Annotated in this window: 52 protein-coding genes and 2 tRNA genes (1 of these 54 running past the window's edge); 19 read left to right on the top strand and 35 right to left on the bottom strand. The window is 64.9% G+C overall.

Features of this window, described 5'->3' with window-relative positions; genetic code table 11:
• Positions 1-276: 276 nt before the first annotated feature.
• The 5 genes from FVD38_RS20890 to FVD38_RS20870 all read right to left on the bottom strand — a co-directional run bounded on the left by FVD38_RS20890 (position 277) and on the right by FVD38_RS20870 (position 4,036).
• A tRNA-Ser gene (locus tag FVD38_RS20890) sits at positions 277-366 on the bottom strand.
• A gap of 87 nt (positions 367-453) precedes the next feature.
• A complete protein-coding gene (locus tag FVD38_RS20885) occupies positions 454-1,176 on the bottom strand; it encodes an MOSC domain-containing protein (protein ID WP_147936564.1) in 723 nt (240 codons plus the stop codon).
• Positions 1,177-1,187: 11 nt separating this feature from the next.
• Positions 1,188-1,841 (bottom strand): MarR family winged helix-turn-helix transcriptional regulator, encoded by a 654-nt coding sequence (locus tag FVD38_RS20880; RefSeq protein ID WP_147936563.1) that lies wholly within the window; start codon positions 1,839-1,841, stop codon positions 1,188-1,190.
• A 45-nt stretch (positions 1,842-1,886) separates the two neighbouring features.
• Positions 1,887-3,368 carry a RimK family ATP-grasp domain-containing protein gene (locus FVD38_RS20875; RefSeq protein ID WP_147936562.1) on the bottom strand — a complete coding sequence of 494 codons (1,482 nt, stop codon included), beginning with the start codon at positions 3,366-3,368 and terminating at the stop codon, positions 1,887-1,889.
• 119 nt (positions 3,369-3,487) lie between these two features.
• Complete coding sequence (locus FVD38_RS20870; protein WP_147936561.1) at positions 3,488-4,036, bottom strand: GNAT family N-acetyltransferase; 549 nt, start codon at positions 4,034-4,036, stop codon at positions 3,488-3,490.
• 161 nt (positions 4,037-4,197) lie between these two features.
• Between FVD38_RS20870 and FVD38_RS26560 the strand changes: the two genes are divergently transcribed.
• Together FVD38_RS26560 and FVD38_RS26555 are read left to right on the top strand one after the other, a co-directional pair.
• The gene (locus FVD38_RS26560) at positions 4,198-4,887 is read left to right on the top strand and encodes a hypothetical protein (RefSeq protein ID WP_187271662.1); all 690 of its coding nucleotides are present in this window, start codon (positions 4,198-4,200) and stop codon (positions 4,885-4,887) included.
• A complete protein-coding gene (locus FVD38_RS26555; RefSeq protein ID WP_187271661.1) occupies positions 4,884-5,369 on the top strand; it encodes a GNAT family N-acetyltransferase in 486 nt (161 codons plus the stop codon). The genes FVD38_RS26560 and FVD38_RS26555 overlap by 4 nt, the downstream gene beginning before the upstream one ends.
• On the opposite strand, the gene FVD38_RS20860 is transcribed toward FVD38_RS26555, so the two are convergent.
• The 4 genes from FVD38_RS20860 to FVD38_RS20845 form a co-directional block, all read right to left on the bottom strand.
• Entirely contained in the window at positions 5,359-6,105 is a 747-nt protein-coding gene (locus FVD38_RS20860; RefSeq protein ID WP_147936560.1) for a hypothetical protein, read from the bottom strand. The genes FVD38_RS26555 and FVD38_RS20860 overlap by 11 nt on opposite strands.
• Positions 6,106-6,207: 102 nt before the next feature.
• A complete protein-coding gene (locus FVD38_RS20855) occupies positions 6,208-6,729 on the bottom strand; it encodes a redoxin domain-containing protein (RefSeq protein WP_147936559.1) in 522 nt (173 codons plus the stop codon).
• Entirely contained in the window at positions 6,726-7,268 is a 543-nt protein-coding gene (locus FVD38_RS20850) for a carboxymuconolactone decarboxylase family protein (protein ID WP_147936558.1), read from the bottom strand. The genes FVD38_RS20855 and FVD38_RS20850 overlap by 4 nt, the downstream gene beginning before the upstream one ends.
• Positions 7,269-7,520: 252 nt before the next feature.
• Positions 7,521-8,963, bottom strand: coding sequence for a catalase (locus tag FVD38_RS20845; RefSeq protein WP_147936557.1), 1,443 nt, complete (start codon positions 8,961-8,963; stop codon positions 7,521-7,523).
• A gap of 234 nt (positions 8,964-9,197) precedes the next feature.
• Between FVD38_RS20845 and FVD38_RS20840 the strand changes: the two genes are divergently transcribed.
• The 4 genes from FVD38_RS20840 to FVD38_RS20825 are packed head-to-tail and all read left to right on the top strand — an operon-like array spanning position 9,198 to position 11,263.
• Entirely contained in the window at positions 9,198-10,172 is a 975-nt protein-coding gene (locus FVD38_RS20840) for a catalase family peroxidase (protein WP_147936556.1), read from the top strand.
• A gap of 5 nt (positions 10,173-10,177) precedes the next feature.
• Entirely contained in the window at positions 10,178-10,738 is a 561-nt protein-coding gene (locus FVD38_RS20835) for a sigma-70 family RNA polymerase sigma factor (protein WP_187271660.1), read from the top strand.
• The gene (locus FVD38_RS20830) at positions 10,735-10,962 is read left to right on the top strand and encodes a zf-HC2 domain-containing protein (RefSeq protein WP_147936554.1); all 228 of its coding nucleotides are present in this window, start codon (positions 10,735-10,737) and stop codon (positions 10,960-10,962) included. The genes FVD38_RS20835 and FVD38_RS20830 overlap by 4 nt, the downstream gene beginning before the upstream one ends.
• Before the next feature lie 52 nt (positions 10,963-11,014).
• Positions 11,015-11,263: a hypothetical protein gene (locus tag FVD38_RS20825; RefSeq protein ID WP_147936553.1), complete on the top strand. Its 249-nt coding sequence runs from the start codon at positions 11,015-11,017 to the stop codon at positions 11,261-11,263.
• Here FVD38_RS20825 and FVD38_RS20820 read toward each other — a convergent pair.
• From FVD38_RS20820 to FVD38_RS20805, 4 genes are read right to left on the bottom strand one after another with little or no spacing between them, the layout of a single operon-like run.
• The gene (locus FVD38_RS20820) at positions 11,260-11,547 is read right to left on the bottom strand and encodes an RNA-binding protein (protein WP_147936552.1); all 288 of its coding nucleotides are present in this window, start codon (positions 11,545-11,547) and stop codon (positions 11,260-11,262) included. The genes FVD38_RS20825 and FVD38_RS20820 overlap by 4 nt on opposite strands.
• Before the next feature lie 14 nt (positions 11,548-11,561).
• On the bottom strand, positions 11,562-12,332 hold the full coding sequence (gene fabI / locus FVD38_RS20815; RefSeq protein WP_147936551.1) for an enoyl-ACP reductase FabI: 771 nt from the start codon (positions 12,330-12,332) through the stop codon (positions 11,562-11,564).
• Positions 12,329-13,519 (bottom strand): acetate/propionate family kinase, encoded by a 1,191-nt coding sequence (locus FVD38_RS20810; protein WP_147936550.1) that lies wholly within the window; start codon positions 13,517-13,519, stop codon positions 12,329-12,331. Before FVD38_RS20810 ends, fabI begins: the two co-directional genes overlap by 4 nt.
• A 1-nt stretch (position 13,520) precedes the next feature.
• Positions 13,521-14,471, bottom strand: a complete 951-nt coding sequence (locus FVD38_RS20805) for a phosphate acetyltransferase (protein ID WP_147936549.1) — start codon at positions 14,469-14,471, stop codon at positions 13,521-13,523.
• 119 nt (positions 14,472-14,590) lie between these two features.
• Here FVD38_RS20805 and FVD38_RS20800 point away from each other — a divergent pair, with 119 nt between their 5' ends.
• Positions 14,591-15,157, top strand: a complete 567-nt coding sequence (locus FVD38_RS20800) for an isochorismatase family protein (RefSeq protein WP_147936571.1) — start codon at positions 14,591-14,593, stop codon at positions 15,155-15,157.
• Here the strand turns inward: FVD38_RS20800 and FVD38_RS20795 are convergent.
• Together FVD38_RS20795 and FVD38_RS20790 are read right to left on the bottom strand one after the other, a co-directional pair.
• The gene (locus FVD38_RS20795; protein ID WP_147936548.1) at positions 15,148-16,653 is read right to left on the bottom strand and encodes a DASS family sodium-coupled anion symporter; all 1,506 of its coding nucleotides are present in this window, start codon (positions 16,651-16,653) and stop codon (positions 15,148-15,150) included. The two genes, FVD38_RS20800 and FVD38_RS20795, sit on opposite strands and share 10 nt — an antisense overlap.
• 115 nt (positions 16,654-16,768) lie before the next feature.
• Positions 16,769-17,110 carry an ArsR/SmtB family transcription factor gene (locus FVD38_RS20790; RefSeq protein ID WP_147936547.1) on the bottom strand — a complete coding sequence of 114 codons (342 nt, stop codon included), beginning with the start codon at positions 17,108-17,110 and terminating at the stop codon, positions 16,769-16,771.
• Positions 17,111-17,212: 102 nt separating this feature from the next.
• Between FVD38_RS20790 and FVD38_RS20785 the strand changes: the two genes are divergently transcribed.
• From FVD38_RS20785 to FVD38_RS20770, 4 genes are read left to right on the top strand one after another with little or no spacing between them, the layout of a single operon-like run.
• Entirely contained in the window at positions 17,213-17,686 is a 474-nt protein-coding gene (locus tag FVD38_RS20785; RefSeq protein WP_147936546.1) for an arsenate reductase ArsC, read from the top strand.
• Positions 17,680-18,960: an arsenic transporter gene (locus tag FVD38_RS20780; protein ID WP_147936545.1), complete on the top strand. Its 1,281-nt coding sequence runs from the start codon at positions 17,680-17,682 to the stop codon at positions 18,958-18,960. The genes FVD38_RS20785 and FVD38_RS20780 overlap by 7 nt, the downstream gene beginning before the upstream one ends.
• A 19-nt stretch (positions 18,961-18,979) precedes the next feature.
• Positions 18,980-19,696 carry an arsenical resistance protein ArsH gene (gene arsH, locus FVD38_RS20775; RefSeq protein ID WP_147936544.1) on the top strand — a complete coding sequence of 239 codons (717 nt, stop codon included), beginning with the start codon at positions 18,980-18,982 and terminating at the stop codon, positions 19,694-19,696.
• 32 nt (positions 19,697-19,728) lie between these two features.
• Positions 19,729-20,247 carry an arsinothricin resistance N-acetyltransferase ArsN1 family B gene (locus FVD38_RS20770; protein ID WP_147936543.1) on the top strand — a complete coding sequence of 173 codons (519 nt, stop codon included), beginning with the start codon at positions 19,729-19,731 and terminating at the stop codon, positions 20,245-20,247.
• Here the strand turns inward: FVD38_RS20770 and nhaA are convergent.
• The 10 genes from nhaA to FVD38_RS20725 all read right to left on the bottom strand — a co-directional run bounded on the left by nhaA (position 20,244) and on the right by FVD38_RS20725 (position 31,440).
• Entirely contained in the window at positions 20,244-21,458 is a 1,215-nt protein-coding gene (nhaA, locus tag FVD38_RS20765; RefSeq protein ID WP_147936542.1) for a Na+/H+ antiporter NhaA, read from the bottom strand. The genes FVD38_RS20770 and nhaA overlap by 4 nt on opposite strands.
• A 233-nt stretch (positions 21,459-21,691) precedes the next feature.
• Positions 21,692-21,901, bottom strand: a complete 210-nt coding sequence (locus FVD38_RS27105) for a LysE family transporter (RefSeq protein WP_267874135.1) — start codon at positions 21,899-21,901, stop codon at positions 21,692-21,694.
• Positions 21,840-22,130, bottom strand: coding sequence for a LysE family translocator (locus tag FVD38_RS20760; RefSeq protein WP_267874134.1), 291 nt, complete (start codon positions 22,128-22,130; stop codon positions 21,840-21,842). Before FVD38_RS20760 ends, FVD38_RS27105 begins: the two co-directional genes overlap by 62 nt.
• A gap of 244 nt (positions 22,131-22,374) precedes the next feature.
• Complete coding sequence (locus tag FVD38_RS20755) at positions 22,375-24,729, bottom strand: DUF262 domain-containing protein (RefSeq protein ID WP_147936541.1); 2,355 nt, start codon at positions 24,727-24,729, stop codon at positions 22,375-22,377.
• A 220-nt stretch (positions 24,730-24,949) separates the two neighbouring features.
• Positions 24,950-25,039 (bottom strand) — tRNA-Ser (locus FVD38_RS20750).
• Positions 25,040-25,149: 110 nt separating this feature from the next.
• The gene (serS, locus tag FVD38_RS20745) at positions 25,150-26,445 is read right to left on the bottom strand and encodes a serine--tRNA ligase (protein WP_147936540.1); all 1,296 of its coding nucleotides are present in this window, start codon (positions 26,443-26,445) and stop codon (positions 25,150-25,152) included.
• Positions 26,446-26,572: 127 nt separating this feature from the next.
• On the bottom strand, positions 26,573-26,752 hold the full coding sequence (locus FVD38_RS20740; RefSeq protein WP_123068843.1) for a hypothetical protein: 180 nt from the start codon (positions 26,750-26,752) through the stop codon (positions 26,573-26,575).
• 160 nt (positions 26,753-26,912) lie between these two features.
• Complete coding sequence (locus FVD38_RS20735; RefSeq protein WP_147936539.1) at positions 26,913-28,235, bottom strand: replication-associated recombination protein A; 1,323 nt, start codon at positions 28,233-28,235, stop codon at positions 26,913-26,915.
• Between the two features lie 86 nt (positions 28,236-28,321).
• A complete protein-coding gene (lolA, locus tag FVD38_RS20730) occupies positions 28,322-28,975 on the bottom strand; it encodes an outer membrane lipoprotein chaperone LolA (RefSeq protein WP_370660654.1) in 654 nt (217 codons plus the stop codon).
• A gap of 2 nt (positions 28,976-28,977) precedes the next feature.
• On the bottom strand, positions 28,978-31,440 hold the full coding sequence (locus FVD38_RS20725; RefSeq protein ID WP_147936537.1) for a DNA translocase FtsK: 2,463 nt from the start codon (positions 31,438-31,440) through the stop codon (positions 28,978-28,980).
• Between the two features lie 217 nt (positions 31,441-31,657).
• Between FVD38_RS20725 and trxB the strand changes: the two genes are divergently transcribed.
• From trxB to FVD38_RS20710, 3 genes are all read left to right on the top strand, one after another.
• The gene (gene trxB, locus FVD38_RS20720) at positions 31,658-32,626 is read left to right on the top strand and encodes a thioredoxin-disulfide reductase (protein ID WP_123068839.1); all 969 of its coding nucleotides are present in this window, start codon (positions 31,658-31,660) and stop codon (positions 32,624-32,626) included.
• 40 nt (positions 32,627-32,666) lie between these two features.
• Positions 32,667-33,347 carry a Smr/MutS family protein gene (locus tag FVD38_RS20715; protein ID WP_123068838.1) on the top strand — a complete coding sequence of 227 codons (681 nt, stop codon included), beginning with the start codon at positions 32,667-32,669 and terminating at the stop codon, positions 33,345-33,347.
• A gap of 166 nt (positions 33,348-33,513) precedes the next feature.
• Positions 33,514-35,697, top strand: a complete 2,184-nt coding sequence (locus FVD38_RS20710; RefSeq protein WP_147936536.1) for an ATP-binding protein — start codon at positions 33,514-33,516, stop codon at positions 35,695-35,697.
• On the opposite strand, the gene FVD38_RS20705 is transcribed toward FVD38_RS20710, so the two are convergent.
• Positions 35,666-36,718 (bottom strand): DUF1176 domain-containing protein, encoded by a 1,053-nt coding sequence (locus FVD38_RS20705; RefSeq protein WP_147936535.1) that lies wholly within the window; start codon positions 36,716-36,718, stop codon positions 35,666-35,668. The genes FVD38_RS20710 and FVD38_RS20705 overlap by 32 nt on opposite strands.
• 104 nt (positions 36,719-36,822) lie before the next feature.
• On the opposite strand from FVD38_RS20705, the gene FVD38_RS20700 reads away from it, so the two are divergent.
• The 3 genes from FVD38_RS20700 (at position 36,823) to FVD38_RS27245 (ending at position 39,324) form a co-directional block, all read left to right on the top strand.
• Positions 36,823-37,428, top strand: a complete 606-nt coding sequence (locus FVD38_RS20700; RefSeq protein ID WP_005669569.1) for a trimeric intracellular cation channel family protein — start codon at positions 36,823-36,825, stop codon at positions 37,426-37,428.
• A 136-nt stretch (positions 37,429-37,564) separates the two neighbouring features.
• A complete protein-coding gene (locus tag FVD38_RS20695; protein ID WP_147936534.1) occupies positions 37,565-38,671 on the top strand; it encodes a DUF262 domain-containing protein in 1,107 nt (368 codons plus the stop codon).
• 89 nt (positions 38,672-38,760) lie between these two features.
• The gene (locus FVD38_RS27245) at positions 38,761-39,324 is read left to right on the top strand and encodes an MAE_28990/MAE_18760 family HEPN-like nuclease (protein WP_370660653.1); all 564 of its coding nucleotides are present in this window, start codon (positions 38,761-38,763) and stop codon (positions 39,322-39,324) included.
• A 61-nt stretch (positions 39,325-39,385) separates the two neighbouring features.
• Here FVD38_RS27245 and FVD38_RS20690 read toward each other — a convergent pair whose 3' ends face one another.
• Both FVD38_RS20690 and FVD38_RS20685 read right to left on the bottom strand, forming a co-directional pair.
• Positions 39,386-39,724: a P-II family nitrogen regulator gene (locus FVD38_RS20690; RefSeq protein ID WP_005669566.1), complete on the bottom strand. Its 339-nt coding sequence runs from the start codon at positions 39,722-39,724 to the stop codon at positions 39,386-39,388.
• Positions 39,725-39,750: 26 nt separating this feature from the next.
• A complete protein-coding gene (locus tag FVD38_RS20685) occupies positions 39,751-41,799 on the bottom strand; it encodes an NAD(+) synthase (protein WP_147936533.1) in 2,049 nt (682 codons plus the stop codon).
• Positions 41,800-41,863: 64 nt separating this feature from the next.
• Between FVD38_RS20685 and FVD38_RS20680 the strand changes: the two genes are divergently transcribed.
• Together FVD38_RS20680 and FVD38_RS20675 are read left to right on the top strand one after the other, a co-directional pair.
• Entirely contained in the window at positions 41,864-43,015 is a 1,152-nt protein-coding gene (locus FVD38_RS20680) for a GNAT family N-acetyltransferase (RefSeq protein ID WP_147936532.1), read from the top strand.
• 390 nt (positions 43,016-43,405) lie between these two features.
• On the top strand, positions 43,406-44,017 hold the full coding sequence (locus FVD38_RS20675) for a hypothetical protein (protein WP_187271659.1): 612 nt from the start codon (positions 43,406-43,408) through the stop codon (positions 44,015-44,017).
• A 14-nt stretch (positions 44,018-44,031) separates the two neighbouring features.
• On the opposite strand, the gene FVD38_RS20670 is transcribed toward FVD38_RS20675, so the two are convergent.
• The 7 genes from FVD38_RS20670 to FVD38_RS20645 form a co-directional block, all read right to left on the bottom strand.
• Positions 44,032-45,285, bottom strand: a complete 1,254-nt coding sequence (locus FVD38_RS20670; RefSeq protein ID WP_147936531.1) for an acetamidase/formamidase family protein — start codon at positions 45,283-45,285, stop codon at positions 44,032-44,034.
• A gap of 265 nt (positions 45,286-45,550) precedes the next feature.
• Positions 45,551-45,679, bottom strand: a complete 129-nt coding sequence (locus tag FVD38_RS27100; RefSeq protein ID WP_267874133.1) for a hypothetical protein — start codon at positions 45,677-45,679, stop codon at positions 45,551-45,553.
• 130 nt (positions 45,680-45,809) lie between these two features.
• Positions 45,810-46,739: an ACP S-malonyltransferase gene (locus tag FVD38_RS20665; RefSeq protein ID WP_147936530.1), complete on the bottom strand. Its 930-nt coding sequence runs from the start codon at positions 46,737-46,739 to the stop codon at positions 45,810-45,812.
• Between the two features lies 1 nt (position 46,740).
• Positions 46,741-47,628: a triphosphoribosyl-dephospho-CoA synthase MdcB gene (mdcB, locus tag FVD38_RS20660; RefSeq protein WP_147936529.1), complete on the bottom strand. Its 888-nt coding sequence runs from the start codon at positions 47,626-47,628 to the stop codon at positions 46,741-46,743.
• A complete protein-coding gene (gene mdcG / locus FVD38_RS20655; RefSeq protein ID WP_187271658.1) occupies positions 47,616-48,296 on the bottom strand; it encodes a malonate decarboxylase holo-[acyl-carrier-protein] synthase in 681 nt (226 codons plus the stop codon). Before mdcG ends, mdcB begins: the two co-directional genes overlap by 13 nt.
• A complete protein-coding gene (locus FVD38_RS20650) occupies positions 48,280-48,996 on the bottom strand; it encodes a biotin-independent malonate decarboxylase subunit gamma (RefSeq protein WP_147936570.1) in 717 nt (238 codons plus the stop codon). The genes mdcG and FVD38_RS20650 overlap by 17 nt, the downstream gene beginning before the upstream one ends.
• Positions 48,996-49,478: the 3' portion of a biotin-independent malonate decarboxylase subunit beta gene (locus tag FVD38_RS20645; protein WP_147936527.1), read on the bottom strand. It continues 420 nt past the right edge of the window; only the last 483 of its 903 coding nucleotides appear in the window; the start codon falls outside the window, past its right edge; it ends in the stop codon at positions 48,996-48,998. The genes FVD38_RS20650 and FVD38_RS20645 overlap by 1 nt, the downstream gene beginning before the upstream one ends.

The following is a 49,478-nucleotide window of genomic DNA, read 5'->3' as shown; positions in this document are numbered from 1 at the left end:
CAAACATGGTGACGCAGGTTAACAGCCTCAGCTAGCGTTTACAACACCTGAAAAGAAAAATGCCGCTCAGTCTTAACTGAACGGCATTACACCTTGCGGTGGCTTTTTTCATGCTGCCTGGCGGAGAGGGTGGGATTCGCCTACATCCTGCAGGCCGCGGCATCGCGAGTACGCGATGCCCTTCGAATCCCCACACGTAGGGCGCGCAGGCGCCCTACTCCTCTGTGACGTTCCGGAATGAAAAAAGCCACCTTGCGGTGGCTTTTTCATGCTACTTGGCGGAGAGGGTGGGATTCGAACCCACGGTACGGTCGCCCGTACGCCTGATTTCGAGTCAGGTACATTCGACCACTCTGCCACCTCTCCTGAATCGGTGTTGCGTGGTCGCGTAAGCGAGGCCGCATTATAGCGGACGTCTGGCGAAAACTGCAAGGCATGCGCGCCAGGTAATTTTTACGTCGGTGGGCCGTTCAGCCGCAGGCTCCAGTCCTCGACCTTCCCGCTCGCCTGGCGCCGCTCGAAGGTCGTGCGCCAGCGCTCTGCCAGCGGCGCCAGCCGGGACGCCTCGATCCATTCCTCACGCAGGCCGGGCGCCCGGGCATCGTCCGGGAACATGGCCGCGATCGCGCGCGCCAGCGGCCAGTCGGGACACGGCCGATCGACCAGCTCGAACGCGTCGCCCGCCGCCAGCCAGCCCTCGCGCAGCACGCGGTAGTACCAGCCCGTGCGGCCGCTGGCCTGCAGCGCCAGCGCCGCATCCGGCCGGGCGAAGCGCAGGTTGACGCGAAAGCAAGGCTGGCGCCCTTGCGACACCTGCACCAGCGTCTCTCCGACCCGGAACACGTCGCCCACGTGCACCTCGCGCTCGCTCATGCCGACGGTCGACACGTTTTCGCCGAACGCCCCGGCAAGATAAGGCACCGGGCTGTCCGGATACCAGGCGCGCCAATGCGGGTAATGCTCGAACGCGTAGTGGTGCAGCGCCTTCTCGGGACCGCCGTGGTAGACCCGGTCGCCCTGCTCGTCACCCTCGAGGCCATCGAGCGCCAGCCACAGGGCGCCATGGCGCGCCTGTTTGCCGATACCGCTCAGGACCTCGAGCGTGCCGGGCGTGCCGATCATGCGCGCGCGGCCACTCAAGAGCGCCTCGATCGGGCGCGCCTGAAATGAACTCATGGTGTCCCCCCTCAGGCGAAGATGGCCCAGTTGCGCTGCTGGGTGACAGGATCGGTCGGCTCGTGCTCGGCGCAATCGATGCGCAGGAAGGAAATCGGCAGCGGCGCCCCCACCAGTGCGCAGTGGTGCGGCACCTCGGCGCCCGGGTATTTATTGGCCTCGAAGTGGCGGCACGACAGGCAGGCGCGCAGCTCGGGGAAGCGGTCGGTCTTCTGCAGTTCAGCGATCAGCTTGAACAGGCCTGTGAGCATCTGCACCTGCTGGCTTGACGCCAGCCGCGACGCCGCATTGTCGGCGAACGAGAGCGCATGGCCAAGGCGCTCTGCCACCCGCTCGCCGTCGGGCGTGAGATGCAGCGCGGTGGCACGGCCGTCGTCCTCGGCGCGCGCCTTGCGCACCAGGCCCTTGCCCACCAGCGCGGCCACCGAATCGCTGGCGCTGGCCGCCGAGATCGACAGCTGCTTGGCCAGCCACGACAGGCGCACGCCGCGCGTGCGGTGCTGCAGCAGGTGCAGGATCTCGGCCTGGGCCGGATTGAGGCCTTCGCTGGTCGAGACTTCCCACATGCCCGCGCGCAGCACGGTCGCGATGCGGCCGATGGCAGTGACGATGCGGGCGGAGACGTCGGGCGTGCTGTCCCATGGGGTTTCGGGTTGGATGTCCATGTGCTTCAGGATAGCAAAGCACGCGGGTTTGTCAAGGAGTCCTAATTAGGGATTCACCCCGTGCAGCAGATCCAGGCGGCGCACGAAGTCGCGCAGCACGATCCGGTACAGTTCGTCGCCCAGCACGCTGTCCTCGGCGCCGGCATCGATGTTCGGATTGTCGTTCACCTCGATCACCACCGGCCCGCGCGGCGTCATCTTCATGTCCACGCCATACAGGCCGTCACCGATCAGGTTGGCCGCCCGCAGCGCGTAGTCGAGCAGCTTGGGCGGCGCCTCGCCCAGCGGCACCGCGGCCGCCATGCCGAATTCGGCCTTGCCGCTGGCGTCGCGCTTGGCGACCTGCCAGTGGCCTTTCGACATGAAGTACTTGCTGGCGAAGATGGCTTGCCGGTTCAGCACCCCGATGCGCCAGTCGAAATCGGTGTACAGGTATTCCTGCACCAGGATCAGGGCCGACTGCCGCAGCAGTTCCTGCGCCACGCTCCTGAATTCATCCGCATCGCGCACCTTCACGACGCCGCGCGAAAAGGCGCCGTCCGGGATTTTGAGCACCATCGGATAGGCGATGTTGGCCTCGATGGCGGCCAGCGCGCCGGCATCGGCCTTTTGCAGGGTCAAGGTCAGCGGCGTGGGTATATCGTGCCGGCGCAGCAGGTCGGCAAGATACACTTTGTTGGTGCAGCGCAGGATCGAGGACGGGTCGTCGATCACCACCAGTCCCTCGCTTTCGGCCTTTTTCGCGAACAGATAGGTGTGGTAATTGATGGCGGTGGTCTCGCGGATGAACAGGGCGTCGAATTCGGCCAGGCGCGAGAAATCCAGCCGTGACACCGGCGCGACCTCGAGGCCCAGTTCGCGCCCCACGGCGGCGAAGCGCGCCAGCGCGCCTGGATTGCTCGGCGCCAGCTCCTCGTGCGCGTCATGCAGCATGGCGATGCGATAGCGGTAGCGGCGTGCGGCCGGCGCGCGCCGCGGCAAGCCTTCCCAGGCGGCTGCCAATGCCTCGCAGGCGCTGCGTTCCGTGCCGCCCAGCGCGCCCGGGCCCTGCATCCGGATCGCCACGATATGCCATGCGTCGCCGCGTGCGAAGTCGACCCGCAGCAGCGGCGCCGGGAAGGTGTCGAAGATGCTGCGCGCCAGGCCGGCCAGCGGCGTGTAGTCGGTCGTGCCGAAACGGATATCGAGCGAGAACGCGACCGGCATCGGCACGCCGCCGGCGCCGCCGAGCGCCTCGTTCAGCGCACGGTCGAGTTCAACCGTGTCGAGGGTATAGATCGCCTTGCGCGACAGGTCGTTGATGGTCTTCACCGACGGCAGCACCTGCTGCCCCCTGGCCTGCGCCATCAGCGAGCAGTAGTAGCCGACCGACAGGTATTTGTAGCTGCCGCACAGGTTGATCACCAGTGCGCCCTCGTCGGACGCACATCCCGCCAGGAAGTCGTCGGCCTCGATCACGGTGCAATCGCCATCGGGCGTGCGCCAGTCCCGCGCCTGGTCGACGACCACCAGGCGGCGCGTTCGCATTTCGCTGTCGGGATCAGACTCGGAAGAATTCGTGGAGTGCGTGGTCATGGTGGCGATGCCGGAGTTGGGTTGCCCGCCACTCTAGCGGCGCAGCCATAAAAACCGTATAAAGAACCGCCCTACTCATGGCAAGCGAGTGTAAACGCCCACAGGTCGACGTCGCGAGTCGCGCCGCCGACGTGCCAGCGCGCGTGCAGGCGTCTTTCGCGGAGAAAGCCGAGGCGCGCCAGCAGCGACTGCGACGCGACGTTGTGCGGCGTGACCTCGGCCTCGATGCGTTCCAGTCCGAGGGTCCCGATGCCATATCCCAGCAGGGCCTGCAGCGTCTCGCGCGCCATCCCCTTCCCCCAGTATGGCGCGGCCAGCAGGTAGCCGAGCGTGGCGCGCCGGTGTTCGGGCGCGAAATCGTACAGCGCGCAGCTGCCGACCAGGCGGCCATCGAGCCGCGCCTCGATCGCCAGGTGGAGCGCCCGGCCACTCGTTAAATCACGCTGCGCCTCATCGATCGCCGCCTGCGCCTGCGCCAGCAAGGACCAGGGTGGGTGGATCCAGTGGCGCATCACTTCGGCATCGGCGTACAGCGCCAGTAGCTCCGTCGCATCGCCTGGGCGCAATGCGCGCAGGCGAAGGCGCTCGGTGGACAGGTCAGGAAAATGAAGGTCGGGCATGGCAGCTCCAGGATTGATCGGGGACCGGCACCTTATCCCGGGATGGCCGATCGCGGTAGCGCGCGTTTACACGGCATTGATCTGTCCAGCCCTGTCTTTTTCCCGGTTTTTACGGCTGTCCCGCTACGCTTGTCACCATCGAACCTGCACTGGAGGCCATCATGATCATCGCCATCGTCAACCAGCACGGCAATCCCGACCGCAGCGTCATCGCGCGCAATCTCGCGGTGCTGCGCGCACGCAGCGGGCGCCGGATATGCCTGATGAACACCGCGCGCGACGATGGCTGGGGCGCCGAACGCGGCGCCGCGGCGCTGCGGCCCTGGATCGACACGCGCCAGGTGGGCAGCCGCGCGGTCAAGACGCGGCTGGCCGCCCTGCGCCCGCTGTTCAACGACATCCTGATCGACGCCGGCGCGCGCGACACCGAGGAGTGCCGCTGCGTGCTGGCCTCGGCGCGGCTGGTGGTGGTGCCGGTGCGCGGCGCCGAGATCGATCTCGATTGCCAGTACCGGCTGCTGGCGCGCCTGAACGCGGCGCGCGTTTTCAATCCCGGCATGCGGGTGCTGTTCGTCGCGGTCTGCGGCGCCGACGGTCCCCGCATGGAAGAGCGCGCGGCCGTGCTGGCCCACGTGGCGCGCGTGCAGGACGCCAGCCTGGCCAACGTCGTCCTGCACCAGCCGGCGGCGCACGACTACGGCCCCGGACGCTGCGTGAGCGACGCCGAAACCTGCGACCCCGAGTCCGCCGGCGAGATGCACGCGCTGTACGACGAGGTGTACGCCACCTTGCCGAAGCTGTCGACCTTGCCGGCGGCGCAGCTGGGCGCGGCGCATGCATTATGGGGATGAAGGCCAACCCTGTCCGGCGCGCCACCCTGGACGACGTCGCGGCGCTGGTCGGCATCGAAGACGCCAGCTTTCCCGGCAACCGGCTCGACCGGCGGCGCTTTCGCTACCTGCTCGCCAGTGCGCACGGCGCCCTGCTGGTCGATGCCGCCGACGAAGACTCCCTGCGCGGCTACGTCCTGCTGCTGTTCCGCGCGAACTCGACGATCGCGCGCTTGTATTCGATCGCAACCCACCCCGAACACCTGGGCCGGGGCGTCGGCGCGGGGCTGGTCGATGCCGCCGAACGCCAGGCGCGCGCCCACGGCTACACCTGCCTGCGGCTCGAGATCCGCGCCGACAATGCGGCTTCGCTGGCGCTGTTCCGCGGACGCGGCTACCGGGAATTCGGCCGCCACGCCGCCTACTACCACGACGGCATGGATGCGCTGCGCCTGCAAAAGCCGCTGGCGCCGCGGATCCCTGCCAGCGACCTTACTGGTTGACCTTGCCCGGCAGGCTCAGGTTGCCGGAGGCGACCTTGAACACGTCGGCCACGCAGACCAGCGGATTGTGCACGCTCTCGTTGATGCGCAGGGCTGCGGTCACGCCGTCGAAGCCGGCGTTGTTGAGCACCGTGATGTCGTCGAACGGCACCTTCACTTCGAGCGTGTCGCCCTTGAAGACCGGGCTGTAGGCCGGGCTGTCGATCAGGATCGGCAGGCCGGGCCAGGTCTTGGGCAGCTTCGGCTTGGCGCCTTCCGGGATGTCGACGATCTTGAGCGCGTCCTTGCCGCAGGCCGCATCCTTGGTCAGCACCACCCAGTGCGAGTGCCACAGGTCGCCGTCGTTATCGAGCTTGCCGTCGCCGTTCTCGTCGTACAGCGGGGTGTCGTCGAAATCCGGGTGCGACGTTACCGCGAAGGCCAGGATGCCGGCGCCGCGCTCGAAGCCCACGGTCGACGGATCCATCGTGGTCGGCCACACATACGAAAACACCTTGCTGCCGGCCAGCTTGCCGGTCTTGGCTGGCTTCGATGCGCCGGCCTTGCCCGACACCGACACGTGGAAGGTCGCGATATTGCCCTCGGTCGTGATCTTGGTGTGGTGGATGTCGAATGGCGCTTTCACGCCTTTGGTCGGGGCACTCTTGATGCCGCCTTTGTGCTCACCCTGGTGGGCGAAGGCGCCGAGCATGGTCAGCGACAGGGCTGCGGCAAGGGTGGTCTGGATCAGTTTCATATCAGGTTCTCTTTCTTGTTCTGCGAGTGAATCGAATCGTTCGGTGGTGGCCGGCGGCGCCCCCGCTCCCAGGGGCGCGCCGCGCCGGCGCAGTTGCTATTGCTAACGCACGCTGCAAGCGTCGCCGTCGCAACCCATGGCCTCGACGGGTTCGGCCAGCAGCCGGCCGATCAGCGAGCCGACCTGCATGTCCTCGGCCCGGCCGAACAGGTTGTGACGCAGCACGCCCTGGCGGTCGAACAGCAGCAAGGTCGGCGTGCCGCGCAAGCCATAGCGCTCCATCGTGCGCGGCACCGGGCCGGTGTCGCTGGCGCGGTCGATACCGACCGGGAAGCCGATGCGGTACTCATGGACGAAGGCTTTCAAAGCGCCCTCGTTCATGGCGTCGTGGTGTTCGAACACCGTGTGCAGACCCAGCACCGCGACCTCGTCCTGTCCGAACAGCTGGCCGATGCCCTTGGCCTGCGGGATGCCATGCGAGACGCAGCCCGGGCACAGCATCTGGAAGGCATACACCGCCACGACCCTGCCGCGCAGGGACGCCAGGGTCGGCGCCTGCGTGGCGTTCAGCCAGCCGCTGACCTCGAACTCGGGCGCGGGGGCGTGGTAGAGAGGCGCGTTCATTTTGCGCGCAGCTTCACGCCGGGGAAGTCGACCGGCACGTCGAAGGCCACGTTCACGTAGTTGGTGAACAGGTTCAGCGCCACGTGGGCCATGATCTCGACGATCGCACCGTCGTCGAAACCGGCGTTGCGCAGGGCCTGCACCTCGGTCGCATCGACGTGGCCGCGCTTCTCGACCACGGCCAGTGCGAAGCGCAGGGCGGCGGCGGTCTGCGGGTCGCTAGACTGGCCGGCCTGGGCTTGCGCCATCTCGTCGGCGCTGGCGCCGGCTTTCTGGCCGAGGGCGGTGTGGGCCGCGAGGCAGTAGTGGCACTCGTTGCGGTCGGCGATCGCGACGGCGATCTGCTCGCCCAGGCGGGCGCCGATGGTGCCGCCGCCGAGGGCGCCGAACGAGCCCCACATGCTGGTCAGCGCTGCCGGCGAGTTGGCCACGCCGCGGAACATATTCGGCACGACGCCGAAGGCGCCTTTGATCTGTTGCAGCAGTTCGCCGCTGGTGCCTTGGGCGGTGGTCGGGTTGACGAGTTCGATACGGGACATGATGTTTCCTTTCAGTCGAGTGGCCGGGTCGAAGGGTGCGGCCACATCACCCATTTACAAAGGACTCCTAACTATGAACCTTGAAAAAAGAGGCAGTCATGCTGCCGATATCGCGACGCCCGGCATGCGGCGGCATGCGTGGGACGTCTTGCTTCTCTACTGCCTGGATGCTGCGATGTCGGCTGCCTGACTGCCCGAGAACACAGGATAGCAGCTGCCGGATTAATGTCAAGGACTCCTAATTAAAAATCTTCAGATGCCTTCATCGTGGAGGGCGATGGCCAGGGCCACGCCTTCGCCATAGGCCGGATCGCACAGCGTGCAGTTGGCGATATGGCGCGCCTTGACCTCGCTCGAGGCGCCCGCGATAGCGCGAGCCGTGTTCTCGAACAGCAGGTCTTGCTGGGCCGGCGACATCTTCCTGAACAGCAGCGCCGGCTGCGAATAATAGTCGTCGTCGACGCGATGGTTCCAGTGATCGGCCGCGCCTTCGATCGACAGCGGCGGCTCGCGAAAGTCCGGCTGCTCCTGCCACTGTCCATGGCGGTTCGGCTCATACGCCGGCGTGCCGCCACGATTGCCGTCGACCCGCATCGCGCCGTCGCGGTGGTAGCTGTACACCGGACAGCGCGGCGCGTTCACCGGGATCTGGTGGTGGTTCACGCCAAGGCGGTAGCGCTGGGCGTCGCCATACGAGAACAGGCGGCCCTGCAGCATCTTGTCGGGCGAGAAGCCGATGCCCGGCACCACGTGGGCCGGGCTGAATGCGGCCTGCTCCACTTCGGCGAAGTGGTTCTCGGGGTTGCGGTTCAATTCCAGCACGCCGACCTCGGTCAAAGGGTAGTCTTCGTGCAGCCAGACCTTGGTCAGGTCGAACGGGTTGTAGCGATACGTGGCCGCCTCTTTCTCCGGCATGATTTGCACGTACATGGTCCAGCGCGGGAAGTCGCCCGCCTCGATGCTGTCGTACAGGTCGCGCAGATGGCTTTCGCGATCACGGCCGATCAGCGCCGCGGCGTGCGCATCGTCCAGGTTGGCGATGCCCTGCTGCGTCTTGAAGGTGAACTTGACCCAGAAGCGCTCGTTGTCAGCGTTGATGAAGCTGAAGGCATGGCTGCCGAAGCCGTGCATGTGGCGGTAGCTCTTGGGGATGCCGCGCTCGCTCATGATGATGGTGACCTGGTGCAGTGCCTCGGGCAGGTTGGTCCAGAAATCCCAGTTGTTGTCGGCGCTGCGCATGCCGGTGCGCGGGTCGCGTTTTACCGCGTGGTTCAGGTCGGGGAACTTGAGCGGGTCGCGCAGGAAGAAGATCGGCGTGTTATTGCCGACCAAGTCCCAGTTGCCCTGCTCCGTATAGAACTTCATGGCGAAGCCGCGGATGTCGCGTTCGGCGTCGGCGGCGCCGCGCTCGCCCGCCACCGTCGAAAAGCGCATGAACAGCTCTGTCTTCTTGCCGATTTCCGAGAACAGCCGCGCCTTGGTATAACGCGTGATGTCGTGGGTCACGGTGAAGCTGCCATAGGCGCCGGCGCCCTTGGCGTGCATGCGGCGCTCGGGGATCACTTCGCGGTCGAAGTGGGCCAGTTTTTCAAGGAACCAGACGTCCTGCAGCAGCAGCGGGCCGCGCGGCCCGGCGCTCATGGTGTTCTGGTTGTCGACGACGGGTGCGCCTGCGGCGGTGGTCAGCTTGTTCATCGCTGTCTCCTTCAGTGGTAGTGGGGTATGCGTCTTGTTCATGTTGCGGTAAGCCGAGACGAATGTTAGGACACCTAACTTAAAATGAGAAATTGGAATTTCCTCTGGACGTGATTGGGAATATCGATCGGCCGGCGCAATAGGCACAGGCTTGCGAAAAAAACGGCGCGACACTGTAACGAAACGCCGGCTGCGCCGACTTATCGCTACCTACCATTCGAACAGGAGTCCATCATGAACAACACACTCGCCGCAGCCGTGCTGGCAATCGGCGCCGCCGGCGCCCCTCTCGCACAAGCCCAGGACACCAGCCCCGCCGGCCTGGTCGACGCCCTCAACGGCACATTCGGATCGCACGCAGGCATGCGCGCCTCGCACGCAAAGGGCTTCTGCGCGGCCGGCCAATTCCAGCCCGCGAAGAGCGCGCGCGACCTCGCCGACGGCCGGCTGTTCGGGCAAAAAAGCGTACCGGCCAATGTCCGTTTCTCGGTCGGCGGCGGCAATCCGAAGGCGTCGGACAAGAGCCGCAGCGTGCGCGGCCTGTCTATGCGCGTGGCAGCCGGCGGCGAGACCTGGGACCTGCTCCTGATCTCGGAGCCGGCCTTCTTCGCCGCCACGCCGGAATCCTTCGTCAGCTTCCTGCAGGCGCGGGTGCCGGATCCTGCCACCGGCAAGCCCGACCCGGCGAAGGTCGCCGCCCACAACGCCGTCCACCCGGACGGCACGCGCCAGCCGGCGCTGCTGGCCGCGCATGCGGCGCCAAGCTCGTATGCCAGCACGCCCTACTTCTCGAACAACGCCTTCGTGTTCGGCGGCCGCGGCAAGAAGACGCAACATGCGCGCATCATTGCCGAACCGTTCGGCGCGGTGCAGTACCTGACTGCCGACGAAGAAAAGACCCTGCCCGACCTGTTCCTGCAGGACGAACTGGCCAAGCGGCTGGGCGCAGGCCCCGTCGGCTTCACGCTGTATGCCCAGTTGCCGGCCGCCGGCGATTCGCTGCTCGATCCGAGCACCGTGTGGCAGGGCGCCGGCAAGGTCGAGCTGGGCCGCCTGCTGGTCAAGGGGCAGGCGCCGCAGGATGCCTGCAACGGCGTGGTCTATATGCCGCTGGCGCTGCCGACGGGAATCGCGGCCAGCGACGATCCGATCCTGCACGCGCGCGGCGCCGCCTACGCGGTCTCGCTGTCGCGCCGCCTCAAGCAATGATGGACGTGGCGCGCGACCCGTGGCAGGCCCTGGCCGGCGAACGCCCTTTCCTGCTGCGCCTGGCGCGCCTGCAACTGGGCAGCCAGGCCGATGCCGAAGACGCCGTCCAGGACACGCTGGTCGGCGCGGCGCGCGGCTGGAACGGCTACGCCGGCCGCGCCACCCTGCGCAGCTGGCTGACCGGGATCCTGCGTCACAAGATCGTCGACCTGATTCGCAGCCGACGTCCCGCGCAGGATGCACCCGTGCTCGTCCCAGACGGCGAGGCCGAATTCGACGGCCTGTTCACGCCCGACGGCGCCTGGCATCCCGACACCTTCGTCGACACCATGTGCGGCGCCACCCTCGCCGCCCAGCGCCAGCTGCTCGACATCGTCGAGCTGTGCATGCGCCGCCTGCCCGAGGACACGGCGCGCCTGTTCCTGATGCGCGAATACCTGGGCATGGAACTGAAGGAAATCGAAGAGCACTGCATGCTCACCAATGCCAACCTGCGCGTGGTGCTGTACCGCGCGCGCATGCGCCTGCGCGAATGCACGGTGCGCAGCTGGGGAGAACCCGAATGACTGACAACATCACCACCGACACTACCCCCGCGATCACCTGCCGCGACACCACCTGGCTCGTCTCCAGCGCGCGCGACCAGCCGCTCACGCCGCAGCAGGCGCGCCAGCTGGCCGCGCACCTGGCCGGCTGCGCCGCCTGCCAGGTGGCCTCGCGCCAGTTCGCCCAGCTGTTCGCGCAGCTGGATACCCTGCTCGCGCGCGATGCGGCGCCGGACGATGCTTGACAGAGAGCGCCATTGAATTATCATTAGGAATCCTAATCATATCGAGGCAATCATGACCCAACTCCCCTCTCCATCCACCGACGCGCCCATCCTCTATCACGACGGTTGCCGCCTGTGCCTGGACATCGCGCTCACCCTCGGCGCCGCCATCCCGAGCCTGCGGGTCGTGGATCTATGCCTGCATCCGGGGCTGGCGCCGCAGGCGAAGGAACGCGGCGTGACTGAATTGCCCAGCCTCGTCATCGGGACCAAGGTGCTGCCGGTCGCGCCGCACTCGGACCTCGCGCACGTGCAGGCCTAGCGGATATCGACCCGCTGGTGCGGCTCGAACTCGTGGTAGATGTCGGGCTGGTGCAGCGGGATGTACATGTGCAGGCGTTTGCCGCGGTGGAAGACGCCGCGCAGCGTATTGCACGCTTCCCAGGCGCGCTCGTAGGAATCGGCGATGTGCAGCACGGCCCACGGGCTGTCGGGCGAGCCTTCGCGGATCATCTCGACGTGGCGGATGTGGAAGAAGGGTGCAAAGCTTTCGATGATGGCGGTTTCGCAGGCGTCGCCGTGCAGGCCGGACAGGATGACTTTCATGGTTGCTCCAGAGTTCAGGCGATGATGTTCAGGCCACCGTCCACATAGACGGTGCTGCCGGTCAGGCGGCGCGCGAAGTCCGAGGCGAGATAGGCGCACACCTGGCCGACGTCGTCGATGTCGACCAGTTCTCCCAGCGGCGCACGCGCCACAGCATCGCTCAGCAGCAGGTCGAAATCCTTCAGTCCCGAGGCGGCGCGCGTCTTGAGCGGCCCCGGCGAGATGGCATGTACGCGGATGTCGCGCGGTCCCAGTTCATGGGCCAGGTAGCGGCAGCTCGATTCCAGCGCCGCCTTCACCGGTCCCATCACGTTATAGTTCGGCACCACCTTGTCGGCGCCGTGGTAGCTCATCGCGAACATGCTGCCGCCCTGCGTCATCAAGGGCGCAGCCAGCTTCGCCATGCGCACGAAGGAGTGGCACGACACGTCCATCGCCTGCAGGAAGCCATCCAGCGAACAGTCGAGCAGGCCACCCTGCAGGTCGGCCTTCGGCGCGAAGGCGATCGAATGCACGAGGATGTCGAGCTGCCCCAGTTGCGTGAGTTCGGCGAACAGCGCTTCAAGCTGTCCCGGTTCGCGCACGTCGAGCGGCAGCAGGCGCGCGCCGATCTGCGCGGCCAGCGGTTCGACGTGCGGGCGCGCCTTGTCGTTCAGGTAAGTGAGCACCAGTTCGGCGCCCAGCGCATGGAAGGCTTTGGCGCAGCCCCAGGCGATCGAATGCTCGTTGGCGACGCCAACCACCAGCGCGCGCTTGCCTTCCAGGATGGGATGATGGTGTTTCATGCGGTCTCCAGCAGATCGAGGGTATGACGGGCGATCATGAGCTCTTCATTGGCCGGCACCAGCCACACGCAGACCCGGCTTGCGGGCGTGCTGATGCGCGCGACGCCGGGCGGCGGCGCGGCGTTCAGGGCTTCATCGAGTTCGGCGCCGAGCCAGGCGGCGTCGCGGCAGACGGCGGCGCGCAGGCGCGCGCTGTTCTCGCCGATCCCGCCCGAGAACACCAGCGCATCCAGGCCGCCCAGCGACGCCGCCAGCGAACCGAGTTCGCGGCCGATCCGGTAAACCATCAAATCGATCGCCAGTTGCGCGCGCGGATCGCTGCTGGCCTCCAGCGTGCGCATATCGGACGACAGGCCGGACACGCCCAGCAGCCCCGACTCCTGGTACATCAGGCGCTGCACGCTCGACACCTTCATGCCCAGTTCCTCGATCAGGTAGATCACCACGCCCGGATCGAGGGCGCCGCAGCGCGTGCCCATCGGCAGGCCGTCGACGGCGGTGAAGCCCATGGTGCTGGCCACGCTGCGCCCGCCGTGCATGGCGCACATGCTGGCGCCGTTGCCGAGGTGGGCAGCGACCACCCGCGCCCCGGCCAGCGCGGGGTCATGCTGCGGCAAGGTGGCCGCGATGTATTCGTAGGAAAGGCCATGGAAACCATAGCGCCGGATACCGAGATCGGTGATCTCCGGCGGCAGCGCGAAGGCCTGGGCCAGCGCCGGCTGCGCCGTATGGAAGGCGGTGTCGAAGCAGCCGACCTGCATCAGGCCGGGCGCCAGCGCCATCAGGGCGTGCACCGGCGCCAGGTTGTGCGGCAGGTGCAGCGGCGCGAGCGGCACCAGTCTCTCAAGGCGTTCGAGCACGGTCTCGTCCAGGCGTTGGGGGCCGCTGTAATCGACGCCGCCGTGCACGATGCGGTGGCCCACCGCGCGCACCCGGTAGCCATCGAGTTCGCGCTCGGCGAAACCGATCAGGAAGGCCATGCCGGCATGGTGGTCGAGCGCGTCCGGCCAACTGTGCTCGCCGACCGTGGCGCCGTCGGCATCCTGGGCGATGAAGCGGGTCGCCCCGCGATACAGGTTCTCGATCCGGCCCTTGAAGGCCAGCGCCAGGTCGGGCAGGCGATGCACCGAGAACTTGATGCTGGACGAGCCGGCGTTGATGATGGCGACGCAGTCGCTGGCTCCCATCTCAGCGCCCCGCCAGCCTGGCGCTGGCCAGTTGGTGGCGCGCCAGCAGCACCGCCACCGCGCACGAGGCCAGGCGCGCCGCGACCGTATCGGCGCGGCTGGTTAGAATCAGCGGCACGCGGGCGCCGAGCACGATGCCGGCCGCCGCCGCGCCGGCCATGAAGCTCAGGCTCTTGGCCAGCATATTGCCGGCTTCGAGGTCCGGCGCCACCAGCACGTTGGCGCGCCCCGCCACCGGCGACACCAGGCCCTTGATGGCCGCGGCCTGCAGGTCGATTGCATTGTCCATCGCCAGCGGGCCGTCGAGCACCGCGTCCGTGATCTGGCCGCGGTCGGCCATCTTGCACAGGGCCGCGGCGTCGATCGTCGACGGCATCTTGGCGCTCACGGTTTCCACCGCTGCCAGGATCGCCACCCGCACGCCGTCGAAGCCGAGCACCCGGGCCAGGTCGATCGCGTTCTGCACGATGTCGCGCTTGGCCGCCAGATCGGGAATGATGTTGATGGCGGCGTCGGTGATGATCAGCGGTTCGCCGCGGCCCGGCACATCCATCACGAAGCAGTGGGAGAGGCGCCGCGCCGTGCGCAGGCCGGTGGCGCCCGACACCACGGCCCCCATCAACTCGTCGGTATGCAGGCTGCCCTTCATCAGGACCGACGCCCTTCCCTCGCGCACCAGTTCCACCGCGCGCGCGGCCGAGGCGTGGCTGTGCTCCGTGTCGAACAGCGCCAGCGCGCCGATGTCGAGGCCGGCCGCGTCGGCCGCGGCGTGGATGCGCGCTTGCGGACCGACCAGCAGCGGCTCGATCAGGCCGATCCGGGCGGCGTCGAGCGCCGCTTCGATCGCATAGCGGTCGCAGGCGTGCGCCACCGCCACCGTGACTGGCCCCTGCGTGCGCGCGGCGGCGATCAGCCGGTCATAATAGGGATGCGTCGTGTTCACCGGTTCCATTCCTGTCTCCTCGTGCTGTGACCGCAAGATGGTAGCATTAGATGGTACCAAAGCAACGATTTCATGCTGCGTCGCAACAAAACTTAATCTGGTTTAAGAAAAATCGAGACTGAATGACGATGAAAGCAATCGATGCCGGGGCCAGCAGCCTGGTGCTGGTCGACTACCAGGCCCGGATGATGCCGGCGATCCACGGCGCGCACGATGTCATCGCCAAGGCGCTGGTGCTGGCCCGCGCCGCCGCATTGCTCGAGGTGCCAGTCCTTGGCACGGTGCAGAACCACGAACGGCTCGGCCCGAATACCGACGCGCTGGCGCGGCTGTGCGTGCAGACAGTGACGAAGACGCACTTCGACGCCTGCGAAGATGGCCTGCTGGCGGCGCTCGACGCGCAAGCCCCGGGCCGCCGGCAAGTGGTGATCGCCGGCTGCGAAGCCCACGTCTGCCTACTGCAGACAGCGCTCGGCCTGTTGCGCGCCGGCCGTGAGGTGTTCGTGGTGGAGAACGCGAGCGGCTCGCGCCGCGCGGCGGACCACGTTGCCGCCATGCGCCGCCTGCAGCATGCCGGCGCGACGATCGTGAGCCACGAGATGGTGCTGTTCGAGTGGCTGCACGATTGCCGCCATCCACGCTTTCGCGAGGTGCTGGCGCTGGTTAAATCAGAGCCCGTGAACGCTCACCAGTAGCCGAGAACCTTCCACCAGGCGCCACCGACGATGGCGAACACCGCCAGCTCGAACACGCACATGATCAATCCGATGCGCCACCACGCCCCCATCGTCACGTAGCCGCTGCCGAAGATGATCGGCGAGGTGCCGGTGGCGTAGTGGGTGAGCGTCATCATGATGGCCGAGGCGGCGGTCATCATGAGCAGGAACAGCACCAGGTACTCGCCCGGCACCAGCGCAGCGCCCACCGACAGGAAGGCGAACATCATGGCGCTGATGTGGGCCGTGGTGCTGGCGAACAGGTAGTGCGAGAACACGAAGGCCAGCACCAGCACGGTCGCCGCCGCGCCCCACCCCATGCCGCTGGCGGCGATGGCGTCGCGCATGCCGTTCGAGGCCCAGGCGATGACGCCCAGTTTATTGAGCTGCTCGGCCAGCATCACGAGCGCACCGAACCAGATCAGGGTATCCCAGGCGCTTTTCTCGGACAGCACGTCGTCCCAGTCGAGGGTGCCGGTGATGATCAGCGTGAACAGGCCGAGGAAGGCGACCATGGTGGGATCGAGCGTGAACGCCGGCCCGAACAGCATGGCCGGCACGTTCGCCCACAGCACCAGCAGCAGGCCGAAGGTGCCGAGCATGACTTTCTCCTTGGCCGACAAGGGCCCCATGCGCACCAGTTCGCTGCGCGCAAAGTGCACCGCATCCGGCGTCTTCTTGAGTTCGGGCGGCGCCAGCAGGTAGACCACGAGCGGCATCAGGAACAGGCAGACGAGGCCCGGCAACACCATGCACAAGGCCCAGGTGGTCCAGCTCAAATGAAAACTCTGGCCGCTGGCGCGGGCGACGAAGTCGACCACCAGCGGATTGGGCGCGGTGGCGGTCAGGAACATCGCCGAGGTGATCGGGTTGGCGTGGTAGTTGACCAGCGCCAGATAGGTGCCCACCTTGCCCTGCGTGCCCTTGGCCGGATCGGAATCGAAGGCGCTGGCGATCGACTTCATGATCGGGTGCACGATGCCGCCGCCGCGCGCGGTATTACTGGGCGTGAACGGCGCCAGCACCAGCTCGCACACGGCCAAGCCGTAGCCGATGCCGACCGTGCGCTTGCCCAGCAGCGCGATGAACTGCAGGCCGATGCGGTTGCCCAGGCCGGTTTTCTTGAGACCGCGCGAGATCAGCACGGCGACCACGATAAGCCAGATGAGCGGGCTCGAAAAACTGCCGAGGGCGTCGGCCATGGCGCCCTTGGACGAACCGGACGTCACCTGCGACAGCGAGACGATGACGATGGCCATCAGGGCCATGACGCCGATCGGCATCACCTTCAGGATGATGGCGACGATGGTGGTGAGGAAGATGGCGACCAGACCCCAGGAATCGGGGTTCAAACCCTCGGGATGGGGCAGCGCGAGCAGCGTGACGAGGACGGCGGTGGTGATGAGGGCGGGAACCAGGCGGAACGGCACTACCTGGTTAAAGTAGCGAAACATGGCCTGCAATTGCGACAGCATGACGATTCCTTCCTAACAGTACAACCAGATGACGACAACTGGTTAATATGTTAGCAGAGGAATGTTGCGATGCATCAATTGTTGACCGCGATGGTCGGGAACGGCGCAGGCGCTCTCAGCATTTGGCGGTCGGCGGTGAGCAAGCGCTGCCCGACGTGTCGATTCCGCAGGGGACGCCGGCGCAGCAATTTTCAGTGAGGAAGCCGACCAGTGCGCTCATGGTGTCGAACTGCGCCGTGTAGATGACGAAGCGCCCTTCCTGGCGCGCCGTCACCAGGCCGGCGTGAACCAGTTCCTTCAGGTGGAAGGACAGCGCCGACGAGGAGATTCCCAGTTCCTCGCCGACCTTCCCGGCCGGCAGTCCCGCTGGGCCGGCCTGGATCAGCAGGCGGAAGATCGCCAGCCGCGATTCCTGGGCCAGGGCGGCAAGCGCCGCCAGTACCTGTTTGGTTTCCATCCTCGATGTTCCAGTTGAAGAATTTCAGTGCCTCGATTATAGTCGGCCCATCGTCTCAATATCTATTGAAATATTGAGATTAACCCGATACCTTTTCGTCCCATGAACTTCCTGTTCCTCTGCACCGGCAACTCCTGCCGCTCGATCATGAGCGAAGCCGTGTTCAACCACCTCGCCCCGCACGGCTTCAAGGCCATCAGCGCCGGCAGCCACCCGACCGGCCGACTCAACCCGGATGCGCTCGGCCTGCTGCGCCGTCACGGCATCGCGGTCGACGGCTATACGAGCAAATCCTGGCACGACCTGCCGCTCACGCCGGACGTGGTGGTGACGGTATGCGGCAATGCCGCCGGCGAGACCTGCCCGGCCTACCTGGGCGACGTGGTGCGCACGCACTGGGGACTGACTGACCCGAGCGAGGTTCAGGGAACGCCCGCGGAAGTCGCGGCAGCCTTCGAGGCGACCTACGCAATCGTGCTGGCCCGCATCGGGGCGCTGTTCGCGTTGCCGCTGGCCGAACTGGCGGGCGACCGCGCAGCACTGAAGGCAGCGCTGGACCGCATCGGCGCATGCTGACCGCCTCGCTCATCTTCATCGCCACGCTGGCGCTGGTGATCTGGCAGCCGCGCGGCCTGGGCATCGGCTGGAGCGCCGCCGGCGGCGCCGTCGCCGCCCTGCTCCTCGGCGTGGTCCAGCCGTCCGACATCCCGGTGGTCTGGGACATCGTCTGGAACGCCACCGGCGCCTTCGTCGCGGTAATCGTCATCAGCCTGCTGCTCGACCGCGCCGGCTTCTTCGAGTGGGCCGCGCTGCACGTGGCGCGCTGGGGCAAAGGCGACGGCCGGCGCCTGTTCGTCCTGCTGGTGCTGCTCGGCGCCGTCGTCGCGGCGCTGTTCGCCAACGACGGCGCGGCGCTGATCCTGACCCCGATCGTGATCGCCATGCTGGCCGCGCTGCGCTTCCCGCCGCGCGCAACGCTGGCCTTCGTGATGGCGGCCGGCTTCGTCGCCGACACTGCAAGCCTGCCGCTGGTGGTGTCGAACCTGGTCAATATCGTCTCGGCCGACTACTTCGGCATCGGCTTCGCCCGCTACGCGGCGGTCATGGTGCCGGTCAACCTGGTCTCGGTGGCGGCGACCCTGGCCATCCTCTATCTTTTCTTCCGCAAGGACATCCCGCGCCACTACGACCTCGCCCAACTGCGCCGCCCGGCCGATGCGATTCACGACCGCGCGACCTTCATCGCCGGCTGGTGGGTGCTGGCGCTGCTGCTGGCCGGCTTCTTCTGGCTGGACGATGCCGGCGTGCCGATCAGCGCCGTCGCAGCCGGCGGCGCCATCATCCTGCTCGCCGTCGCCGCGCGCGGCCACCACATCCCGACGCGCGCGGTGCTGCGCGGCGCGCCGTGGCAGGTGGTGGTGTTCTCGCTCGGGATGTACCTGGTGGTGTACGGCCTGCGCAATGCCGGCCTGACCGAGGGCCTGAGCGCCCTGCTCGAGCGCTGCGCCGCCTACGGCGTCTGGGGCGCGGCGCTGGGCACCGGCTTCATCGCCGCGGCCCTGTCGTCCATCATGAACAATATGCCGACGGTACTGGTCGGCGCGCTGGCGATCGACGCCACCGCCACGACCGGCGCGGTGCGCGAGGCGATGATCTATGCGAACGTGATCGGCAGCGATTTGGGGCCGAAGATCACGCCGATCGGCAGCCTCGCCACCCTGCTCTGGCTGCACGTGCTGGCGGCCAAGGGCATCCGCATATCGTGGGGCTACTATTTCAGCGTCGGCCTGGTGCTGACCTTGCCGATCCTCCTGCTCACGCTGTGCGCGCTCGCGCTGCGCCTGGGCTGAACCTTTTTCGAGAACGACCATGGACCAGATTCCCGACCTTCCGAACCTCGATCCGGCGCGCCTCGACCTGCCTGCCGCCGAACGGCTCGCACCCGCCGACGGCGTCGATCATCCGCCGCGCATCCTGATGCTGTATGGCTCGCTGCGCGAGCGTGCGTTCAGCCGCCTGCTGACCGAAGAAGCGGCGCGCATCCTGCGCCACTTCGGCGCCGACGTGAAGATCTTCGATCCCACCGGGCTGCCGATGGTTGGCAGCGTGCCGGAGACCCATCCGAAGGTGGTCGAGCTGCGCGAGCTGTGCATCTGGTCCGAGGGTCAGGTATGGTGCAGCCCGGAACGTCACGGCGCCGTCACCTCGGTCTTCAAGAACCAGATCGACTGGATTCCGCTCGAACAGGGTTCGGTGCGACCGAGCCAGGGCAAGACGCTGGCCGTGATGCAGGTCTGCGGCGGCTCGCAGTCGTTCAATGTGGTCAATGCCCTGCGCCTGCTGGGCCGCTGGATGCGCATGTTCACGATTCCGAACCAGTCGTCGGTGCCGATGGCCTACAAGGAATTCGGCGACGATGACCGCATGCGCCCGTCTGCCTACTACGAGCGCGTGGTCGACGTCATGGAGGAACTGGTCAAGATCACGCTCCTGATGCGCGGCAGCAGCGCCTACCTGACGGACCGGTACAGCGAACGCAGCGAGCGCGCGAACCGGGCGATCGACCGCCAGATCGCGCAGCTGTGAGCTGCCAGTCCATCAGCTGCTACCATGAAGCCATGACCGACATCCGCCCCGCCTCCAGCCTGGACGCCGCGCGCTTCTGCGCCATCTACAATCACTACGTCGCCACCACCACGATCTCGTTCGAGGAAGCGCCAGTGCCTGAAGCCGACATGGCCGGGCGCATCGCGGACGTCACCGACGGCGGCTTACCGTGGCTGGTGCTGGAAATCGATGACGTGGTGGCCGGCTACGCGTATGCCACCAAATGGCGCGCCCGGCCGGCTTACCGGCATGCGGTGGAGAGCAGCGTCTATCTCGATCCCGAGCTGGCGGGCCGCGGGCATGGCCAGCGCATCTACGCGCGTCTGCTCGACGAACTGCGCAGCCGCGGGCTGCATACGGTCATCGGCGGCATCGCCCAGCCCAACGAGCGCAGCGTCGCGCTGCACGAGCGGCTGGGCTTTCGCAAGGTCGCCCACTTCGCCGAAGTGGGCGTGAAGTTCGGGCGCCGGGTGGACGTCGGCTACTGGCAGTTGCTGCTGGCGCCGCAGCCTGGTGTCACGTCAGGCTAGGAGGCCTGCTCTCCGGCCTTCGGCGCGAAACGCAGGATCAGGCAGGCGATCGCCGCCGACACCAGCGATCCAAGCAGGATGCCGATCTTGGCTTCCTCGACGAATTCGGGGTGCCCCGGGAAAGCCAGCCCGCTGATAAACAGGCTCATGGTGAAGCCGATCCCGCACAGCATCGCCATCGCATAGATCTGCAGCCAGCTGGCGCCGGCCGGCTTTGCCGCCAGCCCGGTCTTCACCGCGATCAGCACGCCGCCGAACACGCCCAGCTGCTTGCCAACGAACAGACCCGCCGCGATGCCCAGCGGGAGCGGCGCCAGGACGCTCGACAGCGACAGCCCGGCGAACGACACGCCGGCATTCACGAAACCGAACAGCGGCACGATCAGGAAGCCCACCCATGGCGCCAGCGCGTGCTCGAGCCGGTGCAGCGGAGAGTCGGGCGAATCCGACGCATCCTGCTCGCCGGTGGAGGGGATATATGGAATCAGGAAGGCGCCGACGACCCCCGCGATGGTGGCGTGCACGCCGGACAGCAGGGTCGCGTACCACAGCAGGGCCAGGCCGATCAGGTAAGGCCATAGCGACATCACCCGCAGCCGGTTCAGCGCAACCAGGATCGCGACAATAGCGCCGGCCGCCGCCAGTGCGCCGCCGTCGATACTCGAGGTATAGAAGATGGCGATGATCACGACCGCGCCCATGTCGTCGAGGATGGCGATCGCCACCAGCAGCAGCTTGAGGGACAGCGGCGCATGGCGCCCGAGCAGGGCCAGCGCGCCCATGGCGAAGGCGATGTCGGTCGCCGACGGGATCGCCCAGCCATTGGCCAGCAGCGGGTCGCTACGGGTCAGCACCGTATAGATCACGGCCGGCACCGCCATGCCCATCAAGGCCGGCAAGGCCGGCAGGCGGCGCGCCTTCCAGGTGGCCAGGCGCCCGTCGACCAGCTCGCGCCGGATCTCCAGGCCCACCAGCAGGAAGAACAGGGCCATCAGGCCATCGTTGATCCACAGGTGCGGCGTCATCGGACCCAGCTTGTCGCTCAGTATGGGGCCGGTGGGCAGGTGCAGCAGGTGGTGGTAACTGTCGGCGAGGGGGCTGTTTGCCACCAGCAGCGCGGCGACGGCGGCGAACATCAGCAGGATGCCGCCGGCGGATTCGCTGGCGAGGAAGCGCTGGAAAGCGGAAAGATTGGACGCGTTGACGCTCATGGGACTTCTCCTTATACGGAAAACGATTTGTCGTTCTCCGTATTCGGGGACAGCCCCGGGCGCACGCAGCACACGCCATGCCACGATTGTACCGAATCGGGCAGCGTGCTTCAACCGCTGCGCAGCGCCTACTTCACGGTCAGAAGGGCGCCACCCATGCTCATGAACAGCAGGCCGACGCCGCGTTTGGCCAGGCGCGCCCGCGCGACGCTCTGCTTCGCGCGACGCTTCACCTACGCCGCACCGGTCACGTAGAACAGGTGCGACAGCAGCGTACAGGCGTTGAACACCGCGGCGAGCATCAGGAAGCGCACGACGTCGATGCGATCCGGCGGCATGAATTGCGGGAGCATGGCGGTGAAGAACAAGATGGCTTTCGGATTACTGACCGCGATCAGCAGGTCGGCACGGAAGGTCGCCTGGACGACCACCGGGCCGGCCATGGATGCCGGTGCGGCGTCGCGCCGCGCGGCGCCAGGTCTGGATGCCGAGATAAATCAGATATGCAGCGCCGGCAACCTTGACCAGGCCGAAGGCCAGCGCCGATGTCTTGAGCACGAGGCCGAGTCCGGCCACCGCAGTGGCGGCGACGATGAACACGCCCAGCGCGTTGCCGGCCGAGCTGTACACGGGCCTGGTCGGTCCCTGCGCGCTGGCAGTCGTAACGGCCATCAGCACGCCAGGCCCGGGCGTGAACGCCGCTGCAAGCGAAATGGAAAGAAATAACAACTAGGCCGACCAAGTTTTGCGTAAATCTCCGCGTCGGCATCTTTCACTTCGACAACAACGAGATGCTGAGTATGCCACGCTAGAAGCGAGACTGCTGACGCTGCCGCCGATGCGATGTTCTCTCCAGTGGCCGGACAACATAGCTCTTCCACCTTTCCTTGCCCATTCAGGGTTGCAGTCGCTGCAATCATCGGCCCCGTACTGAGCAGGTGGGCATCAATTGCGCGATCTTGAGCTGCCCGTACCATTCCTCATAGAGCGCCAGCACCCTGTTCGTGACCGCCTTGATCATTGCCTTGCGACATTCCCCATGCTCCCTTGGCAACGCCAGATAACGTCCTGAGAACGAGCTACTAGGATCCGGCGTGCATGTTTCCCAGTACTTCCAATCGACCTCCGCAATGAAGCTGGCCTCGCGTAATGCTTCGCCGGTTGCCATGCCATAAGCCTGGGTAGTCTCGCCCACATCGCTCAATTTTCGCATTGGAACCATCTCAGCGTCAGAACGATTAGCGTCGAGCGGCCAGGCACGCAGGTTTCCGATGCTGCCGTGCCACTCACGGATGATCTGAGGAATACCGTGGCGCTTCTCCAAGTAATAACTCGGCAGGATGTGATCCATGTCCCACGGCCGGTTCATCTCGTCCATGGAATCGGGATCGGTCGGATCGAAATCGGTGAACCATTCCGACAAGGATTTACGCTGGGCGAACAGCACTAGGCTGCGTGCGTAATACAAGGTATTGGCCAGATCGCGCCAATCTTCGATCGTACGCGTTTCGATAGGTTGAAGTTCGCCGCTATCTTCTTGCGGATGCGGCAAGGCTTGTGCATACCAATCACCAAGGTCGCCGTGAATCTGGTTTACAAAGCGCTCCCAGCTCCAATTGGTCCAGAAGCCAGATGCTGGATTGCTGAACGCTCCATCGCCACTACCGCGCGGCTGCGTAATGCGGGCGCTGAACTGTGCCCTGATTGCCGACGGCGGCGGCAGGCACAGCAATGGTGCTTCGTTACGTATCGGCCGCAGGCAATGGCCGAGATTCTTACGACAGAAGAACTCAGGCAAGTCGTCGGGCGCAGTGGCCGCCAGGCGTTCCCACAATACGCGTACGCAGCGATCCGGCTTTCGCGCAAACCAAGAAATCGCCGTCAGTGCCCCGATCGCACGAGCTCGCTGTGTGGCCTTCAAACCATCGATCAAGAATCCGGCTGCATTGAGTCGTTCGATCCAGCGTAGCAAGAGAAACATGATATCGCGGCCCGAATCCCCACGCGCCAGCTCCGCGGCCAGGACCGTAGGCAGTCCGAAATCGCGCCCGGTCAGCAGCGCATGAGCCTGCTCAAACAAGGGCGCCGCCTGATGCTGAAGGTACTGCTCCATTCGTTCACGGAATAGCGCACTGCCCACGCCATGCACCAGCCGTCGGAAGCGGCCCACGTCAGGAGCTGCCGGGGCCTCCTTCTGTCCAGCCTCCACCGTTGCGAGACGGGCAATCAGCAGTGTCGCCCGTGCTTCGCTGAAGAACCGATTACGGATTCGCTTGATCAGGTCGGGCGCTGACGGCCAGATGGCCTTGGCAATGGAATAGATCAGGTCCTCGCCCTGCAACGGCGTACCGCCCGAGTTCAGCCTGACGAACAGAGTCTCAGTTGGATCTGGCCGCATCGCGTCGTCGTCGGCCGCCACTGGGCCGTGCTGCAGCAGGCTTGGAATGGTCTGGGCGGGCACGCAATAGCGCTCGCGCGTTTGGCGCACGCGCGCCAACAGGTCGGTAACCGAAGTCGATTGCACCAGCTCTTCGAGTACCCCAGTGCCGGATACGTGGGTCCGGATCAGACGCCAGTGCGGCAACATGCGATCAAGCACAGCTGCCAGTGCCGCGCCATCGCCGCCCCCGACAGAGGCTTCGAGCAGGGCAGCCACCGGCACCGGTGCCACGCTATCCCACGGCCACCCTGCCTCGACTGGAGGACGGCGGTGCCAGACGGCGGCAGACTGAGCCTCGCGAAACGCCCGATCAGCCTCACGCATCTGGTTCAGCGCAAGACGCTGCCGCTCACCGCTGGCAGGGTAGCCCCACGGGTGGGCACGGGTGACCAAGCGGAAACTAAAGTCACGCTCGCTTGAGGGCGCGGCGCCAAGGTCCAGCCAGAGTGATGCGGGCGCGCCACCTGCTGCCTGGGCATTCCATGGCGCGTAGAAGCCTAGCGCAACAGCAGTCGCCCGCTGCTGTCCATCGAGCAGCATATGGGTCGGATCGGCAGTCCGCGCTGAGGCCAGGAGCATGTCTTGCTGTCCCAGGGCGCTTTCAAATGGCATCAGCATGATGGAGCCGATGGGGAACCCTCGTATGATCGAGTCCCAAAGGGCCTCGGTCTGGACGGGCCGCCACACCGCGCCGCGTTGCAGCGCTGGCAGCGCAGCACCCAACGACGCACCTCGTTGCAGCGCACCCGGCAATTCTGCCACCTGCCAACACGCAATTTCATCCAACGATAAGAGCGTAACGGCACGCTGGATCGCGTCCTCCATCTTCATGGTCGTGTCTCCATATTTACTTGCTCAATAGAAATATCACACAAGCATAATGGTTGAGCCGGCGCCAGGCAAGCAAGAGTGCCGATCGCGCCCATGTCGACGAAAACAGTGTTGCACAAAGAAAACCACCTTGCGGTGGCTTCTTTCGTAATGCTTGCGGAGTGCGGGATTCGCCTGCATATGAAAAAAGCCACCTTGCGGTGGCTTTTTTCATGATACTTGGCGGAGAGGGTGGGATTCGAACCCACGGTACGGTCGCCCGTACGCCTGATTTCGAGTCAGGTACATTCGACCACTCTGCCACCTCTCCGGCTTTGGTCGATCCTTGCAGTGAGCTGCAAGAGACCGCCATTATAGACGCATTCGAGAAAAATGGAAGGGGAAAATGTGCATGTAAGCACGATCCCCCTACACCACCACTCAGGCAGCCGGCGCCAGACGCTCCAGCCCGCCCATATACGGACGCAGCACTTCCGGCACGATCACGCTGCCGTCGGCCTGCTGGTAATTCTCCAGCACCGCCACCAGGGTGCGGCCCACGGCCAGTCCCGAGCCGTTCAGGGTGTGCACCAGCTCCGGCTTGCCGGCGGCATTGCGGAAGCGGGCCTGCATGCGGCGCGCCTGGAAGGCCTCGCAGTTCGACAGCGACGAGATCTCGCGGTAGGTGTTCTGCGCCGGCAGCCATACCTCGAGGTCATAGGTCTTGGCGGCGGAAAAGCCCATGTCGCCGGTGCACAGCTGCATCACGCGGTATGGCAGGCCGAGCGAGGTCAGGATGAATTCGGCCTGGCTGACCATCTCTTCCAGCGCCGCGTACGACTGCTCCGGATGCACCACCTGGACCAGCTCGACCTTGTCGAACTGGTGCTGTCGGATCATGCCGCGGGTGTCGCGGCCATAGCTGCCGGCTTCGGAGCGGAAGCACGGGGTATGCGCGGTCATCTTGATCGGCAGTTCGTCCAGCGCCACGATCTCGTCGCGCACCACATTGGTCAGCGAGACTTCCGAGGTCGGGATCAGGTAGAAAGTCTCGCCCTCGCCTTCGGCGCCGCCCTTCTTCACCGAGAACAGGTCGGCCTCGAACTTCGGCAGTTGGCCGGTGCCGCGCAGCGAATCGGCGTTGACCAGGTACGGGGTGTAGCACTCGGTATAGCCGTGCTGGCCGGTGTGGGTATCGAGCATGAACTGCGCCAGCGCGCGGTGCAGGCGCGCCATGCCGCCTTTCATCATCGAGAAGCGCGAGCCCGTGACCTTGGTCGCGGTTTCGAAATCCAGGCCCAGGCGCTCGCCGATGTCGACGTGGTCGCGCACCTCGAAGTCGAACGCGGCTGGCGTACCGACCTTGCGCACTTCGACGTTGGCGCTTTCGTCCTTGCCTTCGGGCGTGCTCTCGTGCGGCAGGTTAGGCAGTGCGGCGATGAAGCTCGTCAGCTTGGCCTGGACGTCGGCCAGCGCCACTTCGTTGGCCTTGAGCTCGTCGCCCAGTCCGGCGACTTCAGCCATCACGGCCGTCGTGTCTTCGCCTTTGCCCTTCAGCATGCCGATCTGCTTCGACAGCGAATTGCGCTTGCCTTGCAGTTCTTCGGTGCGCGTCTGGTTCGCCTTGCGTTCGGCCTCCAGCGCGTTGAAACTGGCCACATCGAGCTGGTACTTGCGGGTCGCCAGGCGGGCGGCGACGTTGTCGATGTCTTTGCGGAGAAGTTGGATGTCAATCATGTCTGGTTGGACTGGGCTGTATATCGAAAACACAATTGTACCAAGCCGACCGACATTATTTGCGAGATTCGGCAACCTTGCTGCCGGGGCCTCGTCAAGCTGCCCCTAAAACCGGCTTGCGCCGGTTTTAGCGGACTGCCAGGCGCGGTGCGCTGACGATCACGGTCTGGATGCTGGCCATGTCGATGGCCGGGACGGTCGATGCGGCGATCTCGATCGGACGCTCGTTGGCGGTAGCGAAACTGGCGACCAGGCCCAGGGCGGCGACGGCGAGGAACAGGGCTTCGAAGTTTTTACGGATGTTCATGATGGCTCCTTCAGGGGTTAGGGTGATTCGCGAATTGCTTTGCGATGGTGGTACTTTAGCCACCAGCCCCCTGGACTGCCATCGACTTGCGACGAAGCGCATGAAACGCGGCGCAGAATGCAGAAACGCCGGGCCGACTGCGTGCAGCCGGCGTGTTGGATTACGACCCGTCTCCGTTACCGCGCGCCTCGTCGTCCAGGCTGCGCAACCACGCCAGCTTCTCGGCGATCTTGGATTCGATCCCGCGCGGCACCGGCTGGTACCAGCCGGGCTCGGGCATCCCATCCGGCAGATAGGTCTCGCCGGCCGCATACGCGTTCGGCTCGTCGTGGGCATAACGGTATTCGTGGCCGTAGCCCAGCTCTTTCATGAGCTTGGTCGGCGCATTGCGCAGGTGAACCGGCACCTCGCGCGACTTGTCCTTGCGCACGAAGGCCATCGCCGCATTGAAGGCGTTGTAACCGGCATTGCTCTTGGACGCGATCGCCAGGTAGATCACGGCCTGCCCCAGCGCCAGCTCGCCTTCGGGCGAACCGAGCCGCTCGTAGGTCGCGGCGGCGTCGTTGGCCAACTGGATCGCGCGCGGATCGGCGATGCCGATGTCTTCCCACGCCATGCGCACGATGCGGCGCGACAGGTACTTGGCGTCGGCGCCGCCGTCGAGCATGCGGCACAGCCAGTACAGAGCGGCATCGGGGTGCGAGCCGCGCACCGACTTGTGCAGGGCCGAGATCTGGTCATAGAAATTGTCGCCGCCCTTGTCGAAGCGGCGCGCATTGAGCGTAAGCGCGTTCTCGACGAACTCGGCAGTGATGCGATTGGTCGCGGCGGTATTGGCCGAGGTGCTGGTCTGCTCGAGCAGGTTCAGGAAGCGGCGCGCATCGCCGTCGGCATAGCCGACCAGGGTGTCGATCGCCAGCTCCTCGAACTCCAGGTGCTGCAGCGCCTCCTTGCGGGCGCGTTCCAGGAGCTGGCGCATCTCGACGTCGCTTAATGCCTTCAGCACATACACCTGCGAGCGCGACAGCAGCGCCGAATTGACTTCGAACGACGGGTTCTCGGTGGTGGCGCCGATCAGCGTCACCAGGCCGCTTTCGACGAACGGCAGCAAGGCGTCCTGCTGCGATTTATTGAAGCGGTGGATCTCGTCGATGAACAGGATCGTGTGCTTGCCCCGCGCCAGGTACTGCTCGGCCTGCTCGATCGATGCGCGAATATCCTTGACGCCCGACAACACCGCCGACAGCGCGATGAACTCACAGTCGAAGGCGTACGCAGTCAGGCGCGCCAGCGTGGTCTTGCCCACCCCCGGCGGCCCCCACAGGATCATCGAATGCGGCTTGCCGGATTTGAAGACCAGATTCAGCGGCTTGCCGGGCCCCAGCAAATGGCTCTGGCCGACCACCTCGTCGATGGTGCGCGGACGCAGGGCTTCGGCCAGCGGCGCGGCCGGCGCGGTCTTGAACAGGTCATCCGTGGACATGAATGCGGAAAGGCGAATGGTTGTGCATGGGCGTAGTGTAGCCGATGCACGACGGGGCCGCGCGGCGCGCGCGCCCCGTTGATGACTTACTGGTTCACGACATCGGCGCCCTGCGGCACCGTGAACTTGAACTGCTGCGCGCCCAGTTGCGGGTTGCGCTGGAAGTTGGTGAAGGTCAGGCGCGAGGTCTGGCCGAAGGTGTCCTTCAATTCCATTGCCATCGGCACGCCATCCTTCAGGCCGATGCTGATCTGCTCGAACGAGGTGTCCTTGGCCTTTGGCGTGGCGTTCAGCCATTCCATGCCGTCCCGCGCGCCGGCTTCGCTCAGCGTGAAGTTCTCTTCCAGCTTGTTGCTGCCGAACAGGATCGCGGCCGGCGAGCTGCCCAGCGCGTTACCCAGCTTGCGAGTGGTGACCTGGTTCAGGTCCTTGTCGTAGATGTACAGGGTTTCGCCGTCGGCCTGCAGCACCTGTTCATAGGGCTTCTGGTAGGTCCAGATGAACTTGCCGGGGCGGGCGAACACGAAGCTGCCGCTCGAGGCTGGCGTGGCCTTGCCGCTTTTCGACTTGCCCAGTTGCTGCTGGGTGAATTCGCCCTTGGCCGACTGGGTCGAGGCGACGAAGGATTTGAACTGGTCGAGGGCGGCGGCGCTCGCCATGCCCGAAAAGGCGAAGGCGCTCGCGGCCACCAGCGCGGCAAAACTGAATTTGGTCATTGCTTGCATCGAAGGTTCCTTTATTGTTATTCGGCGCTTGCAGTCGGCACCAGGATGTCGCGGTTGCCGTTCGATTGCATCGGCGACACCATGCCGTTCTGCTCCATTTGCTCGATCAGGCGGGCGGCCCGGTTGTAGCCGATGCGCAGGTGACGCTGCACCAGCGAGATCGAGGCCTTGCGGTTCTTGAGCACGACCTGTACCGCCTGGTCGTACATGGCGTCGGATTCACCGCCGCCCTCGCCCGCCACCGCACCGTCGGCGCCACCTTCTTCCAGGGTGCCGCCTTCGAGGATGCCCTCAATATAATTGGGCGCGCCCTGCTCTTGCAGATGTTTTACAACTCGATGCACTTCCTCGTCCGACACGAAAGCGCCGTGGACCCGCACCGGCAGGCCGGTGCCGGGCGGCATGTAGAGCATGTCGCCCATGCCCAGCAGGGTCTCGGCGCCCATCTGGTCGAGAATCGTGCGCGAGTCGATTTTCGAAGAAACCTGGAACGCGATCCGGGTCGGGATATTGGCCTTGATCAGGCCGGTGATCACGTCGACCGACGGCCGCTGGGTAGCAAGAATCAGGTGGATCCCGGCCGCGCGCGCCTTCTGGGCAATACGCGCGATCAGCTCTTCCACCTTCTTGCCGACGACCATCATCAGGTCGGCCAATTCGTCGATGATGATGACGATGGTCGGCAGTTTTTCCAGCGGCTCGGGTGCGTCCGGCGTGATCGAGAACGGGTTCGGGATGTGTTCCTCGCGCTTGGCGGCCTCGAGGATCTTGGCGTTGTAGCCGGCCAGGTTGCGCACGCCCAGCTTGCTCATGAGCTTGTAGCGGCGCTCCATCTCGTTGACCGCCCAGTTCAGCGCGTGGCCGGCCTGGCGCATATCGGTCACGACCGGCGCCAGCAGGTGCGGAATGCCTTCGTAGACCGACATCTCCAGCATCTTCGGATCGATCAGGATCAGGCGCACGTCGGCCGGGTCGGATTTGTACAGCAGCGACAGGATGGTGGCGTTGATGCCGACCGATTTGCCCGAGCCGGTGGTGCCCGCCACCAGCAGGTGCGGCATCTTGGCCAGGTCGGCCACCACCGGCTTGCCCGCGATGTCCTTGCCCAGCGCCACGGTCAGGCTGGACGGGCTGTCGCCATACACCTTGGACCCGACGATCTCGGTCAGGCGCACGATTTGCCGCTTCGGATTCGGCAACTCCAGCGCCATATAGTTCTTGCCGGGGATGGTCTCGACCACGCGGATCGAGGTCAGCGACAACGAACGCGCCAGGTCGCGCGCCAGGTTGACGATCTGGCTGCCCTTGACGCCGGTGGCCGGCTCGATTTCGTAGCGGGTGACGACCGGGCCCGGATAGGCGGCCACGACCTTGGCTTCGACGCCGAAGTCGGACAGCTTCTTCTCGATCAGGCGGCTGGTGAATTCCAGCGTTTCGATGGACACCGTTTCCTGGGCGGCCGGCGCATCGTCCAGCAAGCCCAGCGGCGGCAGGCCGGAGTCGCCGTTCAAGTCCTGGAACAGCGGCGACTGGCGCTCCTTCTCGGCGCGCTCTGACTTTGGCACGCTGACCATCTGCGGCTCGATCTTGATCGTGGGGGCGACTGCCTGGGCTGACGGCAAGGACGCCGACGATGGGGCGGCGGCGGCTTTCGGCGCCGGCTGCGCCAACTCCAGCGACGGCTCGGCCTTCACCACCGGGATCGGCTTGTCCGCATGCTTTTCGGTGAACTTAGCGCGCTCGTGGACCACCACTTCATCGCGCTTGACGGCGGCGGCCTCGCCATGGCGGCGGTCCTCGATGTCTTCCATGCGCAGGCGGAACCAGTCGAAGGTGCCGTCGACCACGGCGCCGATGCGCTCGGCCACGGCCAGCCACGACACCTGGAAGAACAGCGAAAAGCCCAGGAAGAACAGCAGCAGCAGGAGCAGGGTCGCGCCGGTCGAGCCGAAAGCAACGTGGCTCGCATGGCCGATCAGCTGGCCCAGCACCCCGCCCGGGGCGCGCGGCAGCTCGACGTCCCACGACCACATGCGCAGGTATTCCAGGCCGACGCTGCCGGCGAACATCAGGGCGAAGCCGATCCAGCGCACGTACATCTCGCCGTGGTGCGGTTCCTCTACCTTGGTGCCGAGCTTGTCGGTGAGCCGGCGCCAGCCGCGCCAGACCTGGCGCAGGAAGATCACGCCCCACCACCAGGCCGAGAAACCGAAGATGAACAGCAGCAGGTCGGACAGCCAGGCACCGGCGCGCCCGCCCAGGTTGGCGATGCGCGGCACGACGTTGGCGTGCGACCAGCCCGGATCGAGCTTGCTGTAGCTGAGCAGGATCAGGACGAAATACAGGAAGGCGACGGCGCCGGCGATCCAGCGCGCCTCGGACAGCAGGCGCGCGAGGCGGCCCGGCAGCGGACGACGGGCGGCGGCGCTGGCCTGGGTGCGGGTGTATCCGGAGGTGCTGGCTTGGCTATTCTTGCTCATTACAGGTACTGCGGAAGTAAGTACTATCGACGATCCGCCCATTCTAAGCGATATACGGCCGCGTTGCCCCCACGATTCATGCACATCTGCATCATCGACTATAATCGGCGCTCTCTGGACACCCCTCTGGCTGGCTTCGGTGGCCCTTGATTCCTGTCAGGCCGCCCCCAATTGCCGTGTGTCCACATAACAACCACGTGAAGCAAAGAGCGCCGCCATGACTACTACCAAACACGCCAAAGTCCTCATCCTCGGTTCCGGGCCAGCCGGCTACAGCGCCGCGGTGTACGCCGCCCGCGCCAACCTGAAGCCGATGCTGGTGACCGGCGTCGAGCAGGGCGGCCAGCTGATGACCACCACCGACGTCGAGAACTGGCCGGGCGATCCGCTGGGCGTGCAGGGTCCGGAACTGATGCAGCGCCTGTTGCAGCATGCCGAGCGCTTCAACACCGAGATCGTGTTCGACCACATTCACACGACCTACCTGAACGAAAAACCGATCCGTCTGGTGGGCGACAGCCACACCTTCACCTGCGACGCCCTGATCATCGCCACCGGCGCCTCGGCCCAGTACCTGGGCCTGCCGTCGGAACAGGCCTTCATGGGCCGCGGCGTGTCGGCCTGCGCCACCTGCGACGGCTTCTTCTACCGCAACCAGGAAGTCGCGGTCATCGGCGGCGGCAATACCGCGGTCGAGGAAGCGCTGTACCTGGCCGGCATCGCCTCGAAAGTCACCCTGATCCACCGCCGCGACAAGTTCCGCGCCGAGCCGATCCTGGTCGACCGCCTGATGCACAAGGTCAGCGAAGGCAAGATTGTGCTCGAGCTGAACCAGACCCTGGACGAAGTCCTGGGCGACCAGAGCGGCGTGACCTCGCTGCGCCTGAAATCGGCCAACAGCGACGAAACCAAGGAACTGACCGTGCACGGCCTGTTCGTGGCGATCGGCCACAAGCCGAACACCGGCATCTTCGAAGGCCAGCTCGAAATGCACAGCGGCGGCTACCTGGTGACCAAGTCGGGCCTGGAAGGCATGGCGACCGCCACCAGCGTGCCGGGCGTGTTCGCCGCCGGCGACGTGCAAGACCACATCTATCGCCAGGCGATCACCAGCTCGGGTACCGGTTGCATGGCCGCGCTCGACGCCCAGCGCTACCTGGAAGCGCTGGAAGACGATCCTAAATAAGCGATCCAAAGTAATCAACGCACTAAAAAGGTAGCAAGCGATGGCGGGCATGAAAGACTTCGCGCAGCTGAAAGGCTTGCGCGACCAGCTCAAGGAAGACGAGCGCGTGCGCGCCATCGAACAGGCCGAACGCGAAAAGCGCGAGCGCATCGCGCGCGAACGGGCGGTGGAATTCCGCACCTCGATGGAAGGCATCACCAAGATGCCCGAATCGGACCGCTACGTGCACCGTCCCGTGTACGTGGCGCCCAACCGCGCCGCGCAAGCGCGCGCGCAGCTGAGCCCCGAGGACGAAACGGCGGACGTGCTGCGCGCCTCGATGTCGGATGAACTGTCCGACCTGTTCGACGTCGAGGGCATGCTCGACGAAGACCCGTCCATGAGCTATGCCCGCGACGGCGTCGGCCCCGATGTCGTGAAGAAGCTGCGCAAGCGCCACTGGCCGATCCAGGACGAACTCGACCTGCACGGCCTGACCCGCGACGGCGCGCGCGACGCCCTCACCGATTTCCTGCACCGCGCCAACCGGCGCGGGATGCGCTGCGTGCGCATCATCCACGGCATCGGCTATGGTTCGCCCAAGGGCGAGCCGGTGCTGCGCAGCATCGTGCACAGCTGGCTGGTGCAAAAAAACGAAGTCATCGCTTTCTGCGCCGCCGGTCGGAGCGACGGTGGCCATGGCGCCCTCATCGCCCTGTTGCGCCCCGCCCTGCACGATTGATGTTGCGCGCGTTGGACGGTATGCTCGTTCTCGTGTGACAATCACTCATTTCAAACTGGCAATTTCGCCGGAAATTGTCTGTTAACTGTAGAATGCTTCGTACCCGGACGCTTCCGGATTGACCGCAAAGGGGATGTGTGAATTGAACGCGACGCAAGCAGTTCCAATGGAACACGGACGGCAGGTCGACCTGCAATCCTGCGCCGACGAACCGATCCACGTCCCGGGCTCGATCCAGCCGCACGGCGCCCTGCTGTTCTTCCATGAGGACGGCCAGCTGGAAGGCTGGAGCATGAACGCGCCGGCGATGCTCGGCATCGTGCCCGCGCTCGGCCTGCCTTATTCCGATCTCGGCTTGCCGGCTGACGCCGCCGATGCCATCGCCGACTGCATCGCCGTGCGCGACGACGACGATGCCGCGCCGCTGGTGGCCAGCCTGCGCGTCGGCGACATCGATTACGACTGCGTAGTGCACGCCGAAGCCGGACGCATCGTCGCCGAGTTCGAGTTGCGCGAGACGTCGAGCGAGGAAGTGTCGCGCTTCGCGATCAAGGCCCACGGCTCGATCGACCGTTTGCGGCGCCAGAAGACCATCGAGGCCCTGCTGGCCTCGGCGGTGCAACAGGTGCGCGAGTTCACCGGTTTCGACCGCGTGATGGCCTATTGCTTCCGCGCCGACGACAGCGGCGACGTGGTGGCCGAGAGCCGCCGCGACGACCTGGTGCCCTACCTCGGACAAAGATACCCTGCCGGAGACATCCCGACCCAGGCGCGCCGCCTGTACACGCTCAATACCCTGCGCATGATCGCCGACATGGACTACGAGGCGGTGCCGCTGTATGGCGCGCCGGGTGCGGCGCCGCTGGACATGAGCTTCGCGGTGCTGCGCAGCGTCTCGCCGGTGCACGTCGAATACCTCAAGAACATGCACGTGTACGCCTCGATGAGCGTGTCGATCGTGATCAATGGCCGCCTGTGGGGCTTGATCGCCTGCCATCACATGGCGCCCAAGCTGGTGCCGCATGCGGTCCGCATGGCGGTCGACGTGCTGGCCCAGGTGATGGCCTCGACCATCCACAGCATCGAAGCGCGCCACGAAGCGTCGCTGGCCGAGCAGTCGGCGCGCGTGCGCACCGCGCTGGTCGAATCGCTGCTGCTCGACGACGACCCCCTCGACGCGCTGGGCGAACACGCGCGGGCGCTGATGGCGGCCAGCGGCACGCAGGCGATGGTGGCGACCCAGCACGGCAAGATCGGCGCCCATGGCGACCTGCCTACCGGCCTGGCCGAGGCGATTGTCGCCTCGCTGCCCGACAATCAGCACGACCTGGTGGTGCGCGAGATGCGCGCCGACTGGCCGGAAGCCCTGCGCGAACTACTGGGAAAGTGGGTCGGCCTGCTGGCCCTGCCCTTCGACCCGCTCGGCCACGGCTGGTGCATCCTGCTGCGCGTCGAGCAGATCGAGACCGTGGCCTGGGGCGGCCGCCCGGACAAGACCGAAGCCATCGGCCCGCTGGGCGCGCGCCTGACGCCGCGCGGCTCGTTCGACGCCTGGCACGAAACGGTGCGCGGCTGCGCCCACCCATGGGAGCACAGCGTGCTGGCCAATTCGCGCTTGACCCTTGCCGAACTGGTGCGCGCCATGAACGCGCACCGCTCGCAGACCGAGGCCACCCGCGCCCAGCTGCTGGCGATGCTCGGCCACGACCTGCGCGACCCGCTGCACTCGATCAATATGGCCGGCATGGTGCTGGAACGCACCGGCGGCGCTAGCGGCGGCAGCAGCCAGCCGACCATCGGCAAGCGTATCCAGTCCTCCACCAACCGCATGCAGCGCATGATCAGCCAGGTGCTGGACATGAGCCGCATCGACCGCGGCATGGGCCTGGGCGTGGCGCTCGAAGAGGTCGACCTCAAGGCATTGCTGGTCGACCTGATGGACGAGGCGCGCATGGCCTATCCGTCGATCCCGCTGGAACTGATATGCGACGACCCGGCCACGGTGAAGGCCGACAGCAGCCGACTGGCCCAGGTGCTGTCCAACCTTCTGAGCAATGCGCGCCACCACGGCGAGCCGGGCCAGCCGATCACGGTCTGCCTGCGTGCGCGGGACGGCGAGGCCTCGGTCGCGGTGTCGAATGCGGGCGCGCCGATCCCGCCGGAGACAGTGGCGACCCTGTTCAATCCCTTCAAACGGGCTTCGCTCAACAATCCGCGCAACCGCACCGGCATGGGCCTGGGGTTGTACATCACGCAGCAGATCGTGCGCGAGCACAGCGGCGAGATCGCCTACCGCTACGAGAACGAGCGGGTGGTGTTTACCTTGCGCCTGCCGCTGGTCGGCGGCTGACCAGCGTCGGCAGCGTCCAGCCGCCGCCCGCCGCGATGCCGCGGCACATGCCGGTCGTGCTGGACGCCGTGTGCACGAAGCGCCGGCCGTCCCACACCCATTCGTCGTGCCCCCAGCAGTCGCCGATGCCACGGCCCTTGTGAGATGCGCCGATGACACCCTTGTCGTAGTCGGTGCCCGACTGCGTCACCGCGACCGGCCCGAATGGCGGCTTGCGGTTGGCGACCCAATAACCGTACCCCTCGTTGTACGCGCCGCGCCAGCAGCGCGCCGAGACCAGCATCGTCGTTGACGTGAGCGGCGCATAGGCGAATTTGCTCTCGCCGGTGGCGATCGCCTCCAGGTCGCCGCAGTCCTCATTGCCGGCGGTCTTGCGCAGGGTCGCCAGCAGGATCCGTTCTTCTTCCTTGCCCATCGGCGCCAGTTCGCCAGCCGGAACCGGCGCCGCCGTGACGAGCGGCGCCGGCAGCGGCGGCAACACGTCCTGCTCCGACCTCGATTCCTTGCGCATGGCGGCGCTCGGCGTTCCCAGGCGGCCCTGGAACTCGTCCATCTTGAGCAGGACGGCAGAGGCGCCCTTGCCCGACAGGGACCAGGTCAGGCCTCCGGCACGCCAACTCACCTTGCCGGAGCCGGCCACCGCACGCAGCAGCGCCTGGGCCTGGGAAGCGCTCAGGTTGCCGATCGACTCCTCGCCTGTCAGCTTGACGCTGCCAAGCGCGCGGCCGTCGACCTGCATCGCGAGCGTCGCGGGCAAGTCGATGCCGTCGTCGGCGTCGCCCAGCCGCAGCTTCATATCGAAAGCCTGGCCCGGCCCTGCCCGGCGTTCCAGCAGGACCGACAGCGGCCGGTTGCGGCCTTCCTCGGCATGGTAACCGGCGGCGCGGCAGGTACGGGTGTTGTCGCAGGCGAGTTCCCAGTCGTGGTGCTGGAAAGACAGCTTGGGAAACTCGGTGGCCCACAGTGGATTGGCGGGGTTGGCGGCGGCCAGGGAGGCCAGGAATAAGGTGGCGATACGCATGCGCGGGCGGGCTTTCTTTCGTCGGTAAGGGCGCCGCAGATTTACCTAACGTAAGTCTGCAGGCGCATGGTAGTCTAACAACACTTCCCGCTTCCTGCTGCTGCATGACCCTCATCAAGTTCATCGAAATCATGGCGATCCTGGTCGGCGCGTTTTCCGGCTTCATCGAGGCGCGGCGCAAGCGCATGGATCTGGTCGGGGTCTTCACAGTCGCCTTCATCACCGCCTTTGGCGGCGGCACCCTGCGCGACATCCTGCTCGACAAGCGTCCCCTGTTCTGGGTCACCCATCAGGAATACGCGATCGCGATCTTCGTGCTGGCGCTGGTGGCGTCGCCCCTGATCCGCACGCTGCGCCAGATCGTGTCGGAACGCCTGATCGTGGTGGCCGATGCGGTGGGACTGGGATTGTTCTCGATCGCCGGGACGTCGGCCGCGCTGGCGGCCGAGATGCCGATCTTCATCGCCTCGATGATGGGCGTGATCACCGGGATCTTCGGCGGGGTACTGCGCGACATCGTCTGCAACGAGGTGCCGATGGTGTTCCGGGACGGCAAACCGTATGCGATCTGCGCCTTCCTCGGCAACTGGCTGTTCCTGTTGATGGGTAAATACGGCGTGTCGCACGACTTCGCGTTGTGGTCGAGCTGCCTGTTCATCAGCGGGCTAAGGCTGCTGACGTGGAAGTTCGATATGCGGATGGGGCGTTAATAAGCCAATGTTGAAAATATTAATCAACAGAACCAAAACTCGATTATGCGATCAAATTTAGTTGACGGACTCAATGTTTCATAAAGAATTTCTCCCATCAAAACTGATTAATCAATTCGCCTAAAGGAAAACAAAAATGCTTGATGATGAAATCACAAAATCGCAGCGACTAGTACGCACCGATGCTTATCAAATGTCAATCGGTGAAGTTGTAAATATGTACAAAGATGACGAGCTTCAAATTGATCCAGAGTTCCAGCGTCTGTTTCGATGGGAGTCAGTTCAAAAATCCCGATTAATAGAGTCAATCTTGCTTGGAATCCCGCTGCCACCAATATTTGTTTTTGAAGCAGAAAATACGAAGTGGGAGCTTATTGACGGATTACAAAGAATTTCCACTATTCTTGAGTTTATGGGTCTTTTGAAAGATCCAGCGACTGGCGTTGCGATTCCATCATCGCTTCAAGCAACTAAATACCTGCCATCACTTAATAATGTAGTGTGGGAAAAGAACGATCTTATAGAGGATCTTCCACTTGATCAACAGATCCCTCTAGACAAAGCTTATCAGCTAGCGATTCGGCGCGCTCGCATAGGTGTCGAGATTTTAAAAAGGCCGAGCGATAACAACACAAAGTTTGATTTGTTTCAGCGCCTAAATGCAGCCGGCACTCCGGCCAACGCACAGGAATTAAGAAACTGCGTGATCATCATGATCAATGGCGATTATCACCGAACGCTGAAGGATTTAGCCAACTTCGTAGACTTCCGAACGGTTGTTCCAGTATCCGAAGAGCAAGCTGATCGTCAAAAATATCTTGAATATGTTTGTCGCTTCCTAACTCATACGTATGTAAACTATGACGGGAAATTGGATGTTGAGGAATATATTGATGAGGGAATGATCGAATTAGCACAGATAGGCGAAACTGCAGACGCCAGCCATCGATTTAAGACTACTTTCACTTATCTTTCCGAATTATACGGGCCTAACGCGCTACGTCGTGACATGGATAAGTCTCAAAAGTTTGGCCTTGCTGCATTTGAAAGTATCGCAGTAGGAATTGCACGTAATTTAGAGGCAATCCAGAAGCTTCCAAATCCTAAAGAATTTATTGAAGATCGAATTTCAGGATTCTGGAAATCCCCTGAGATTGAGAAATTTTTTGTAGTTGCTGGTCAACGTGGCACCACTCGAATTCAAAGGACGGTACCGTTCGGTTCAAATTGGTTCAAACCATGAGCAAACCGAGAAGCGAGGAAGAGCTATCCAATGCATTAGATGGCAACCTCACATTTCGCATTCGAGAGCTATAAGATTTAAAAAGGGCGATACTTGATGCAAACGACCTAAACCGTACGGTCTTATTAAAGGCAATGGTCGCCTTGGCGTATGCAAATTGGGAAGGTTACGTGAAATTCAGCGCTCAAAAATATTTCGACTTTTTGACAATGCGCAGACTATCATTTGATAAGCTATCGAATCAGATATATATAAACTCATTCTTAACTCGACTTGCCTCTCTGAGCAACACACGACCGAATATTGATGAGCGGATACGACTTATTTCTGAGATTATTGATTCCCAAGATAAAAGATTCTCTTACATCAACCCAGATCTCATAAGCACAGGGTCCAATTTGAAATCCAGTGTATTAAGAGACATCTGCAAGATATGTGGCATTGACTACAACATCTTCATCAACAAAGAAACATTTATTGATGTTATCTTGCTCAAGCGACGTAATTCTATCGCACACGGGGACGAAGCATTAGTATCGATAGATGAGCTAGATACTTTGGTCGACACGGTGATCGAGCTTATGAGGACATTCAAAAATGAGCTGGAAAATCTCGTGTATCTAAAGAAATATATGCGAAATGATATTCCGTAGAAATCGTTGAGGCTAACTATTTAGTTAGCCTCGAATTTACCGTATTAACTAAATCTTCAGTCTAAACTGCGTCCGCGCCAGTCTCGCCGGTACGAATACGAATCACCTGCTCCACGTTCTGCACGAAGATCTTGCCGTCGCCGATCTTGCCGGTGCGCGCGGCCTTGATGATGGCGTCGACCACCTGCTCGGCCATCGGATCGTCCACTACCACCTCAATCTTCACCTTCGGCAGGAAGTCGACCACATATTCGGCGCCGCGATACAGCTCGGTATGGCCCTTCTGGCGGCCGAAGCCCTTCACTTCGGTCACGGTCAGGCCGGTCACGTTCACCTCGGCCAGCGCTTCGCGCACTTCGTCGAGCTTGAACGGCTTGATCACGCAGGTAATCTGTTTCATGGTGTTGGTCCTTTCATGTACCAAAGTTAATCGGGGATGTTCGCCAGGTCGTCCAGCCACACGGTGGCTTCGGAATCGGACGGCGCGCGCCAGTCGCCGCGCGGGGACAGCGAGCCGCCATTGCCGACCTTCGGTCCGTTGGGCACGCAGGAGCGCTTGAACTGGCTGGTCTTGAAGAAGCGGAACAGGAAGATCGACAGGTTGCGCTTGATGGCGCCAAGGTCATACTGGTTGCGCGTGCCCAGTTCCTCGGGCCAGCGGCCAAGTTCGCGATCCTGCCAGGCAGAATACGCGAGGAAGGCCGTCTTGCTCGGCTTGTAGCCGTAGCGCAGCGTGTAGAACAGGTTGAAGTCCTGCAGCTCGTAGGGGCCGATCCGGTCCTGCGTGCTCTGGGCTGGTTTGTCATCATTCTCGCCGCCTGGCACCAGCTCGGGACTGATCTCGGTGTCGAGGATGTCGAGCAGCACCTGGGCGTCGCCGCCGACCACGGCGCCGGTCTCGGCCACCCAGCGCACCAGGTAGGAGATCAGGGTCTTGGGCACGCTGGCGTTCACATTGTAGTGCGACATATGGTCGCCCACACCGTAGGTGCACCAGCCCAGCGCCAGCTCGGACAGGTCGCCGGTGCCGATCACGATCCCGTTGTGGAAGTTCGCCAGGCGGAACAGGTGGTTGGTGCGCTCGCCCGCCTGCACGTTTTCGAAGGTGATGTCGTATTCGGCCTTGCCCTCAATGTAGGGGTGGCCCAGGTCCTTGAGCATCTGGATACAACTCGGGCGGATGTCGATCTCTTGCGCGCTGCAGCCGACCGCCGCCATCAGATCGCGCGCCTGCCTGAGCGTGCGACCGCTGGTGGCGAAGCCCGGCATCGTATAGGCCAGGATGTTGGTGCGCGGCAGGCCGAGACGGTCCATGACTTTCGCGCACACCAGCAGCGCATGGGTCGAGTCCAGCCCGCCCGACACGCCGATCACCACTTTCTCGATGCCGCTCGACGACAGGCGCTGGATCAGCGCCTGCACCTGGATGTTATAGACTTCAAGGCAGCGCTCGTCGCGGCGCGCGGCGTCGGCCGGCACGTAGGGGAACCGCTCGATCTTCCGCTGGAGCGGCAGGGTGCGCGCCAACGGTAAATCCAGCTCGAAACCGATCACGCGGAAATTCGACACCTCACCGGCATGGCGCCGCACCGATTGGGCGAAGGTGGTCGCCTTCATGCGCTCGGTCGACAGACGGTCCAGGTCGACGTCGGCATAGATGATGTGCGAATCGTCGGCAAAGCGCTCGGACTCGGCCAGCAGCTCGCCCTTCTCGTAGATCAGCGACTGGCCGTCCCAGGCCATGTCGGTGGTCGATTCGCCGCGGCCGGCCGAGGTGTACAGATAGGCCGCCATGCAGCGCGCCGACTGCTGGCCGACGAGCTGGTGGCGGTAGCCGCTCTTGCCCACCACGACGTTCGACGCCGACAGGTTGACCAGCACCGTGGCGCCGGCCAGCGCCGCGAACGAGGATGGCGGCACCGGCACCCAGACGTCCTCGCAGATCTCGACGTGGAAGCGCAGCAGCGGCAGGTTGGCGACCTCGAACAGCAGGTTGGCGCCGAAGGGCACGGGCACGCCGAACAGGTCGATCTGGTCCACCGCCGCGCAATCTGCGGGGGTGAACTGCCGGGATTCGTAAAACTCGCCATAATTAGGCAAGAAACTCTTTGGCACCACGCCCAGCACTTTGCCACCCGCGACCACCACGCCGCAATTGAACAGCATGTGGTTGACCCGCAGCGGCATGCCGATGACCATGGCCAACGGCAGCGTTTTTGACTCATCGACGATGGCCGCCAGGCCCTCGAGGGTGGCGTCGAGCAGCGCGCGCTGGTGGAACAGGTCGTCGCAGGTGTAGGCGGACAGGCCCAGTTCGGGGAATGCGACCAGGGCCGCGCCCTGCTCTGCAGCCTGGCGCGCGAGCACGATGGTCTGCAGGGCGTTGTACGCCGGGTCGGCGATCCGCACGCGCGGGATGGCCACCGCGACGCGGGCGAAATGGTGCGAATAGAGATTGAAGAATGGGCTGTTCATAAAATGATCTTCGCAGTGAGACAGGTCGAGGTTGCATCGCTGCCTGTCGTCACTCACCTCGTCAATGGAAGCAATTTTGAATTATCGCACGCATATCGTTTCCGATCTGTCCGAAGTCGGCCAGGCCTCCTGGGACGCACTGGTCCAGGCCCAGGCGGCGCCGACGCCGTTTCTCTCCTACACCTTCCTGCATGCGCTGCACGCCTCGGGCAGCGCCTCGCCCGAGACCGGCTGGCAGCCGCAATTCCTGCTGCTGTACGACGAACAGGACGTGCTGGCCGCCGCCCTGCCCCTGTACGTCAAGGGCCACTCGTATGGCGAATACGTGTTCGACTGGGCCTGGGCCGACGCTTATCAGCGCCATGGGCTCGAGTATTACCCCAAGCTCCTGAGCGCGATCCCATTCACGCCGGTGGCCGGCGCACGCCTGATGGCGCGCGATGCCGCGGCGCGGGCAGCCCTGGTCGACGTGCTGTGCGCCACCCAGCGGGCGACCGAGGTGTCGTCGACCCACGTGCTGTTCCCGCCCGAGGAAGAGGCGCAGCAACTGCGCGATGCCGGCTTCCTGCTGCGCAGCGGCGTGCAGTTCCACTGGCTCAACGGGGGCTACCGCAGCTTCGACGAGTTCCTGGCCACGCTCGAGCAGAAGAAGCGCAAGAACATCCGCGCCGAGCGGCGCAAGGTGAAGGAAGCCGGCGTGACGATGCGCAGGGTGCGCGGCATGGACGCCACGCGCGAGGACTGGGTGCTGTTCAACCGCTGCTACCGCAACACCTACCGCGAACATCACTCGACGCCCTACCTCAACCTGGATTTCTTCCTGCGCATCGGGGAAACGATGCCCGACAATATCCTGCTCGTGATCGCCGAGAAGGAAGGCCGGGCGATCGCGGCCTCGCTGGTGATCCACGACGCGGACACGCTGTACGGCCGCTACTGGGGCGCGCTCGAACACGTGGCCTGCCTGCACTTCGAGGCCGCCTACTATCAGCCGCTGGAGTTCTGCATCGAGCAGGGCATCGCCACCTTCGAGGGCGGCGCCCAGGGCGAACACAAGATGGCGCGCGGCTTCCTGCCGACCCGCACCTGGTCGGCGCACTGGCTGGCGCATCCGTCGTTCGCGGACGCGGTCGAGCGCTTCCTGGAGCGCGAGGCGGGCGGGATCGACGATTACATGGATGAGCTGAACGAGCGCAATCCGTTCCGGGCACGCTGACGGCGTCCGCCGCTTGCCGCGTGCGGCAATGGTCCAATGGCAGCGCACGCGCTGCCCGCTTAGACTGCGAGGGATCGAATCGACAACTTCTATGCCGAGACAATTTGGGAACTATCTCTTGTCCCGGCCCCTCTTACAACCGTTGGCGGCTGTATTTAGTTGTCGGTAAGGTTGATGGCGGTGAGTTCCACCGTCCCTGCCTGTGGAGGAGAAGGCGCTGGCCTGACATGTACGTTGTTAGGTGAAACCGTCTCCGGTGAAGCAGGAATTCAACAGGAAAGATAACTACGGTTAGCTTTACGTAAGTTTGAAAGAACGGAATACATCGACAAGTACAACGGCAGATTCGACGATGGCTACGCAGCGTATCGCAAGTAGGCGCTCGCGCCCATGATCGTCATGGGCATCCTCAAGATGGAATTCAAGCCACCCGTGCCGCCGAGCCGGCAGTACGCCTATTACCCGGGCACCAGCACCGTGCCGGAACATTCTGCCGCCAATACCCACGGCGTCTCGTTCAAGGTGCTGGCGGACGTCGAGTTCACCGCCGACAGCCAGGGCATCCTGTTCGCCCATGGCTCCCGCTTCGGCGGCCATGCGCTGTTCGTCAAGAACGGTAAGCTCATCTACGTCTACAACTTCCTCGGCATCCCGCCCGAGCAGCGCCTGGTCGGCGATGCGCCGCGCTCCGGCAAGCACGTGGTCGGCGTCGAATTCACCAAGGAGAGGATGGGCGAATACAAGGAATCGTACGGCCCGGCGCGCCTATACGTCGATGAACGGGTCGTGGCCGAAGCGGAGATCCGCACGATGACGGGGCACTTCGCCATTACCGGCGAAGGCCTGTGCATCGGCTACGACTCGGGCGACGGCGTGTCGCACGATTACCGGCCCAAATTCGCATTCGCGGGTGGCAAGATCAACAAGGTCGTGTTCGACGTCGGCAGCGACCTGTACGTCGACGTCGAGACGCACCTGGTCGCCGCCATGGCGCGCGATTGAGCGCTTAGCCGCGCTTACCGTTTCTTGCTGGTGACGTTGATGAAGTCCGACTTGCGGATCATCCCGTGCACGCCCTTGGTGCCGTCGACGACCTGGCTCACCTGGAACTCGGAGGCGGCGCTCAAGTAGGCGTAGGCGGTGGCGCGGTCCATGCCGAGCACCTCGGTCAGGAAGCGGATCGATTCGCGCACGGCATCCTTCATCGCTTCATCGAGGTCGGGATTCAGGCCGATCGTCACCCAGTGGTCTGGGGTCTCGCCCATCGGGCGGCCAAGGCTGCCGGAGCTCGATGGGATGGCCTTGTCGCCCTTCTTGAGCAAGGTGATGCGGAAGGTCGGGCGCATCGAATGCTCGAGCGCGGTCAGCGCGACTTCGCCGTCGCCCTGCACCATATGCGGGTCGCCCGTATAGAAGTTGGCGCCTTTGACCAGCACCGGGAAATATACGGTGGTGCCGACGCCCAGGTCGTTGATGTCCATATTGCCGCCATGCAGACCAGGCGGGACCGAATGGACCTTGGCGGTAGTTGCCGCCGCCACGCCCATCGTGCCCATGAACGGCGCGGTCGGGAAGATCACCTCGGTGCCGTCCTTGGTCTTCATCACACCTTCCCATTTGCCGTCCTTGCCGCGGCGGATCGGGGTGAACACCGACACGTTGTGATAGGCCTCCGGGTTGGCCGCGGAGGCGTTCGCCAGCGGTTTCGGCGTTTCGGGGAATTCACCCGGCAACGCGCCCTTGCCGTGGCGGTTCGACACGACGCCATACGGCACGCGCGGCACCGCCGACAGCAGCTCGACCTTCAGCACGTCACCCGGTTCCGCGCCCTGGATCTCGACCGGACCGGTCACGATGTGCGGGCCGTCCTTGGCGAAATCGTGGGCCATGTTCGAGCCGGTGATGGCGATGGCGTCCTTGAGCACCATATTCGTCGGGATGCCCTTGCTGCCGAAGTACTTGACCGGATCGCGGCCCTGGTCTTCCACCATGCCTTCGTGCGACAGCGTGTCGAACACGATGGTGGCGCCCGACGGAACCGACAGCACTGGCTTGGTGGCCGCGTTCGGCAGATAGCCCCACTGGATCGTGTCCACGGTCGACGGGACGTAATAGACCTCATGCTGGGTGCCGGGAAGGACGATGCGGCCTGGCTTGTCAGCCAGCGGTTGCAAGGGGAAGCCGGCATCGGCCGCTTGGGCGGATGCGGCAAGCGGGGCCATGCCTGCGATGGCGAGTGCGGTCAGGAGAGGGATGTTGCGAAACTTCATGAAGGCTCCGATGTAGAACTGTTTAGCAGGAACCTGCTAAACAGCAACAACCGTGCCAAACCGTTTCGGAGCTTTTTTGCAGAAAACGCACTGTGGCAGTGCGCTAGCTGTGTCATCAAACAACAAAAGTATTCCACTATGATGCATATTCGTCTATACAAATACGCTTGGGTCGCGATAAGCGATACCGACGAAAAAAAAGCTGGACCGCGATACGGATCCAGCTTTTTATCTATTGCCGCCCACGATCTGGCGGCAGACGTGCTTAATTCCAGCCGCCCGCATTGCTGCGGAAATTCTCCTGGAACGGCTTGCCGGCCTCAGCCTGCTTGCGAATGACGCTCTTGGCGCGGCTGCCGGCGGCAGCGACGAGAGCATTGACGATTTTTTTCACGTGCGACTCCTTGATTGCACCGCCGACAACGGCGGCTCCTACGATAACGACTACTATGCAACCGTTATATAGGCGACCCGGACGAACTTCCAATTCCGAGTAGCAATATCAGACATCAACTTCGTGAATGTTAATCGAGTTGCCTCCCTAGCCAGCTATGGATCCCATCGAGCGAGCGGAATTCGGACACGGAGCGGCAGGCGATGTGCGGGTGGCGCGCTTGCAACATGCGCGCCAGGGCGGCGCCCGGCCCCAGTTCGAGCGCGACCGTGACGCCGGCTTCGATGCAGGCGTCCATGCATTCGCGCCAGAGGATCGGTTCGGCGATCTGGCGCGGCAGCTCGCGCATTGCCTTCTTCGCATCGGTGACCGGTTCGGCCGAGATGCCGGACAACACAGGGAAGGCCGGCGCCGACCAGCGCTGGCTGTCCAGCAGCGCCGCGAACGGCGCCACGGCGCCCTGCAGCAGCGGCGTGTGCGAGGCCACGGCGACCGGCAGCAAGGTCGCGCGTCCACCGGCCGCCAGCGCCGCTTGCGCCAGCGCTTCGCCCTGGGCTGCGGGGCCACCGGCCACCAGCGCATCGTCGCCGGTGATGATGGCGGCGTGAAAGCCGAAGCGCGCCAGCAGTGCCTCCACGCTCCCATCGGGCATGCCGGACAGCGCAACCATCGCCTGCGCCGGCCCGCCTTCCAGGCACGCATCCATCAGCCGCGCGCGCTCGATGGCCAGCCTCACCGCATCGTCCGGATCGAGCGCGCCGGCGACGCCATAGGCCGACAATTCGCCGATGCTGTAACCGGCGACCAGGGCCGGTTCGGGCAGCCGGGTGCGCAAGGCGGTCCACATCGCCAGGGTCGCCGCGACGATGGATGGCTGCGCGATGCGGTTCGCGAAACGCTCTTCGCTCTCCACCGAAGCGCGCAGCACCGGCGCCAGTTGCGGGTCGCCGAACCACGCGTCCAGCAACCGGCTGACGCCCGGATCGAGCCGCGCCAGATCGAACATGCCGGCATGCTGGGCGCCCTGCCCCGGGCACAGGATGGCGAGCCGTCCCGCCATGCTAATCGACCGTCACGGCCTGCAGCAGGCATGCCGCGCCCAGCAGGTCGGCCGCGCCGCCCGGCGACAGGCGTGCGGCGACAAAGTCCCGGTGACAGGCCCGCGCACGCGCTTCCCAATCCGGGCTGGCGGTGCCGCCGCGCGCGACGAAGGCGCGCGCCTGGCGCCGCACCGTCGCGGCGCCGTCAGGGCCGCCGCGATGATAGACGTTGGTGTCGCTGATGTGGGCCATCAGGGCGAACAGCGCATCGATGCGTGCTTCCCGGATGCCGTGGCCAGCGGCAAGAGTGCGGCGAAGGGCCGGCAGGCCGATATGAAAGACCGACGGGAAGCCGCGCGCGCCCTCTTCGCGTGCGCCGCTCGCCGCGTAGGCCGACCGCGCACGGGCCCCGTTCGATTGCATCTCGGGAGCGACACTGTGCGCGCCGAGTTCGCGCCCCCAGCCGTCGAGGAGCATGGCGTGCACCCTGCCTGCCGTCAGCGCCGCGCCACTGGCGTGGCAGCGCCCGATCGCGGCGCACAGCATGCCGAGGCAGAAAATCGCCCCGCGATGGGTATTGATGCCGGCGGTGGCGCGCAACATGCGCGCTTCGGCATCGATGCCGAGCCGCTTGAGCGCGTGGAACGGCGCGTCGCGCATGCCGGCGTGTGTGATGTCCAGAAAATAGCGGCGCAGCGCGAACATGCTGCGCAAGAAGGTCGCGGCCGTCATGTCGGTATGGCTGCCGTTGTCGACCAGCGAGACCAGGCCGGGCTTCGGATACAAGACCAGTTCGGCGTACAGGCTGCGCACGGCCAGGCGCGCGATGCGTTGGGCAAAGGCGCGCTCGCTGGCCGCGGCCAGCCGGTGCGGCGCCGGCGTCGTGTGCAGGGCAATCAATTTGGACACGTCTCCTCCTCCAGCGTCGCGATCAGTTCTTCGGGCAGCACCAGCGCGATCCGGTGCAGTCCCTTGGTCAGCACGCGCGTGCCAGGGGCGCCGGCAAAGGCCGCGCGCAACTCCTTCCATGCCACCGCGCGCCCGTCCGGGAACACCACTTCGCCATCGAGCGGCAGGATGCCCGCATGCCAAGCCAACAGGTCCAGCCCCTTCATCAACTGGCGCCGGCTAGTGGGCTGGAGCAGCACGTCGATGTCGGAATGCGGCGTCAGGTAGTACTGGCCGGTCAGCGCCGCCAGCGCCACCGAGCCATACACCGCCAGGCCTACTCCGGCTTCGGCGGCCTGGCTTTCGAGCAGGGCCAGGCTCTCGCGCCACTGCTCCGGCACCGCGTCCAGGGCAGCAACCAGCGGCAAGGCGCGCGTGCGGCGGCCGATATCGGACAGCTCGACCCGGCAGCCGAACTTCAGTTTACCGCCCTCCTCGGGCCGCGGCGGCAGCGGAAAGCCGATCGCCACCTCGTTTGGCGCCATCTCGGCCTCGGCGCGCCGCACCACGGCCGGCCAGCCGCCGTCGCGCCAGCGGTCGAGCGCGGCCAGCGCCGCCTCGGGCGCGCCGGCGCGCACGCGCTGCCAGCCGCGGCGCGTCAGCCACACCAGGTCATGCCGCGCGAACATGGCCGCCGCTCCGCACCGCTTCGGCGACCGGCTGCGCCAGCAGACGCCCACCGCGCTCCAGTCCCAGCGCCATGCGCCGGTCTTCATCGCTGGCATCGCCCAGTGCGCGTACCAACTGCCCGGCGAGATCGTCTTCCCAGATGCCGTGCAGGCCGCCCATGCGCAGATAGTTTTCGGGGCCCGGCGCGAATACCGGATTGTCCCGGGCCAGCTCGGTCAGGCGTTCCTCGGGCACCTTGGTGATGCGCGCCATTGCCGGCAGGCCCATCACGCGGATGGTCGACTGCGGCAGCGCATAGCAGGCGCTCGCGATCAGGCCGCTGGTGATGAAGCCGCCCGACAGGGCCTGGTCGTACACCAGGCCGATCACGGTATGGCCCTGGCGGCGCGCCAGGTCGACGCACTTGCCCAGGTGGGCCATATAGCTGTTAATGCCCAACATCTCGTCGCGGTGGCGCAGGCGCTGGCCTTGCGTATCGACCAGGATCAGGATCGCCCGGCCGGGATGCTCTTGCACGGTCTTGAGGATCGCCTGCGCCTGGGCCAGCGCGATCTCGATGCCGATCGGCGTGTGGCCGGTGGTGCCGATCACGGCGACCGGCCGGCCGTCGACCTGGGCCGTGCCCGACAAAAAATTATCGCGTTCGACGATGTCGTGACCGCCGGGGAAAAGCTGGGTCGTCAGTAGCTGCCAATCCATCATTGTGCTCCGGTTTTGGCGCGGTATTGCGCCGCCATGTCGAGGAAGGCGTCGGCCTCCAGCATCGGCACCCTGGCCGGCTCCGGCACGCCCAGTTTCTGCCACACGTCCATCGGTTCGGCCAGGCCCGCGCTGTCGTCCAGGCGCCGCGCCAGCATGGCCTGTTCGGCCAGCAGTCCCTCGAGCGTCAGGCGCACTTCGCCGCCCCGCAGCCCGGCGATCGCCGCGATGGCGGCCTTGCGAAAATCTTCCGACTCGTCCGCCACCAGCACCTGGCAATCGCCCAGCAGGTAGCGGTGCTTGCCGCCCGTGGTGCGCCAGACCAGCGCGCGGTCGCGCGAATCGAATTCCTCGACCCCATTCGCGGTTTCGATCACCTCGGGGCCGGACATCGCCAGCCGCCCCTCCTCGGACATGATGACGGTGTTGGCGCAGCGCGCCGCGATGCCCATGCCGCCGAAGCAGCCATTGGCGCCGCCCAC

It is taken from the genome of Massilia arenae, assembly GCF_008014745.1.
Classification (GTDB): Bacteria; Pseudomonadota; Gammaproteobacteria; order Burkholderiales; family Burkholderiaceae_D; genus Telluria; species Telluria arenae.
This window is presented reverse-complemented; position numbering and strand designations above follow the sequence as displayed.

Coding starts and splice junctions, on each gene's coding strand:
- FVD38_RS20670 (WP_147936531.1), bottom strand. CDS start 45,285: ATGAAGTTTCGCAACATCCCTCTCCTGACCGCACTCGCCATCGCAGGC.
- FVD38_RS20705 (WP_147936535.1), bottom strand. CDS start 36,718: ATGCGTATCGCCACCTTATTCCTGGCCTCCCTGGCCGCCGCCAACCCC.
- FVD38_RS27105 (WP_267874135.1), bottom strand. CDS start 21,901: ATGGCCGGCCCGGTGGTCGTCCAGGCGACCTTCCGTGCCGACCTGCTG.
- FVD38_RS20830 (WP_147936554.1), top strand. CDS start 10,735: ATGACTGACAACATCACCACCGACACTACCCCCGCGATCACCTGCCGC.
- FVD38_RS20855 (WP_147936559.1), bottom strand. CDS start 6,729: ATGAACGCGCCTCTCTACCACGCCCCCGCGCCCGAGTTCGAGGTCAGC.
- FVD38_RS20850 (WP_147936558.1), bottom strand. CDS start 7,268: ATGTCCCGTATCGAACTCGTCAACCCGACCACCGCCCAAGGCACCAGC.
- FVD38_RS26560 (WP_187271662.1), top strand. CDS start 4,198: ATGATCATCGCCATCGTCAACCAGCACGGCAATCCCGACCGCAGCGTC.
- FVD38_RS20785 (WP_147936546.1), top strand. CDS start 17,213: ATGAACTTCCTGTTCCTCTGCACCGGCAACTCCTGCCGCTCGATCATG.
- FVD38_RS20740 (WP_123068843.1), bottom strand. CDS start 26,752: ATGAACATCCGTAAAAACTTCGAAGCCCTGTTCCTCGCCGTCGCCGCC.
- fabI (WP_147936551.1), bottom strand. CDS start 12,332: ATGAAACACCATCATCCCATCCTGGAAGGCAAGCGCGCGCTGGTGGTT.
- FVD38_RS20880 (WP_147936563.1), bottom strand. CDS start 1,841: ATGGACATCCAACCCGAAACCCCATGGGACAGCACGCCCGACGTCTCC.
- trxB (WP_123068839.1), top strand. CDS start 31,658: ATGACTACTACCAAACACGCCAAAGTCCTCATCCTCGGTTCCGGGCCA.
- FVD38_RS20875 (WP_147936562.1), bottom strand. CDS start 3,368: ATGCGAACGCGCCGCCTGGTGGTCGTCGACCAGGCGCGGGACTGGCGC.
- FVD38_RS20845 (WP_147936557.1), bottom strand. CDS start 8,963: ATGAACAAGCTGACCACCGCCGCAGGCGCACCCGTCGTCGACAACCAG.
- FVD38_RS20695 (WP_147936534.1), top strand. CDS start 37,565: ATGCTTGATGATGAAATCACAAAATCGCAGCGACTAGTACGCACCGAT.
- nhaA (WP_147936542.1), bottom strand. CDS start 21,458: ATGAGCGTCAACGCGTCCAATCTTTCCGCTTTCCAGCGCTTCCTCGCC.
- FVD38_RS26555 (WP_187271661.1), top strand. CDS start 4,884: ATGAAGGCCAACCCTGTCCGGCGCGCCACCCTGGACGACGTCGCGGCG.
- serS (WP_147936540.1), bottom strand. CDS start 26,445: ATGATTGACATCCAACTTCTCCGCAAAGACATCGACAACGTCGCCGCC.
- FVD38_RS20840 (WP_147936556.1), top strand. CDS start 9,198: ATGAACAACACACTCGCCGCAGCCGTGCTGGCAATCGGCGCCGCCGGC.
- FVD38_RS20685 (WP_147936533.1), bottom strand. CDS start 41,799: ATGAACAGCCCATTCTTCAATCTCTATTCGCACCATTTCGCCCGCGTC.
- FVD38_RS20860 (WP_147936560.1), bottom strand. CDS start 6,105: ATGAAACTGATCCAGACCACCCTTGCCGCAGCCCTGTCGCTGACCATG.
- FVD38_RS20820 (WP_147936552.1), bottom strand. CDS start 11,547: ATGAAAGTCATCCTGTCCGGCCTGCACGGCGACGCCTGCGAAACCGCC.
- FVD38_RS20870 (WP_147936561.1), bottom strand. CDS start 4,036: ATGCCCGACCTTCATTTTCCTGACCTGTCCACCGAGCGCCTTCGCCTG.
- FVD38_RS20725 (WP_147936537.1), bottom strand. CDS start 31,440: ATGAGCAAGAATAGCCAAGCCAGCACCTCCGGATACACCCGCACCCAG.
- FVD38_RS20800 (WP_147936571.1), top strand. CDS start 14,591: ATGAAAGCAATCGATGCCGGGGCCAGCAGCCTGGTGCTGGTCGACTAC.
- mdcG (WP_187271658.1), bottom strand. CDS start 48,296: ATGTTCGCGCGGCATGACCTGGTGTGGCTGACGCGCCGCGGCTGGCAG.
- FVD38_RS20665 (WP_147936530.1), bottom strand. CDS start 46,739: ATGGCGGGACGGCTCGCCATCCTGTGCCCGGGGCAGGGCGCCCAGCAT.
- FVD38_RS20795 (WP_147936548.1), bottom strand. CDS start 16,653: ATGCTGTCGCAATTGCAGGCCATGTTTCGCTACTTTAACCAGGTAGTG.
- FVD38_RS20770 (WP_147936543.1), top strand. CDS start 19,729: ATGACCGACATCCGCCCCGCCTCCAGCCTGGACGCCGCGCGCTTCTGC.
- FVD38_RS20710 (WP_147936536.1), top strand. CDS start 33,514: ATGGAACACGGACGGCAGGTCGACCTGCAATCCTGCGCCGACGAACCG.
- FVD38_RS20810 (WP_147936550.1), bottom strand. CDS start 13,519: ATGGGAGCCAGCGACTGCGTCGCCATCATCAACGCCGGCTCGTCCAGC.
- FVD38_RS20780 (WP_147936545.1), top strand. CDS start 17,680: ATGCTGACCGCCTCGCTCATCTTCATCGCCACGCTGGCGCTGGTGATC.
- FVD38_RS20735 (WP_147936539.1), bottom strand. CDS start 28,235: ATGTCCACGGATGACCTGTTCAAGACCGCGCCGGCCGCGCCGCTGGCC.
- FVD38_RS20760 (WP_267874134.1), bottom strand. CDS start 22,130: ATGGCCGTTACGACTGCCAGCGCGCAGGGACCGACCAGGCCCGTGTAC.
- FVD38_RS20755 (WP_147936541.1), bottom strand. CDS start 24,729: ATGAAGATGGAGGACGCGATCCAGCGTGCCGTTACGCTCTTATCGTTG.
- FVD38_RS20680 (WP_147936532.1), top strand. CDS start 41,864: ATGGAAGCAATTTTGAATTATCGCACGCATATCGTTTCCGATCTGTCC.
- FVD38_RS20805 (WP_147936549.1), bottom strand. CDS start 14,471: ATGGAACCGGTGAACACGACGCATCCCTATTATGACCGGCTGATCGCC.
- arsH (WP_147936544.1), top strand. CDS start 18,980: ATGGACCAGATTCCCGACCTTCCGAACCTCGATCCGGCGCGCCTCGAC.
- FVD38_RS20690 (WP_005669566.1), bottom strand. CDS start 39,724: ATGAAACAGATTACCTGCGTGATCAAGCCGTTCAAGCTCGACGAAGTG.
- FVD38_RS20790 (WP_147936547.1), bottom strand. CDS start 17,110: ATGGAAACCAAACAGGTACTGGCGGCGCTTGCCGCCCTGGCCCAGGAA.
- FVD38_RS20675 (WP_187271659.1), top strand. CDS start 43,406: ATGATCGTCATGGGCATCCTCAAGATGGAATTCAAGCCACCCGTGCCG.
- FVD38_RS20885 (WP_147936564.1), bottom strand. CDS start 1,176: ATGAGTTCATTTCAGGCGCGCCCGATCGAGGCGCTCTTGAGTGGCCGC.
- FVD38_RS20650 (WP_147936570.1), bottom strand. CDS start 48,996: ATGGATTGGCAGCTACTGACGACCCAGCTTTTCCCCGGCGGTCACGAC.
- FVD38_RS20700 (WP_005669569.1), top strand. CDS start 36,823: ATGACCCTCATCAAGTTCATCGAAATCATGGCGATCCTGGTCGGCGCG.
- FVD38_RS20825 (WP_147936553.1), top strand. CDS start 11,015: ATGACCCAACTCCCCTCTCCATCCACCGACGCGCCCATCCTCTATCAC.
- FVD38_RS20715 (WP_123068838.1), top strand. CDS start 32,667: ATGGCGGGCATGAAAGACTTCGCGCAGCTGAAAGGCTTGCGCGACCAG.